This window comes from Sulfitobacter sp. D7 (genome assembly GCF_003611275.1).
Lineage (GTDB): Bacteria > Pseudomonadota > Alphaproteobacteria > Rhodobacterales > Rhodobacteraceae > Sulfitobacter > Sulfitobacter profundi.
Genome location: NZ_CP020694.1, coordinates 3,289,361 through 3,346,354, shown reverse-complemented (window position 1 = coordinate 3,346,354; position 56,994 = coordinate 3,289,361). Strand labels below are relative to the sequence as shown.

The window sequence follows — 56,994 nt, the reverse complement described above, 5'->3', positions numbered from 1 at the left end:
AGACGCTTTGGCGGCGCTGCGCGCGCAGTTGGGGCTGAATGACCCCCTGACAACGCGCTATTTCAGTTGGGTCTGGAACGCGCTGCAGGGGGATTTCGGGATCAGCCATTCCTTCCGCGTGCCGGTCTCTGACCTGATCGCCGAGCGGCTGCCGATGACGATATCCCTCGCCGTGGCGGGGATGCTGGTGACGCTGGTGCTGGCGCTGGGCCTTGGCATCACGGCGACGGCGCAGCATGGGCGGGCGGGTGACTGGGGGGTGATGTTTCTCAGCCAGCTCGGCATTGCGGTGCCCGCCTTCTGGCTGTCGATCCTGCTGGTGATGCTCTTTGCCGTGAAGCTGCGCTGGCTGCCGCCCGGGGGCTTTGCGGGCTGGGACGATCCGGGCGCGGCGCTGCGGTCGCTCATCCTGCCCACGGTGGCGCTGGCGCTGGTGCAATCGGCGGTGCTGGCGCGGGTCACGCGATCTTCGGCGCTGGAGGTGATGCGGCTGGATTTCGTGCGCACCGCGCGGGCCAGTGGGTTGTCGCGGCGGCGGGTGCTTTGGCGGCATGTGCTGCCCAATGCGCTGGTGCCGATCGTGACCATCGTGGGCATGCAATTCGCCGCGTTGGTCACCGGCACCATCGTGATTGAGAACGTCTTTTACCTGCCGGGGCTGGGGCGGCTGATCTTTCAGTCCATCGCCAACCGTGACCTGCCCACGGTGCAGGCGCTGGTGATGCTTTTTGCCGCCATCGTGGTCACGGCGAATTTCGTGGTCGACCTACTTTACGTGGTCATCGACCCCCGGCTGAAGGCCCGAGCATGAGGCAGCTTCCGGCGAATTTTCTGCTGGGCGCGGTGCTGGTCAGCCTCGTGGTTGGGGTGGCGGCTCTGTCGCTGATCTGGACCCCGCATGACCCGCAGACGATGTCGATCTCGACCAAATTCGCGCCGCCTTCGGCAGAGCATTGGCTGGGCACCGATCAGTTGGGCCGCGACGTGGTGGCGCAACTGATGGCGGCGGCGCGTAATTCGATGACCGTGGCGCTGGTGGCGGTGCTTTTAGGCGGCAGCATCGGCGTATCGCTTGGGTTGCTCGCCTCGGCGCTTGGCGGTTGGGTCGAGGATGGGGTGATGCGGCTTGCCGATCTCGGCTTTGCCTTTCCCGCGTTGCTCTTTGCGATCATGCTGGCGGCGGTCTTTGGGCCGTCGCTGACCAATGCGGTGCTGGCGATCTCATTTATCAACATCCCCATCTTCGCCCGCGTCACCCGTGCCTCTGCCAACCAAATCTGGACGCGCGATTATGTCGCCGCGGCACGCGCGGCGGGGCGGGGGCGCTTTGCGATCAGCCGCGATCACATCCTGCCCAATATCGCCGCGGCCATCATCGTGCAGGCCACCATCGAATTTGCCGTGGCAATCCTCGCCGAAGCGGCGCTGAGCTATCTTGGCCTCGGCGCGCAGCCGCCTGCGTCAAGCTGGGGGCGGATGTTGTCGGAGGCGCAGACGTTGATGTATCTCGCCCCGCAACTGGCAATCTATCCCGGCCTTTGCATCGTCGTGGCGGTGCTGGGGTTCGGCCTTCTGGGCGACGGGCTGCGTGATATCACCGACCCGAGACTGGTGCGGGCGCGATGATCGATCTTAGCAATCTCTCGGTCCATTTCGGCCATGCGGCGGCGCTGCGTGATGCCAATCTGGTGATCGAGCGCGGCGACCGCTTGGGTGTCGTTGGCGAAAGCGGTTCGGGCAAGACGCTTCTGGCCCTGTGCCTGATGGGCATGGCCCCCGACAGCGCGCGCCTGACCGGACAGCTTCGCATCGACGGGCAGGATATGGCCCGCGCGGCAGAGCGGGATTGGCAGAGGCTGCGCAGCCGCCGCGTCGCGATGGTGTTTCAGGAGCCGATGGCGGCGCTCAACCCGCTGCGGCGGGTGGGCGATACGGTGATGGAGCCGATGCTGCTGCACGACGGGCTGACGCGCCGCGCGGCCCGCGCCCGCGCGCTGAGCCTGTTCGAAGAGGTGGGCATTCCCGACCCAGATCGACGCCTGCGGCAATTCCCGCATGAGATGTCGGGCGGGCAGCGCCAGCGGGTGCTGATCGCGCTGGCCTTGGCCTGCAATCCGATGCTGCTGATCGCGGATGAGCCGACCACGGCGCTGGATGCCAATGTTGCGCTGCGGATCACCGACCTGCTGCAACGACTCGCGCGAGAGCGCGAGATGGCGCTGGTTTTCATCAGCCATGACCTTGCTGCCGTGGCGCGCGCCACCGAAGACATCGTGGTGATGTATGCGGGCGATATGGTTGAGCGGGGCCGCACGGCAAAGGTGCTTGGCGCGCCCGCGCATCCCTATACCAAGGGGCTGTTGGGCGCGCGGCCCGATGCCGGTGTGGCAGGGCGGGATGCCCAAGGAAAGCGCCGCAGGCTGCCGACCATTCCCGGCACCGTGCCGCCGCTGCATGCGCTGCCGTTGGGCTGCCGTTTCTCGGGGCGCTGCCCGGCTGAGCTGCCCCATTGTGCCACGCAGCGCCCGGCCTTTGCGCAGACCGAAACGGGGCGCGGCGCGGCCTGTCATCTGCTGACGGAGCCGCGGCATGACTGACGTGCCGCTCTTGGAGGTCCGCAACCTGACCCGCCGCTACAAGCTGCCGCGTCAAAGCCTGCTGCGCGCCCCGCCAGTACTGACCGCGCTGGAGGGGGCGGCGTTTTCGCTGCACGCGGGCGAGACCTTGGGCGTGGTCGGCGAAAGCGGTTCGGGCAAATCGACATTGGCGCGGCTCATCATGGCGTTTGAGCGTCCGGACGCGGGGGAGGTGCTGTTTCAGGGGCGCGATCTGCACGAGCTTCGGGGCGAAGAATTGCGCCGGCTGCGGCGCGGTTTTCAGATGGTGTTTCAAGACCCTTTCGGCTCGCTTAACCCGCGCCGCCGCGTTGGCTGGTCCATCGCCGAGCCGCTGCGCGCCAATGGCGAGACGGAGAATATCAGCCACCATGTCGCCGAAGCCTTGGCGCAGGTCGGGCTGCATCCAGCCGACGCAGGCAAATATCCGCATGAATTCTCGGGCGGGCAGCGCCAGCGCATCGCCATCGCCCGCGCCATCATCACCCGCCCCGCGCTTTTGGTCGCGGATGAGGCGGTCTCGGCCCTTGACGTCTCGGTTCAGGCGCAAATCCTTAATCTTCTGATGGACCTGCAAGATGATCTGGGCCTCGGGATGGTGTTCATCAGCCATGACCTCGCGGTGGTGGGGGCGGTCTGTGACCGGGTGCTGGTGCTGCAGCACGGTAAAACGCTTGAGAGCGGTGCGGCCGCTGATGTGTTGCGCGCGCCCAAGCACCCTTATACGAAAACCCTGCTGACAGCCGCAGGAGTACGCCCATGACCCGTTTCGTCCACCTGACTGACCTGCATATCTCGCACCCCGATTTGGCCGACCCGCATCTGCAAAGCGACACGCCCGCCACCCTGCGCCGCGTGGTTGAGGTGATCAACGCGATGGATCCGCAGCCCGCCTTTGTCGTGGCCAGCGGCGATCTGACCAATCAGGGCGACCGGGAAAGCTATGCGCTGGTGCACGAGATCACGGCCCCGCTGAAAGCGCCGCTGGTGATGGCCCTTGGCAACCACGACAAACGCGCCGGTTTTAACGCGGTCTTTGCGCCGGGGCTGGCTGATGCGCCCTATTTCCACGACGCGCCGCAGGGTGATCTGCATGTTATTGCGCTGGACAGCAGTGTACCGGGCAAGGTGGCCGGGGCGCTGGATGACGCGCAGTTCGAGTTTCTACAGGCAGCGCTGCAGCGTCACCCCGAACTGGCGAAACTCTTGGTCATTCACCACCCGCCGCGCATTGATCCTGAAGCGCTGGCGTGGGGCAGCTTGGATGAGGCCAGCAGCGCGCGTTTGGCTGAAATGCTGAAGGGCCAGCATGTGGCGGGGATCCTTTCGGGCCATGTGCATGTGAACCGGGTGAGCCATTGGAACGGCATCCCGGTGGTGATCTCCAACGGGCTGCATTCTACCATCGATCTGACCGAAACCCGCGATTTGCGCATCGTTGAGGGCACCGGATTCGGGATCTGCGAATGGCATCCCAGCGGGCTGAGTGTTTCTTTCGCGCCGCTTGACCCGACGGCGCGTGAATTGGCGCGGATTGATCGTGAGCAGCTAAAATCCTTTGAATAGAACGACATCCGCCGCGCACAGTCGTCGCCATGAGCCCCATGCTGCGCCGCAGTAAAAAAATTTTTGTTGACCCTCAACTTTTTTAATCTCACACAACGGGAGACGAAAAGGCTGCGCCCGGCGCAAGATCGGGCCGCTGTTCACGGGGAGGGTGAATTTGCCAACTGCCAATGGCGATAGTGTATCTACGCTTGGCGCACGTATGCGCAAGCAACGTCATCGTTTGTCCCTGACCTTGCAGCAGTTGGGCGAAGCTTCGGGCGTGTCGGTCGGTTATCTGAGCCAAGTTGAGCGGGGCCGGGCCACGCCGTCGCTGGGCACCCTGTCGCAGATTGCCGTCGCGCTTCAGGTCGAAGTCAGCTTTTTCATCCATACCCCCAAGACCCAAGACAGCCTGACCCGCGCGGATGAGCGTCCCCGCTTTGCCGTGTCGGGGTCTTCCATCGAATATGAGAAGATCGGCGCGGATTTTCCCGGCCATGAGCTGTCATCCTATATCATGAACGTGCCACCGGGCTATGCCTCCGAAGAGGTCGTGCATGAGGGCGAAGAGGTGATCTATATCCTTGAGGGTGAGATCGCGCAGGTCGTCGATGGGGGGGAGCATATCATGCGGCCCGGCGACAGCCTGCATTACCTCGGCAGCAGCCCGCATTCTTGGTCCAACAAAACCGACAAGCCCGCGCGTGTCCTTTGGGTGGGCCGGATGCAATACGAACAGGCCGCTGGCGCCAATAGAATACGTCCGAATGAAGGGGCATTAGCCACCGCATTCGCGTCGTCTCGCCCGTAAGGGCGTATCACCTGCGGCGGACAAACCGCTGCCAAAAAACAAACCAATCAGGAGAGTGAATATTATGTCTTTTACAACGAAATTGGCCACCGGCGCCATGCTGGCGGCACTGGGTGCCACAGCCGCATCGGCCCAAGCGCTGGTCTATTGCTCCGAAGGCTCGCCCGAGGGTTTTGACCCCGCGCTTTACACCGCTGGCACCACCTTCGACGCCTCTAGCCACCCGATCTACAACCGTCTGGCCGAGTTCAAAGTCGGCACGACCGAAGTCATCCCCGCGCTGGCTGAAAGCTGGGAAGTCAGCGAAGACGGCATGAAGGTGACCTTCAAGCTGCGCGAAGGGGTGAAGTTCCACTCCAACGACCAGTTCACGCCAAGCCGCGATTTCAACGCCGACGACGTGGTCTTTAGCTTTGACCGTCAGGGCAACGAAGAAAATCCCTATCACACCGTTTCCGGCGGCACGTGGGAATACTACGGCGGCATGTCCATGCCCGACCTGATCGAGAGCATCGAAAAGGTCGACGATTACACCGTCGTCTTCAACCTGACCCGCCCCGAAGCGCCTTTCATCGCCAACATGGCAATGGATTTCGCCTCGATCGTGTCCAAGGAATATGCCGACGCAATGATGGAAGCTGGCACGCCCGAAATGGTGAACCAAGCGCCCATCGGCACAGGCCCGTTCCAGTTCCAAGCCTACCAGAAAGACGCGGTCATCCGTTACCTGCGTAACGACGAATACTGGGGTGACCCGGCCAAAGTCGAAAGCCTGATCTTCGCGATCACGCCTGACGCTTCGGTCCGCTACCAAAAGGTGCAGGCGGGTGAGTGCCACGTGACGGCATATCCGAACCCTGCCGATGTTCAGGCGATGAAAGACGCCGAAGACATCGTCGTGATGGAGCAAGAAGGTCTGAACGTCGGCTATCTGGCTTACAACACGCAGGTCGCGCCCTTCGACAACGCCGATGTCCGCAAGGCGCTGAACATGGCGATCGACAAGCAGGCGATCATCGACGTGGTGTTCCAGGGCTCCGGCGAAATCGCCAAGAACCCGCTGCCGCCGACCATGTGGTCCTACAACGACGCCATCGAAGACGACAACTATGACCCCGAGGCCGCCAAGGCGATGCTCGAGGAAGCAGGCGTCACCGACCTGTCCATGAAGATCTGGGCGATGCCGGTTCAGCGTCCCTACAACCCCAACGCCCGCCGTATGGCCGAGCTGATGCAAGAAGACTTCTCCAAAGTTGGCGTCGATGTCGAAATCGTCTCCTACGAATGGGGTGAGTACCTTGAGCGCTCCAAGTCGAAAGACCGTGATGGCGCGGTGCTGCTGGGTTGGACCGGTGACAACGGCGATCCAGACAACTTCCTCGCGGTGCTGCTGGGCTGTGACGGTGTCGAGAAATCCAACCGCGCCCAGTGGTGCAACGAGGAATTCGACGCGCTGATCCAGAAAGCCAAGGTTCTGCCGACCCAAGAAGAGCGTGCGCCGCTGTACGAAGAAGCGCAGCAGATCTTCAAGGATCAAGCACCTTGGGCCACCATCGCGCACTCGGTCGTCTACATGACCATGCGCCCCGAAGTTGAAAACTATGTCGTTCACCCGCTGGGTGGCCACATCTTCAACCAAGTTGGCCTGAAGCAGTAACCCTGCCGCTACGACCAAAGGGGGCGGCATTCGTGCCGTCCCCATTTTATTAACCTCTACCGCCGGGAAGCCTTACCTTGTCCAATTCACTGAATGATCGCCTTTCGGCCTATGCCGATATCGCCGCTGACCTATCGGTGGACGCCGTGGCGCTGGTGCCCGGCCCGAATTTCACCCGCGCTGTCGACCATGCCTTCATGAGCCACGAGCGCCCCTTTGTTCTGGTGATCCCGGCCCGCGGCCCCGCCTCCGCTTTGGTGCCGAACCTTGAACTGGGCAGCTGGGAATTGGTTGGCTTTGACGGTGCCGTTTTCGATTGGCGCGATCAAACAGGCTATGACGATGCCTTTGCCGCGCTGACCGAGCATCTGAACATCACCTCGCTGGCCGTTGAGGGCCAAGTGATGCGCGTCTTCGTGCATCACGCGCTGAAGAAAGCGCAACCCGATCTGCGGATCATCGACGCTGAGCGCGAAATCTCTGCGCCGCGCATGATCAAGACCAAGGCCGAGGTTGCCGCCCTGCAAGAGGCCATTAACATTTCCGAACGCGCTCTGCGCGCCACGCTCGATTCCGTGAAGCTCGGCCAGACCGAGAAAGAGATAGAACAGAAACTTGTGCAGATGGTCTTTGCCGAGGGCGCAGATGATCTGTCCTTTGCGCCGATTGTCGCTGCGGGGGACGGCTCGGCCCGCCCGCATGCCAAAGCGCGCGAAGATTACCGCGTCAAAGCGGGCGATGCGCTGCTGATCGACTTCGGTGCCCGCAAGAACGGCTTTGCCGCTGACATCACCCGCACCGTTTTCCTCGGCCATGTCAGCGACGAGGGGCGCGATGTCTATGACACCGTGCTACGCGCCAATCTCGCCGGCCTCGACGCCACCCGTGCAGGCGTCACCGCGCATGAGATCGACGATGTGGTGACCGGCGTGCTCGAAGCCTCGCCCTACGCCGACCGCATCCGCACCAAGACCGGCCACGGCCTTGGCCGCGATGTGCATGAAGCGCCCTATATCATGCGCGGCAACCATATGACTTTACCCGCCGGAACGGTGTACACCAATGAACCCGGCCTCTATGAGATCGGCAACTTTGGCGTGCGCATCGAAGATGACGTGCTGATCACCGAAGATGGCTACAAATCCCTGACCAACTTTCCGAAGGAACTGATGGTGCTCCCGTGCTGAAATATGTCTTGTCGCGCCTTGCGACCTTCATCCCGACCTTTATCGGCGTCACGCTGATTTCATTTGCCTTCATCCGCATGCTGCCGGGCGACCCGATCGTCGTTATGGCGGGCGAACGGGGCATTTCCGAAGAACGCTACTTGGAACTGCAGCAGCAGTTCGGCTTTGACAGGCCGGTCTATGTGCAGTTCTGGGACTACTTCACCGGCGTTCTACAAGGCGATCTGGGCAACTCTTTCGTGACCAAACGGCCTGTCTGGGATGAGTTCTTCTCGCTCTTCCCGGCGACGTTGGAACTGTCGGTCTGCGCGATGATCTTTGCCGTGGCCTTGGGCCTGCCGGCGGGGGTGATTGCTGCGGTGAACCGGGGCAAGTTCTTTGACCGGGCGCTGATGTCGACCGCACTTGTGGGCTATTCGATGCCGATTTTCTGGTGGGCGCTGCTGCTGATCATCGTGTTCTCGGGCAACTTGGGCTGGACGCCAGTCTCGGGCCGGATTGATCTGCTATACTACTTCCCCAATGCCACGGGCTTCATGCTGATCGACAGTATTGCCTCGGGGCAGGACGGGGCGTTTACCTCGGCGCTGCGGCACCTGCTGCTGCCGACCATCGTGCTGGGCACCATCCCACTGGCGGTGATCGCACGGCAGACCCGTTCGGCGATGCTCGAAGTGCTGGGCGAAGACTACATCCGCACCGCGCGGGCCAAGGGCATGTCCCCGGGCCGGATCAATGGTATCCACGCCCTGCGCAACGCGCTTATTCCCGTCATCACCGTGATCGGCCTGTCGGTCGGCACGCTGCTGGCGGGCGCCATTCTGACCGAAACGATCTTTAGCTGGCCGGGCATCGGCAAGTGGATGGTCGACAGCATTTTCCGCCGCGACTACCCGGTGGTGCAGGGTGGCCTGCTGCTGATCGCCGTCATGGTCATGGTCGTGAACCTCACCGTTGACATGCTCTATGGCATCATCAACCCCAAGATCAGGAAACGCTAATGGACGACGCACTCTCTGCCGAAGCCGAAATGGTCCACGCGCGCCCCGGACGCCTGCGCGAATTCTGGTTCTATTTCCGCGAAAACCGTGGGGCCGTGATTGGCCTGTGGATTTTTGCCGTCTTCGCCTTTCTGGCACTGTTCGGCCCGTGGATCGCACCGCATGACGCGACCCAACAGTTCCGCGCTGCGACGTTGCAACCGCCTGTTTGGCAAGATGGCGGCACGTGGAGCCATATCCTCGGCACCGACCCGCTCGGTCGCGATATGCTGTCGCGTCTGATTGTTGGTGCGCGCTACTCCTTCTTCGTTGGCATCGTCGTGGTGTCTATCGCCGCTTCTGGCGGGATCATCATCGGGTTGATCTCGGGCTTCGCGCCCAAGTGGCTCGACACGATCATCATGCGGATCATGGACATCATTCTGGCCTTCCCGTCGCTGCTGCTGGCGCTGGTGCTGGTGGCCATCCTTGGGCCGTCGCTGACCAATGCGATGATCGCCATCGCGATTGTGTTGCAGCCGCATTACGTGCGTCTGACACGGGCGAGCGTGCTGTCTGAGCGGCAGAAAGACTACGTGACCTCGGCCCGTGTTGTCGGTGCTGGCACGCTGCGGCTGATGGTCGTGACCGTGCTGCCGAACTGCCTTGCGCCGATCATCGTGCAGGCCGCGCTGTCGTTTTCGACCGCGATCCTTGATGCCGCCGCGCTTGGCTTTCTGGGCATGGGCGCACAGCCGCCCACGCCGGAATGGGGCACCATGCTGGCCGAAGCGCGCGAGTTTATCTTGCGGGCGTGGTGGGTTGTGACCTTCCCCGGCCTTGCGATCCTCGTCACCGTGTTGGCGATCAACCTCATGGGGGACGGGCTGCGCGACGCCCTTGACCCGAAACTAAAGCGGAGCTGATTGATGTCTCTTCTGCGTATCCGCAACCTCTCGGTCGATTTCGCCACCGCCTCGGGCAAGTTCCGCGCCGTGGACTCGGTTGACCAAGATGTCGACACCGGCGAAATCCTCGCCATTGTCGGCGAAAGTGGCTCGGGCAAGTCGGTGTCGATGTTGGCACTGATGGGCCTGTTGCCTTGGACCGCCACCGTCACCGCCGATGAGCTGACCTTCGACGGTCATGACCTGCTGAAAATGGACAAGCGCGCCCGGCGCAAGATTGTCGGCAATGACCTTGCGATGATCTTTCAAGAGCCGATGTCCTCGCTCAACCCCTGTTTCCCGGTGGGCTGGCAGATCAAGGAATCCCTGCGCTTTCACCTTGGCCTGAACCGAGCCGAGCGGCACAAGCGGGCGATTGAGCTGTTTGAACAGGTTGGCATCCCGGACCCGGAAAAGCGTCTGTCGGTCTTTCCGCACCAGATGTCGGGCGGGATGAACCAGCGTGTGATGATCGCCATGGCGATCGCCTGCAAACCCAAGCTCTTGATCGCGGATGAACCGACGACTGCGCTCGACGTGACCATTCAGGCGCAGATCCTCGACCTGCTGACCTCGCTGCGCGAAGAGACCGGCATGGGGCTGGTGCTGATCACCCACGATATGGGCGTAGTGGCCGAAACCGCCGAGCGTGTAAGCGTGCAATATGCCGGCCAAAAGATCGAAGAGCAGCAGGTGCTGCCGCTTTTCCGTGAGCCGCACCACCCTTACACAGCGGCCCTGCTCGATGCCTTGCCGGAGCGTGCCACTGAGAAACGCCTGCCGACAATCCCCGGCGTGGTGCCGGGCCAGTTCGACCGGCCTGCGGGGTGCCTGTTCTCGCCGCGCTGCAAGTTCGCCAATGACAAATGCCGCAACCAGAATCCGCCGCCCTTGGGCGAGGATCTGGGCAAGGCGCGTTGTTTCTATCCGCTGAATACCGATGAAAGGGTCGCGTCATGACTGCCCCCGTAATGACCGCCGACGCGCTAGAGCGTCACTATCAGGTTGGTGGCGGCTTCCTGCGCAAGACCCAGACTTTGAAGGCCGTCGCGGGCCTCGATTTCCAACTGCACCCCGGCAAGACGCTGGCCGTTGTGGGCGAAAGCGGCTGTGGCAAGTCCACGCTGGCGCGGATGGTCACGATGATCGAAGAGCCGACCGCAGGGTCGCTCACGCTCGACGGCAAACAGGTACGGCCTGAGGATTGGGCCGACCTGCGCCAGCATGTGCAGATCGTGTTCCAAGATCCTTACGGCTCCCTAAACCCGCGCCAGCAGATCGGAACGATCCTGCAAGAGCCGCTGGTTATCAACCGCAAGGACATGTCCAAGAAGGAACGTGAAGAGAAGGCCCGCGAGATGCTGCGCCTTGTCGGTCTGCGGCCTGAACACTACGACCGCTACCCGCATATGTTCTCGGGCGGTCAGCGCCAGCGGATCGCGGTGGCGCGGGCGTTGATGTTGGACCCGAAGGTGCTGGTGCTGGATGAGCCCGTCTCGGCGCTTGATCTGTCGATCCAGTCGGCGATCCTGAACCTGTTGGTGGACCTTCAGGAGAAGATGCAGCTGGCGTATCTGTTCATTAGCCATGACCTTTCTGTCGTGCGCCATGTGGCTGACGATGTGATCGTCATGTATCTGGGCCGCGCGGTTGAGAAGGGGCCGAAAGACGAAGTCTTTGAGAACCCGCGCCATCCCTATACGGCGGCGCTGCTCTCCGCGACCCCACGCGCCGACCCCGAAGGCGGCAAGGAGCGGATCAAGCTACAGGGCGAATTGCCCTCGCCCCTGGCGATCCCTGAGGGCTGCCCCTTTGCCCCGCGCTGCTGGAAGGTGCAGGATGTCTGCCGGAAAGAGCGCCCCGTGCTTGAGGGCGCGCCGCATCCGGCAGCCTGCTACTTCCCCGTCGACGAATGAGGCGTTGCAGGTGGGTCAGACCACCTGCGCCACCACCCCAATACAATCGCCCATCTTGACCAGCCCCGGCACATGCCGGGCGGTCAAGATACCACCAAGCTGCGCATGAGCGAGGATCGCTGGCTGACCGCTGCGGTCGCTGGGCCAGAGACGGGCGATGGGCTGGCCCTCGGTGACCTCATCCCCTAGATCAACCAGCGGCTCTAGCAGGGCGTTGGTCTCGCTAAAGGTGAAGCAGCGCCCATCGGGCATGTCGAGCATCACGGTCTCGGCCATCTCGGGCTCGCCCTCCAAAATCCCTGCATGGATCAACAGATTGCGCGCGCCTTTGCGGGCGACGGCAACGCTCTTGGCCGTCGACGTGCCCGCGCCGCCGAGCTCGGTGGTGACAAAGACCTTGCCCTGTTCCTCCACTTCCGTGTCGAACATGCCGCGACTGTCGATCTCCAACATCTTCATCGAATAGGGCGCGTTGAACGCCTCCATCGCGGCCATGCAGGCGGCCTCCTGTTTCTTGTCGGGCAGGATATGCGCGGCGGCAAAGGGCAAGAAATCTAGGGTGCGCCCGCCAGAGTGGTAATCCAGCACGATGTCGGCCAGCGGCACCAATTCGGTCGCGATGTAATGCGCGATTTTCTGGGTCACCGTGCCACCGGGGCTGCCCGGAAAGCTGCGGTTCATATTGCCGCCGTCGATGGGCGAACAGCGCCGTCCCGCGGCAAAGGCGGGTTGGTTCATCATCGGCAGGATAATGACGCGGCCTTTGATCTGCGCAGGATCCAGCGTGGCCGCCAGTTCTTGCAGGGCAATCGGCCCTTCGTATTCATCGCCGTGGTTGCCGCCTGTCAGCAGCGCCGTAGGGCCGGCGCCGCCATTAATGACGGTGATCGGCACCATGACAGAGCCCCAAGCGCTGTCATCGCGGCTGTAGGGCAGGCGGAGAAACCCGTGATGCGCGCCGGGGGCGTCGAGCGGGATGGTCGGGGTGATGGGATTGCTGGTCATGCGGAAACAAACAACTTTCGCGGTGTGGTGCAGAAACATTCATGGCCGGTCTCGGTGATGCGGATCGGCTCGGTGATCTCGAGCCCGCCATCGTCCAGCCAGAGCGCGGGCATGAAGTGGAAGGTCATGTTCGGCTCAAGGATCGTCGTGTCGCCCCGACGGAAAGAGATCGTGCGCTCGCCCCAGTCGGGCGGGTAGCTGATGCCGATGGCATAGCCGCAGCGGCTGTCCTTCTCAAACCCGGCCTTGTTCAGCGTTTTGTTAAAAGCGTTGGCGATGTCCTCGGCCTTGTTGCCCGGCTTGGCCTGCTCCAGCCCTGCGTCGATGGCCTCAAGCACCGCCTGTTCGGCGTCGCGGTATTTCTGTGGCACATCCCCGAAAAACAGTGTGCGCGACTGGGGGCATTGATAGCGCCGGTGGGCACCTGCGATTTCAAAGAAGGTCGCCTCGTTGGGCTGCATGGGCCGGTCGTCCCACGTCAGATGCGGGGCGGTGGCGTCCATGCCGGATGGAGCCATGGGCACGATGGCCGGGTAGTCGCCCCAAAAGCCCTGCGCACCGCGAATGCCGGTGGCATAGATCTCGGCCACCAGATCGTTCTTGCGCATCCCCGGCACGGCGACTTCGAGGATGCGGACGTGCATCTCTTCGACGATCCGCGCGGCGCGCTCCATATATTCGATCTCGCGCTCGGATTTCACAGCGCGTTCCCAGTTCACCAGTGCGGTGGCGTCCATAAAGGTCGCCTTGGGCAGTTTGGTCTTTAGCGTGTCGTGGGCGCGGGCGGAGTAATAGTAGTTGTCCATCTCCACGCCGATGCGCGCGTTCTCGAGGCCCATTTCGCTCAAGAGGCTTGAGAGGTCTTCCATCGGATGCTTCTCGGGGTTTTGGACATAGCTGTCGTCGTAGCCCCGGATGCGGTCGTCCTCCATAAACACGGTGCGCCGTGCGCCAAGCGCGTCCATGCCGCGGCCCCACCACATCGGCTCGCCCTCTTGGGTCAGGATTACCGCTTGGTAGACGTAGAACGACCAGCCATCATAGCCCGACAGCCACGACATGTTCGACGGGTCGCTGACCACGATCGCATCCATGTTGCGCGCGGCCATGACCTTGCGCGTTCGGTCAACCCGGCGCTGGTACTCGCTGTTGGTAAAATTCGCCTCATACGTGGTCATAGGCCAGCCCCTTTCATGTCTGGTTACCCGAATATTGCGATCCGGCCAGAGGGGCCGGGATCACGGAATGATGCCTTGTGCATGGGCGCTTGGCATGTCGCAGTCGAACAGACGGCCATAGCCATCGGGGCGGCCCGTCAGCCCGCCCATCCGTTGCAACGCCCAGCACAGCGCTTGGTTAGAGGTCACGACCGGTTTGCCCAAGGCGGCTTCGATCCGGTCGATTACGTCGACACCGCGCAGGGACGTGCAGGAGAGGAAAAATGCCTCTACTTCCGCTCCGTCCAGTGCTGCGGCGCCGTTGATGATGCTCTCGTCGTCGATCCGCGCCATGTCGCGGTCGTCTTCCAACCCGAAGGCGCCGTTGCGCATGACCTGAAGGCCCTGTTCCTCGAAATAGGCGGCGAGGGGCGCGGCGGTTTCGGGCAGATAGGGGGTGAGCATTGCCACACGTTTCACGCCAAGTGCTGCAAAGCCTGCGATGGCGGCAGAGGCGGGGGTGATGACCGGCACGCCGGGGAGCCCTTCGCCGATGGCTTCACGCACCGCCGGGTTGCCGATGGCGACCGAGGCCGAGGTGCAGCAAAAAGCGATGGCCGAAAGCTTGATCCCCGGCACCAGCAGCGCCGCGGTGCGGGCCATATCGGGGGTCATGGCGCGCAGGCGTTCGGGGGTGGTGGGGTTCTCAAAAGCGATCCGCGCCACATGCAATGCGGCCTGCGCGGGGTCGATCAGCCGCGCCGCGTCACGCTCAAAGGTCATGTCGGTCGACAGCAACATCGCGCCAAGGCGCACCGGATCATCCTCACGCAAACGGCACTGAAGCGTTTCGCTTTGCACAGGGGGTGTCACCTGAATATTCCTTTACGCTAGACTACAAGCACGGGGCATTTCGCGAGCCCCGTGACCTTGTGTGACACTGAACCCAGCAGATAGCTATCGCCTGTCGCGCCCAAACCGCGCGAACCGATGACGATCAGATCAGCGTCATGTTTCTTGGCAAATTCGGTGACGGCGCGCGCAGGCCGGCCCGAGCGGACAAAGGCGCGGACATTCTCAACGCCGGCGTCTTTCAACAGTTGTTTGCCGTGGTTGATGATCTCGGTCGCGTGGGCCTGCATCGCGTCGTCGATATTGCCGGGATCGTTGACCCGCACCATCGACAGCGACGCCTCTAGCATCGAATGATGCCGGTAGATCGTCAGCAGCGTTACCTTCGCCCCGGTCAGATTGGCCATCTCTGCCGCCTTCATCAGCGCGCGGTCGGCATTCACCGAGCCGTCATAGGGGGCGAGGATATGGGTGAACATGACGCTGTCCTCTTATTTCGAAAAGGCCAGATCGCGCAGGAATAGGGCGATCTGTGGGAAGAAAATCAACGCGACAGACACGCTGAGCAGCATGACGATGAAGGGCGGGGTGCCGCGGATAACCTCCATATAGGGTCGTTTGAAGACCGCGATGGCGGTGAAGATGTCACAACCAAAGGGCGGCGTGGCCGAACCGATGGCGACTTGCAGCGTGATGACTGTCCCGACCAGCACGGGATCAAGGCCGACCGAGTCGACCACCGGTGCAAAGATCGGCACGAAGACGAGGATCACCACGATCGGGTCCACGAACATACAGCCGATGAAGAAGGCGATGGAGATGACGAAGAGCACGCCGATTGGCCCCATGCTGTCGATCCCGATGCCCGCCAAAACCGCCTGCGGGATTTGCGCGAAAGAGATCACCCAAGAGAAGGCCGCGCCTGCCGCAACAAGAATGAAGACCACGGCGGTGATAAGCCCGGTGGATTTCGCCGTCTCATAGATGCCCGCAAAGTCGATCTCACGAAAGACGATCATCTCAAGGAAGATGGCATAAAGCACACAGGCCGCTGCCGCCTCGGTCGGAGAGAAGACCCCGCCGTAGATGCCGCCGATGATGATCGCCGGAAAACCCAGCGGCCAAAGCGCTTGTTGTACCGCGCGTGCGCGCTCGCCCCATGTAGCTTTCTCTTCGGTGGGGACGTTGTGGCGGTAGGCGTAGATCACCGAATAGATCGAAAACAGCGCAAGGATCAGCAGCCCCGGCCCAATGCCCGCGATGAACAGTTCAGCAATCGACGTGTTGGAGACGACGCCGTAAATGATCATGCCGATGGAGGGCGGGATCAGGAAAGCGATGTCGGAGGAGTTCACGATCAGCGCCAGCACAAAACTATCTTTGTACCCGGCCTTGAGCATCCGGGGCCGCAGGGGGGAGCCGACGGCGACGACCGTCGCCTGAGTGGAGCCCGAGACCGCGCCGAACATGGTACAGGCCGCCGCCGTGGCAACCGCAAGACCGCCCTTCATGTGACCCACGAAGGACATCACCATATCAATCAGCCGCCCGGCGGACTGGCCGCGTGTCATGATATCGGCGGCAAAGATAAACATCGGCACGGCGATCAGCGAAGCGGGCCGGACGCCCGCCATCATCTGTTGCACCATCGTCTCTAACTGGCCGAAGCCGCCGAAGAGCGAATAGAAACCGACAAATGCGCCGACGATCAGCGGGATCATCATGGGAAAGCCCAGCAGCAGCAGGACGACCATGATGGAGAAAATGGTAGCAGCCATCGCTTAGACCTCCCGCTCGTTGTCGTCGTAGCCTTCCAGCACGCTGGTCGACAGGTAAATGTCAGGCTCGATGATGTTTTTGATGGCGGTCAGCAGGTATTGCAGCCCGGTCATGAAGAAGCCGAAGGGCACCCAGACCAGCGTCCACCAGACCGGAACCTGCAGGGCAGGCAACAGGCGGCCACGCCCGGCTTGGGTCATGATATATTGCAGCGCATACCACGCGAGGCCGAACATGAAGACGGCGGTGACGAAGGCGATGAAGATCATCAGCACCTTACGGGGGCGCGGGGGCAGGGCGTCGAAAATTGCCGACATGCGGATATGCCGCCCGTGCCGCGCGGCATAGGAAATGCCTGCGAAAGTGATGATAATGATCAGGATGCTGTTCAATTCTTCGGAAAAGAAGATCGAGCTTTGAAAGACGAAACGACCTACCACATTGGCAATCGTATTGGCGGCCATCAACAAAACACCAGCGGCGAGCATCACAGACTCAAGCCAGCTGATCGCGTTGTCGATTGTGCCCAACGGGCCGGGTAGGGTGGATTTGTAGGTGCCAACGGGGGCGTCATCAGTGCCGGTGGTGTCTGTCTGCGATTGCAGTTGCGAACTGTGGTTGTCTTCCGTCACCGGCGTCATCCCGTGAATGGTTCAAAATGGATCGCGTCAAAATAAGGTCACCCCCCGGACAGTGCCGGAGGGTGAAAGGATGCGTTTACTTAACGGCTTCGAGGTCGGCCTTAAATTGCTCAAGGTTCTCTTTGCCGCTGTCGCCTGTCATCTCGATGAAGGCTTCTTCGACCGATGCAGCCTTGTCTTTGAAGGGCTGGCGCTCTTCTTCGGACAGGATGTTGATCTGCATGTCAGGCTTCGCCGCTGCGATGTTTTCCAGCGACTTTTCCTGCAGGCCGGACTGGTATTCGAGGATATAATCGAATGCCGCGTCAGAAGCGTTCTGCACAACCTCTTTGTCCTCATCGGACAGGCCGTCATAGAAATCCTTGTTGGCCATCACAGCAGTGGTGAAGTTGTTGTGGCCGATGCAGGTGATGACGTCTGTCACCTCGTACATCTTGGTGGATTCCAGATAGAAGCCGGGGTTTTCCTGACCTTGGATGATGCCGGTCTGCATCGCGCCGTAAACCTCGCCCCATGGCAGCGGTGTCGGTGTCGCGCCGAAGGCCTTGTAGCTTTCCACCAAGAGCGGGTTGGTCATCACGCGGAACTTGACCTCGTTAAGGTCTTCGGGCGTTTTGACCGGCTCTTGCGTGGTCATGCAGACCTCGCCTTCGGGGAACATCTTGAGCAGTTCCAGACCTTGCTCTGCATAGAGCGCGGGGAACATCTCGTTGATGGCCTTGGAGGTGCGGAAAAACTCGTTGAGTTGCTCACCGTCCTGCGGCAGCAGGTAGGGCACGAAGAACACCTGCGCCTCGGGGATCAGCGCGCCGGTAAAGCCGGGCGACTGGTCGACGAACTGCAGGATGCCAGCCTGTGCCTGCTCCATCGTGTCCACGGATTCACCCAAGGTGCCGTATGGGAAGAGCTGAACTTCGTGGTCGGAGTTCGCTTCGACTTCTTCTTTGAACTTCTGGGCGTATTTGCCCTGCACTTCGTCGAGTGCTTCTTCGAAGGCATAGCGCCATGTGTCTGCCGAAGCCGCGCCTGCGACACTCGTCACGGCTGCGAGGATACCCCCGGTGATTACGGTCTTAAAAATAGCCATGTTACTCCCTTTCATTTATTGTCCGCGCAGCACAAAGGCCGCAGCGAAACTAATGTCCTGACTGTTAGATCATTTAAACCGATCCCAATCATGTCAATGTGAATATTGATCCATGACAATTTAAGACGCTCTCACAGTCACTCCGGCCTACCCCTGTTGCGTAATCTTGCATCGATCATGCGAATCCCGCGGGCAAATTCAGGAAAGGATTGCCCCCCGACGGCGATACGCAGGCCGGGGTGACGGTCTGGCGGGCCGATGGCGAAACTGGCTCCATTGGCCACGGCGACGCCGCTCTCGCGGATGGATTTGACCAGTTCAGCCTCTTCGTAAATGTCACGACAGGGCAACCAAAGATGCAGCCCGTTTGGACTGGTGCGCATGTCGAGCCCGCGAAAGACGTTGGCGGCGAAATCGGCGCGGTCGCGCAGGGCCAGTTGTTGACGGTTGAGCAGGGTTTGGGCGGTGCCTTCCTCGATCCAGCGCCCGGCGATTTCGGTCATCATATTGGTGGCCATCCAACTGGTCACCATATGCCGGTTGGCCGCCGAGGCCCAAAGGTGGTCCGGCACCACCAGATAACCGACCCGCAACCCCGGCATCAGGCATTTGGTGAGGCTGGTAAAATAGAGCACCCGTTCTGGCGCCATGGTCGCCATCGGCGGTGGCGGCGCGTCTTGCAGCGGCCCCCATGACTGGTTCTCGATGATCAGCAGGTCATGGCGTCTCGCCACCTCGATCACCGCGGCGCGGCGGCTTTCGGTCATGGTAAAGGCCAGCGGGTTGGCGCCATTCGGGATCAGGTAGACGGCTTTGACAGGCTCTTTCGCGCAGACCCGCTCCAGCGCCTCGGGGCAGATGCCACCTGCGTCGACGCTTACTCCTTGCAGGCGGATGCCCAAAAAGCGGGCGAGGGGGCGCAGGGTGTGATGGCCGATGTCTTCGCTGACGATCAGATCGCCGGGTTGGGCGGCTGTCATGATCGCGACGGTCATGGCGCTGGTGCTGCCGTTGGTGGGGATCACTGCCATCCCGTCCAGATCAAGGCCGCAAAGCGAGAGCCAGCGCCGCACCGCGCTGCTGCTGTCTCCGGCGCGGAGGTCTTGGCGAAACCCGCCCATCATCGCGCGGGGCAGGGAGCGGGCCATGGCGCGGAGCGTCTTTTGCATCGCCTCTTCATGGGCGTGATCCAGCACAGGTTTCAGGATCGACATGTCCAGCAACCGCCCGGCAGCCTTGCGGCTGACGAAGGGCATGGAGATATCATCGCTCGCCGCGCGGACGAAAGTGCCGCGCCCTACCTCTCCGACGATCTTGCCCGCCTCGACCAGCTTGTCATAGGCGCGGCTGACGGTTTGCACGCTAAGCGACAAATCGAACGCCAGTTGCCGCTGCGTCGGCATCCGGTCTCCGGGTTTGAGCACACCGTTCTGAATCGCCGTTTCAATCGTCTGAACGAGTGAACGGTAGGCAGGTCGGGTCAGGGATCCGGGGTCTGGGCGCCATTTTGTCATGATCTGGATGATCACCACAATCATGACAATTGACAAGTCTGACCTGCGCTCGCATGAAACTGGCATGAGCTTTGTCAAACTGGATAAACGCGATATCGCGGTGCTGTCGATCCTCTCTCGCGAGGGGCGCATCGCCAAATCTGCGCTTGCCGACAAGGTTAATCTTAGTCCCACCGCCTGCGGGGAACGGCTGGCGCGGTTGGAGTCTGCGGGCATCATCACCGGCTATCAGGCTCATGTCGCCCTGCGCCGCATCGCCCCGCATGTCACCGTCTTTGTGCAGGCCGAACTGGGCAACCACCGGGCCGAGGCGTTTCAACGCTTCGAGGCGGTGATCGCGCAGCATGATGAGATCGTGCAGTGCTGGGCTTTGGGTGGCGGTTTTGACTATCTGCTACAGGTCGTCACCCGCGACATCGACAGCTACCAACGTCTAATGGATGCGCTTTTGGATCAGCAGGCCGGGCTGAGCCGTTACTTTACCTATGTGGTAACCAAATCGGTCAAATCGGCACCGCTGCCTCTGTCGCTGCTCTTGCCCGAAGACGAAAGCTGAGCCGCCGTAGTTTTTGCGGCGGGCAGGGTGCTGCGCCGCAAAACCTCCTACCGATGGTGTGATATTCGGTCAAACCCGCGCCGCATCCTGTCTTACCTTCGGGGCAATTCATCCCAAGGAGGTGCCCGATGACCAAGATGATCCCAACGCCTGCCGATGGTCTGCCCGCGCTGACCCGGGGCGAGCTGGCCCGCCATTTCGCCTATGTCGGCGGCGCATGGGTCGCTGGCGCGCAGAGCGATGACTTCAAGGTGACTGACCCGGCAAGCGGTGCGGTCTTGGGGTCGGTTGCCAAGCTTAACGCCGACGACAGCCGCGCCGCGGTGGATGCCGCCCATGCCGCCTTTCCCCATTGGGCCGGCCTGTTGCCGCAAGAGCGTGGTGCCATCCTGCGCCGCTGGCGCGATCTGATGTTGGAAAACCGCGAGGATCTGGCCCGGATCATGACCGCCGAACAGGGCAAACCCATCTCCGAGTCGCGCGGAGAGATCGACTATGCCGCGTCTTTCTTTGAGTTCTATTCCGAAGAGGCGCGCCGCCCCAACATCGAAGGCGTCACCTCGCACTTGCCGGATGCCGAGGTGGAAATCTGGCGCGAGCCGGTGGGTGTAGCCGCACTGATCACCCCGTGGAACTTCCCCTCCGCCATGCTGACCCGCAAGGCAGGTGCCGCGCTGGCGGCGGGCTGCACCGTAGTGGCGCATCCTTCGGCAGAGACGCCGTTCTCGGCGCTGGCACTGGCCGAATTGGGCGAACAGGCGGGGCTGCCGAAAGGCGTGTTCAACGTCGTCACCGGGGAGGCCCCCGAGATCGTGAAACCTTGGATGGAAGACACCCGCGTGCGGGCCATCTCCTTCACCGGCTCCACCGAGATCGGAAAACTGCTGTATCGTCAAGCATCCGACAGCGTGAAACGCTTGGTCCTCGAACTGGGTGGCCATGCGCCTTTCATCATGTTCGATGATGCCGATATGGACCGCGCGGTCGAAGAGGCGATCAAGGCCAAGTTCGCCACCTCCGGTCAAGACTGCCTCGGTGCCAACCGCTTCTTTATTGCCCGCGACAGCTATGCGACCTTCTGCGCGCGATTCACCGCAGCGACGCAGGCGCTGACCGTGGGCGTCGGCGCGGATGATCCCGACATCGGGCCGTTGATGAACGAGAAAGCCGTCGCCAAACAAGAAGAGCACGTCAAAGATGCGCTTGACCGTGGGGCGCGGCTGCTTTGTGGTGGCAAGCGGCACGCGGCGGGGCCGCTGTTCTTTGAACCGACGGTGCTGGCGGATGTGCCTGCCGACGCGCTGATCATGCGCGAAGAGACCTTTGGCCCCGTGGCCGCCATCGCGGCCTTCGACAGTGAGGATGAGGCGATCACACGGGCCAATGACACGGAGTACGGGTTGGTGGCCTATGTCCACAGCCAAGACCCACGCCGCATCTACCGCGCCAGCCGGGCGCTGTGTTTCGGCATGGTGGCGGTGAACCGCACCAAGGTGACCGGCGCGCCGATCCCCTTTGGCGGGACGAAACAATCGGGCATCGGACGCGAAGGGTCGCGGCTGGGGCTCGAAGCCTTTACGGAAGTCAAATACGTCTGCCGTGACTGGGCCTAAGATTTGAAGATACGGCGCAAAGGCGCGTCGGAAGAAAGGAAAGACCAATGTTGAAGAACGATATGCTCGAACAATGGGACCGTGAAAATTTCTTTCACCCCTCCACCCATCTGGCGCAGCACGCGCGCGGCGAAAGCCCGACCCGTGTGATCAAGACCGCCAAAGGCAGCCATATCACCGACCGCGACGGCAACCAGATGCTCGACGCTTTTGCCGGCCTCTATTGCGTAAACGTGGGCTACGGCCGGACTGAGATCGCCGAGGCGATTGCCGAGCAGGCGCATGAACTGGCCTATTACCACTCCTATGTCGGCCACGGCACCGAGGCGAGCATCACGCTCAGCAAGATGATCCTCGACCGCGCGCCCGAAGGCATGAGCAAGGTTTATTTCGGCCTTGGTGGCTCGGACGCGAATGAGACCAACGTCAAGCTGATCTGGTATTACAACAACATCCTTGGCCGTCCTGAGAAGAAAAAGATCATCTCGCGCTGGCGTGGCTATCACGGGTCGGGTCTGGTGACTGGCTCGCTGACCGGATTGGAGCTGTTTCACAAGAAGTTCGACCTGCCGCTGGCACAGGTGGTGCACACCGACGCGCCCTATTACTACCGCCGCCCCGACGCCAACATGAGCGAAGCAGAGTTCACCGCGCATCTGGTGGGCGAATTGGAAGCGCTGATCGAACGCGAGGGCGCCGACACCATCGCGGCCTTCATCGGTGAGCCGGTTCTGGGCACCGGGGGCATCGTGCCGCCGCCCGAAGGCTATTGGGCTGCCGTGCAGGAAGTGCTGAACAAACACGACATCCTGCTGGTCGCGGATGAGGTTGTCACCGGCTTTGGCCGTCTGGGCAGCATGTTCGGCTCGAAACACTACGGCATGAAGCCGGACCTGATCACCATCGCCAAGGGCCTGACCTCGGCCTACGCGCCGCTTTCGGGTTCGATCGTGGGTGACAAAATGTGGAAGGTGCTGGAGCAGGGCACCGATGAAAACGGCCCCATCGGCCACGGCTGGACCTATTCGGCCCACCCCATCGGCGCGGCTGCGGGGATCGCGAACCTCAAGCTGATCGACGATCTGAAACTGATCGAGAATGCCTCGGACGTGGGGGGGTATCTCAATGCGCAGATGAAGGCGGCGTTGGGCGATCACCCCAAAGTGGGCGATATTCGCGGCGAAGGGATGCTCTGCGCCGTGGAATTGGTCGAAGACCGCGATGGCCGCACGCAGTTTGATCCGGCGCGCAAAGTGGTGCCGACCATCGTCGGCGATATGCTCAAGGCCGGGGTCATTGCCCGCGCCATGCCCCAAGGCGACATCATCGGCTTTGCGCCGCCCTTCTGCCTGACCCGCGAAGAAGCGGATAAGGTCGTGGGCGCCACCGCCGAGGCGATCAAGGCAAGCTTGGGCTAAGACCCAAGGGGATGAGGATAGAGCGGCCCGGCGGAAACGTCGGGCCGTTTGCGTTGAGGGGAATCACCCTTGGACGCGAAGTGGCGAGTCGTCCGATCACAAATGAAAATGCGGTAAAGATGGCCGTTTTTCGGGTCAAATTCTCTCGATATGGAAACAGTGCCCCGGTTTGTCGCCTATTTACTAAGAATTCGTCAAAATTAGGCCACAGTTCCCAGAGAAATTAGGACAAAGCAGCGGTCCGTCCAGTTTGGGCCCCTAAGATTTTGATCTGTGGAGAGATGTAATGAAAATTCTGGCGGTGGATGACGACCCGATTATCCTCGAATTGCTCGGGCAATTTGTAGAGATTATCGGTGCGCATGAACTAACGACCGCCCCATCTGCTCTGCATGCGGTCGATATGTTGGGGGATCCCGACCTCGGTCCGATTGATTGCTTCATGCTTGATATTCAGATGCCGGGCATGGACGGGATCGAACTGGCGCAGCACATTCGCAACTCGGCGCGCCATGCCGATACGCCAATTTTGATGCTCACCGCGATGTCCGACAAACGCTATATCGACGCGGCCTTTGCCGCCGGGGCAACCGACTATGTGACCAAGCCTTTTGAGATTGCCGAGCTGAAATCTCGCATCGGGCTGGTCGAAGGCATGGTGAAAGAGCGTCAGCAGCGGACCAAGAAGATTTTCGCCGCCAAGACCATCGCCGATCAGGCCACCCATATGGAGTTGTTCGAGCCGGTCCCGATCTACGACGTGGACAATGTGATCGACTACACCGCGATGGAAAACTACGTCGCGCAGCTGTCGCGCAGCGCGCTTTTCGGCTCCACCGCCTTTGCCTTTACCATCCGCGAGGTTGACGCCTTCCACGCGACGATGACCTCTTTCGAGTTCTATAGCCTTGTGTCCGATGTGGCCGAGATCCTGTCTGATACGCTTGTCGACCATCAGGTGCTCATGTCCTACGCGGGCAATGGCACTTTCGTGTGCGTTACGGAAAGCGGATGGCGTCCGAATATGGGCGGTTTGATGGATGCGGTTAACTTGGAGTTGTCTCAAACTGAATTGTTCGACAATAATGGCGAACGTGTTCACCCGCGTGTGAGCGCGGGGGAGGCCGTGCGGCTGATCTGGAAGAGCGGCAATTCCGTCATGGATGCGCTGGCGCAGGCTCATGCAAGCGCAGAAGCCGCCAGTGAGGCACATACGAAATCGCTCAATGACTTTTGGCAGAATGATCAACAGGCATGACTAAAATGTTAGCTGAACTTCCCGGCATAGAGCGCATTCGCAAGCGCTTTGTCGAAATGCTGGACGAACGCCAGACGCTGATCGCAACCCATGGCTTGGCCGCTTGGGACGGGACGACCGTGGATGAGATCAAAGGCAATCTGGCCAGCGCGCAGGCCATTCTGCACCAGATCGCAGGCAGCGCCGGGTCGCTCGGCTTTGAAGAGCTTGGCCGTCTGGCGCGTCAGTGCGAAACCCAAATCGTCGAGCATCTCGCCGGACCTCGCGCCGAACGCGCGGATTGCCCGATCGAGATCATCTCGGAACTGGATGGTTTCGTCGCGCATTGCAGGCAGCAAATCGACGCCCAAGCCTAAGGGCACGGCGGCCGTGCTTTGCGCCGGCCCCATTCCTACAGACAATTTATCTAGAAGCTGCCAATAGGGCAGGCCAAGTGGTCGCTGGCCTAGTTGGCCTGCATCGCCGCCTTGACCTGATCCGCGAGAGCAATGGGGTCGAAGGGTTTGCTGATCACGTCAGCGGCCCCCAAATCGCGCAGCTCTTCGATCTCGTTATGCTGGGCGCGGGCGGTCATGAAGATCGCCGGAACGTCACGCAGGCTATCCATTTCGCGCATCTTCTCAAGGGTCTGGCGACCGGTCATGCCGGGCATCATCATATCGAGCAGGATCACATCGGGCGTATAGGACTGAACCTGATTCAGCGCCGCTTCCCCGGTCTCGCATTGGACGACGTCGAAATCGCCGCTTAGCTCAAGCGCCATCAGCGCGATTTCACGAATATCGGCGTCATCCTCGACGTGCAGCAGTTTGATCATTCCATACTCTCTCTAGGAGGCTTCGCGCAGCAACGCAGCCGGTTCCTCTGCCGCTACCTGAGAATTTTTCTTCGGCAGGGTAAAGTAAAATGTCGTACCAAATCCCTCGCGGCTGTCAAAACCTATTTTACCGCCAAGATTCTCGACGATGGCTTTGCAGACGCTGAGGCCCAGCCCGGTGCCGCCATTGTCGGCCCGGTTGGAGTTGGACAGATCGGCAAACCGCTGGAACACCTTGTGCTGCTCAGAGGCCGGGATACCCGGGCCGCGGTCCGCTACAGAGATGCGCAATTCGTTCTCATTCTCTTCGGCGCGAATGGTAACGCGCTCTCCGGGTTTGGAGAATTTGGACGCATTGGATAAGAAGTTCGTCAGCACCTGAATGACCCGGTTCGGATCTGTGGTCACTTTGTTCAGGTCATCCGTGCCTTCCACTTGAATGCGCACGCCGTGGCGCTGTTCAAGCGAGGCGTTCGCGGCGCTGGTCTCATGCAGAAGTTCTGCGATATCAACCTCTTCAAGGTTGAACTCCAGCCGCCCGTTCGCGATCTTTTCCAGATCGAGGATGTCATTGATGATCAGCACAAGCCGGTCGGCATTGCGGTGGGAGATTTCTAGCAACGCCCGCGCTTTGCTCGGCAATTCACCCGCCGCCCGCGACAAAAGCAGCCCCATAGAGCCCTTGATCGAGGTCAGGGGCGAGCGCAGTTCATGGCTGACCATAGAGATGAATTCCGACTTCATCCGCTCTTCGCTGATGATATCCGAAACGTCGTGCAACATGACCAGGAATCGCCCGGCCGCGCCGCCGGTGGGCAGAAGTTTGATGGTGACTTGGAAATGATTGCCAAACAGTTGCGTGTCGAACTGCGTCATCGCCTTGCCCGACTTTTTCAGATCCCGGCAGGCCTCAAGAAGGGCTGGATTGTCGCTTTTCTCTGCCAAGGTTTCGAGCGTTTGCTCGGTATAGGTGTCGGTACACCAGCCGCTTCGGCTCATGGCGACGCGGTTCATATAGCTGAAACGCTCGGTCTCGGCATCGACGATCCAAATGTCATCGCGCAGTTCATAAAGCGTTTCCGCTGTGTCGCGTTCGGCCAGAAGCTCTTTGGCGTGGGTCACATCGGTACGGGCTGAGATCGACCCGGCCCAAGCCCCTTTGTTGTCGAAAAGGGGCATCACGGTGCATTGCGTCTGTATCACCCGACCATCGGCGCAGCGCAGCGGGGTCTCTCCCTGCCATGTCTTGCCGGCCATCAAGGTGACCCGGATTTCTGCCAGAAGTTCGCGAAACTCATCTTGGTAAAGCATCGACACAGGCTGGCCGATCAATTGATCGCGGGTATAGCCCGTCAGTTCGATGAAACGGTCATTAACCTGTTCCAGCATTCCGCCGGTATCGACGATATTCACAATGGCGTGGCTATCAAATGCCCTAAGCCTTTGTTCCATATCGAAACTATCAGTACCCCTCTCAGGGCTTGACTGGAGCGCGTTCGCGGTGAAGGGCGTTAGCCCCGCCAGAATGATCGCGCCGACGACGGGGATAACCTCCCCCATTTGACCCGCGAAAAGCGCGGAGGTTGCGGTGTACCAACTGCCGGAAATGGCAGTGCCCAGAAAAAATGTGGCGGCGGTACGCTTGGTAAATGGCTTTGAAGACACTCGTAATTCCTCGCCCCGAAGCGGACATGCTCGAACTATAGCATGACATGTGCGTTGTAATTTAAACAAAATGCCAGAGCATATTGGCAATAATATGGCGTGTCGCACTTTAGCGTCACTTCGCCGTGGTGCGACAGGTTAAGATGCGCGTGCGGTTGTTCCCGTAATTGAGTTGACCACCGAGCTGATCCCGCTCCGTGATTTGACAAGGTTGATCCCGACGCGGGGATCGGGCTCTCGGTTGTTGTCGGCGGATAGGCTGATGATCTTGGCCTCTGGGTGCAGACGGATGATGTCCTCTAACAAAGAGCGGGCATCGCCGTCAGGCAGGGACCAATCAAGGATCACCACATCAAGCTCTTCTTGGCCGATCAACTTCTGCGCTTGGGCGAGGTTGGTGACATTGGTCACCTCTGCCACGCTGTCCAAACCGGTGCGGATCACCTCTGCAAAGTCGATATCGTCTTCGATATGCAGCACGCGCAGCTTCGTGTCCCGCTCCCCGATTTCCGCGGCGGGGGCGGCGGGCGATTGCACGGTTTCGGCCTCGGCGATGGGGCAGGTGAACCAAAAGACGGTGACGCCTTTTGGGATGCTTTCGAATCCGATGGTACCGCCCTGACGTTTGATGATCTGCCGGGTGATGTTCAGCCCCAGCCCGGTGCCGCCCTTGGCGCGTGTGTCGGACCCATCGGCCTGAGAGAACGCCTGAAAGATGCGCGGGCGGAAGTTTTCCGGCACGCCGGGGCCGGTGTTCTGGATAAAGACAATCGCCCGGTCCCCCAGCCGCTCGGCGCGAATTTGCACCTCACTCTCGGCATCGGAATATTTGCAGGCGTTTGAGATAAGATTGGCCAAGACCTGCCGCGTGCGGCTTTCATCCACCCGAACCGTCAGCGGTTTGTCGGGCAGTTGCACGCCCAATGTGTTGTTGTGGGTGATCGCGAAGGGCGACATTTCGTTGACCGAGTCGCTGATCACCTTGTTCAGATCGACATCGTGGAAATCGAACTGCACCTCGCCCGACGAAATCTTTTCGAGGTCCAGAATATCGTTCACGATATGCGACAGCCGGTCGGCATTGCTGCGCGCGATGTCGATCAGCCGGATATGCGCCGGCAGGAAGCGGCTGTTGTCCGTGGTGTCGATCAGACCCAAGGCCCCTTTGATCGAGGTCAGCGGCGTGCGCAGCTCATGGCTGACGGTCGAGACGAATTCGCTCTTGATCTGCTCAAGCTTCTTTTGATCGGTGATGTCGTTGATCTGAACGATAAAGACATAGCCGCGCGTGTTCTTGTCAAAGGTCCACGAGACGTTGAACAGGCCCCAGCGTTCAAAGCCCAGCTTGTGGGTGATGCGGTATTCGGCCTGATAGTTTTGTGAACTGCGCGAATCGACGAGCCCGCGAACCTCACCATAGAGCTTTTGCAAATCGCCCTCGGGCATCAGATCGCCCAGTTTGGTATTCGACAGCAGTTCTTCTTCGCTATAGCCGCAGAGCGTGCAAAGCGCGCTGTTGACGCTGTTGAACACGCCCCCTTCGCCCAGAATCGCCATGCCCACGGGGGCCGCTGCCAGCACCTGCCGAAACCGCCGCTCGCTGGTTTCAAGCGCGTTGCGGGCATGGACGATGTCGGTCACATCGGTCTGGGTGCCCACCATCCGCAAGGCAGTGCCGTTTGCATCGCGTTCGGTCACCACCGCGTCCGAGCGCATCCAGCGCCATTCCCCGGTGCCAATCTTCAGCCGGTATTCGGTGACGGAACGTTGTTGCTGCCCCGAGATGCAGGCCTGATCGGTCTGGTTCAGCAGCGGCAGGTCTTCGGTATGGACCCGCTTGAGGAATTCCGCCTGCGGATCGGTCAACCGCTCGAAATCGGCCATCCCCAGAATGCGCCGCCATGTGTCGGACACCTCGGATTTCCCGGTGCGCAGGTCGATGTCAAAAACGCCGATCTGCGCGCCTTCGAGGGCGAGGTCATAGAGCGCTTTGTTCTTCGCCAGTTCATCCTGCACCGCAAGTTCCGAGGTCAGATCGCGCACGATTGCCGTCACGCGCCGCTCGCCGGTATGGGTGGTCCAACTGTTGCGTTGCAGATCAAGCTTCAGGTCTTGGCCAAAGCAGGTCTTGCCTGCCGCGTTGACCTGCTCGTGGTCATGGTCTTCGATCAAGTCGGTGACGAGATTGCGGAAATCCATCCCCTTGAGCGCCTCATGCCCATAGCCAAAGCAGACCAGCGCCGCTTGGTTGGCGAAAAGCACGCGGTCCTCGCCGTCAAGCAGGAATACAGGCGTCACAGCGTTATCGATGACGGCGCGGTTTTCCTCTTCATGGGCGTCGATCTGGCGTTCGCGCAGCACGGCAAGCTCGCTCAGGGCCGCGCTGCGCTGGCGCAGGCTGCGGAAGGCGACGAAGAAAAGGATCGCCAGCAATATGCCGGAAATCAACAGGATCTCCGGCACGGCACTGTGCGTGGCGCTGTCGAAACTGATCGTGCTGACATGGACCACGGTCCAAGGGCGGCCAAAGCGTTCGATCGTTTGGGTAATGCTGTGATGCCCGCTTTCGACACCTTCGGGCGTGCTATCGAAAATCCGGTTCTCCGGGGCGGTGGTCAGCCCATCGAAGACTTTGATTTCATAGGCCTCCCCCTGAGCCGGGGTCAGCGCGTTCAGCAGGTTTGCACCGACAAAGGGCGCATAGACCCAACCGATAAAGCCTGCCGTATCCTGCGCCGGACGGTTGCCGGCGGCATAGACTGGACGTAGCAACAGAAAACCGGGCTGACGGGATTTGTCCTGCACCAGCAGAATGCGCGGTGTCAGTTGCGGCTCTCTGGTCTCGCGGGCCCGCAGGGCGGCGCGGCGGCGGTCCTCGTTAAAGCTGATATCAAGGCCCACGGCCTCTGCATTCGGCCCTTGGGGGTAGATATATTGGATCACCATCTTCTCGGCGTTGCCGGTGTTGGGGTGGATCCGGAAATCTTCTATCCCGAGGGCGGTTACCTCTTCGATGAAAGCCTCTTCGGTCCCTCGGGCGACCGGGGCGACAAAACCGATGCCGTTGATGCCGGGCAGAAAGGTGTCGATCTCCAGCGTATTGACGTAATGCGCGAAATCGCTGGCGGTCACTTCGTCAGAGGCGTTCATGAAGGCGGCGATGCCGTTGAGGCTCTGCAAATAGGTGTGCATCCGCGCGTCGAGGCTTTGCAGGCTTTCCTCGGCGATCCGGTCAAAGGCCCGTTCGGTGGCGAGATCATTGCTGCGATTGCTGTAGAGAAACACCCCAAAGGTGATGGCGAGACATCCGAGAAACAGTATAAATTCGGGTCGCCGCACTAATTATAACCCTTGTCTCTGGCCACCAGAAGGCGGCGAAATTTTAACCCCAAGGCAAAACCTAACGCATCGGGGCAATATATCCAGTTCGGCCATATTCACCTAAGAGCCGAAAAAATCAACAAACGGATGCACTGCGCGGGCAAAGCGCGAGGAATGTGGCTTTGCGGCAAATGCCGCGGTGGGCGGGCGACTTACGGCAGGGATTGTGACCTGTCGCCGGGCGCTCTACCAATAACGCGCCGGGGAGGCGGGCCAGAATATCGGGAGAGATCACCATGCACGACGAGACACAGCTAGAGGGTCGCTATGACTATATCATTGTCGGCGCTGGCACCGCGGGCTGTGTTTTGGCCAACCGTCTCAGTGCTGATCCAGCCAATAACGTCCTGCTGCTTGAGGCTGGGGGGGATGACAACTACCACTGGGTCAAGGTGCCGGTGGGCTATCTCTACTGCATTGGCAATCCGCGCACCGATTGGATGATGAAAACTGCGCCCGAGCCGGGGTTGAACGGGCGCTCTCTGACCTACCCGCGCGGCAAGGTGCTGGGCGGCTGTAGCTCCATCAACGGCATGATCTACATGCGCGGGCAGGCGGCGGACTATGACCATTGGCGGCAACTTGGCAACGCCGGGTGGAGCTGGGACGACGTGCTGCCCTATTTCCTCAAGTCCGAGGATCACCACGCGGGCGGCAATGACATGCACAGCGCCGGAGGCGAGTGGAAGGTCAGCAAACAGCGCCTGCGGTGGGACATTTTGGAGGCCGTGCAGGAGGGCGCGCGGGAGTTCGGGATCGAACCGCGCGCCGATTTCAACGATGGCGATAACGAAGGCTCGGGCTTTTTCGAGGTGAACCAACATGGCGGTGTGCGCTGGAACACGGCGCGCGGTTTCCTGCGCCCCGCGATGCAGCGGCCCAACCTGCGGGTGATGACCCATGCCCATACCAATGGGCTGATCCTAGAGGGCAAGCGCGTGACCGGCGTGCGCTTTACCCACGAAGGCCGCGCCCTGCGGGCCGTGGCCGAGGGCGAAGTGCTGTTGTCGGCGGGGGCAATCAACTCACCCAAGATCCTCGAACTCTCGGGCATCGGGCAGAGCGAGCTTTTGAGCGGCATGGGCATCACCACGCTGCATGAACTGCCCGGCGTGGGGGAGAACCTTCAGGACCATTTGCAGATCCGCACCGTCTATAAAGTGCAGAACACCAAGACGCTCAACACGATGACCCATTCGCTTTGGGGGAAGGGGCGGATGGGTCTGGAATATCTCATGCGGCGCAGCGGCCCCTTGGCGATGGCGCCCAGCCAGTTCGGCATGTTCACAAAGTCCGATCCGGCGTTGGAGACGCCCGATCTGGAATACCACGTGCAGCCCCTGTCGACCGACAAGCTGGGCGATCCGTTGCACCCGTTCCCGGCGATTACCGTTTCGGTCTGCAACCTGCGGCCCGAGAGTATCGGCTCTTGCCATCTGACCAGCCGCGACAGCGCGGTGCAGCCCGACATCCGTCTGAACTATCTTTCCGCCGAGAGCGACAAGCGTGTCGCGGTCGCGGCCATGAAACAGGCGCGACACATCATGACGGCCAAGGCGCTGCACCCTTATCAGCCCGAGGAAATCTTGCCCGGCCCCGTCGTGCAGAGCGATGAAGACCTGCTCGACAAGGCGCGCGATATTGCCACGACGATCTTTCACCCCGTTGGCACCTGCAAGATGGGCAGTGATCCGATGGCGGTGGTCGATGCCGATCTGCGGGTGCATGGGTTGCAGGGACTGCGGGTGATTGATGCCTCGATCATGCCCAAGATCGTCTCGGGCAACACGGCATCGCCGACGGTGATGATCGCCGAAAAGGCCGCTGATGCCATTCTGGCGGGGCGGTAGGGAATGCTGACCACGCGTTTGACCAAACGGCTGGGGATCAGCCATCCGATCATCCAAGCGCCCATGGCTTTCGCCGCGGGCGGGCGGCTGGCGGCTACGGTCTCAAGCGCGGGGGGCTTGGGCATGATCGGCGGGGCCTACGATTCCGGCGAATGGATCGCTGAGCAGCAAGATCTGGCGGGCAACCAATCGGTCGGCTGCGGCTTTATCACTTGGAAACTGCGGGAGCATCCGCAGGCGTTGGAGCAGGTACTTGCCCGCGACCCGGCAGCGGTCTTTCTTTCGTTCGGCGATCCGGCAGAGTTCGTCCCCGCGATCCGAGCGGCCAAAGTGCCGCTGATCTGTCAGGTGCAAACCCTGCGCGATGCCGCCCATGCGATCAATCTGGGGGCCGAGATCATCGTCGCCCAAGGGGCCGAGGCTGGCGGCCACGGCGAAAAACGCGCGACCTTTACCCTTGTGCCCGAAATTGCCGATCACATCGCCCGCCATGCGCCCGACACGTTACTTTGTGCGGCAGGCGGCGTGGGTGACGGGCGCGGGTTGGCTGCGGCGCTGATGCTGGGGGCCGATGGGGTGGTCGTCGGCTCGCGGTTCTGGGCGTCAGAAGAGGCGCTGGTGCATCCCGCGATGCTAAAGGCCGCGATTGAGGCCAGTGGCGATGACACGCTGCGCAGCACCGTGACCGACATCATGCGCGGCTATGACTGGCCCAAACGCTACACGGGCCGCGTGCTGCGCAATGAGTTCACCGACCGCTGGCATGATGACCCCGACGGGCTGCGCGCCGCGCTGGCGCAGGAGTTGCCACGTTGGCAGGCGGCGGTGGCAGAGGGCGACGCCCGCACTGCCAACGCCTTTGTCGGAGAGGTCGCAGGGTTGATCGGCGCGGTCAAACCCGCCGCCGATATCCTGCGCGATATTGTCCAAGGGGCCGAAGTGGCCTTGGGCCAGACCTTTACCCGGTGACGGGGCCGGGCAAAGCCCGATCAGCCGTGATCTTCGACCTCTTCCCGGCCCGGCACATGTTCGCGGGCGGGGGCGGTCTCCCAATTCTCGATCACTTCCATCGCCTCATCCGCGCTTTCGACAAAGCGGAACAGGTCGAGGTCTTCGGCAGAGATCGTTCCGGCATCGGCCAGCGCGTCCCAATTGATGATTTTTTCCCAGAACTCGCGCCCAAACAGCAAGAAGGGCACGCGGTTCATGCGGCCGGTCTGGATCAGCGTCAGGGCCTCAAAGAGCTCGTCCATGGTGCCGAAACCACCGGGGAAGACGCAGATCGCGCGGGCGCGCATCAGGAAATGCATCTTGCGGATCGCGAAATAGTGGAAGTTAAAGCAAAGCTCCGGCGTGACATATTCGTTGGGCGCCTGCTCAAACGGCAGCACGATATTCAGGCCGATGGAATGGCCGCCCGCGTCCAGCGCGCCACGGTTGCCTGCCTCCATCACACCCGGCCCACCGCCGGTGACGATGACGTTCTCCACGCCGCCGGTCTCCATCGACTTTTCAGTCATCAGCCGGGCAAAGGTGCGCGTCTCGTCATAAAAACGCGACAGATCGGCCAACGTTTTGGTGCGGGCGGTGTGTTTCTCGGCTGGTGCAGGAATGCGCGCGCCGCCAAAGAGCACGATGGTCGATTGGATGCCGTGGGCATCGAGCAGCAGTTCGGGCTTGAGCAATTCCAGTTGCAGGCGCACCGGGCGCAGCTCATCGCGGCACATGAAGTCATCGTCGGTAAAGGCCAGACGGTAGGCGGGCGCGCGGGTTTGCGGCGTGTCGGGGGCGTCTTGGGCCTTGGCGCGGTCAACATTGGCGCGGCGCAGGGGGTGGCGGTGTTCCTCGGTCATCCTCGGGTCTTTCCTTGGTCTAGGGCTTGGCTCAGGTGGCGCGATGGCCGCTCAGGTCAACATGCATTGTTGATCACAGAATGACCACGCCCCTCATCGCCCGGCAATTGCACCCTTGGCGGTGCAAGGCTATAGCCCTCAAAAGGCCTTTTCATCATTCGGAGACTTGCCCCATGTCCAACGCCCAACTTGAAACCGCCATCGAAGCCGCTTGGGATACCCGCGACCAGATCACATCCGCCACCACCGGAGAGACCCGCGACGCCATCGAAGAGACGCTGAACGCGCTCGACAGCGGCAAGCTGCGCGTGGCGGAAAAGCAGGACGACGGTCAGTGGCATGTCAATCAGTGGGCCAAAAAGGCCGTGCTGCTGGGCTTCCGCATCAAGGATATGGAACATCAAGAAGGCGGCCCGCAGGGCGCTGGCTGGTGGGACAAGGTCGACAGCAAGTTCAAAGGCTGGGGCGATGCCGAGTGGAAAGAGGCCGGCTTCCGCGCCGTGCCCAACTGCGTCGTGCGCCGCTCGGCCTATATCGCGCCCGGCGTGGTGCTGATGCCGTCTTTCGTCAACATCGGCGCCTATGTGGACAGCGGCACCATGGTTGATACATGGGCCACCGTCGGCTCCTGCGCGCAGATCGGCAAAAACGTGCACCTCTCGGGCGGCGTCGGCATCGGCGGTGTGTTGGAACCGATGCAGGCAGGCCCGACTATCATCGAAGACAACTGCTTTATCGGGGCGCGGTCGGAAGTCGTCGAAGGCTGCATCGTGCGCGAAGGTTCGGTGCTGGGCATGGGTGTCTTCATCGGCCAGTCGACCAAGATCGTCGACCGCGAAACTGGTGAGATCATGTATGGCGAAGTGCCCGCAGGGTCGGTCGTCGTCGCAGGCACCATGCCATCGAAGAACAACGTGAACCTTTACTGCGCCGTGATCGTGAAACGGGTAGACGCCAAGACCCGCTCCAAGACCTCGATCAACGAGTTGCTGCGCGACTGAGGGAACCAAATGCCCCGTCATAGCGTTGAGACCTGAATTCAAAGGAGATTAACGACATGACGGGTATCGGTTGGTTTGCCGCAATCATCGTGGGTGGCCTTGCAGGCTGGATCGCAGAAAAAATCATGAAATCGGACATGGGTCTGATCATGAACATCATCCTCGGCATCGTTGGTGCCTTGGTCGCGAACTGGCTCTTGATGCTGATCGTTGGCAGCACGCTGGGCGGTTGGTTCGGTCAGTTGGTGGTCGGTATTATCGGTGCCTGCCTGCTGATCTGGGTCACACGGTTGGTCCGCGGCAAGACTTGATTGCCAAGACCTAAGGGCAGGGGCGCGGCCCCTTTCCAAATCTGAGCGAAAAGGTTAGGGCTGCCGAAAGCAATCGGCGGCCCTTATCATGTCTGAACCCAAGAAAACCAAGAAACCTTCGCGCCAGCAGGTCTTTACCCTTTTAGTTCAGATCGGTCGCAAGGATGGCGATGGCCTGCCCGACAAGGCCACCGGGGCCGCGCTGATGTGTTTCGCCTCTGGTATCGACGAGGCCGAAGCCGTGCGAGAGACCGTGGCGATCCTCAAACAGGCCGACACCAACCCGCTGGACGTGACCGGCTATGGCACGCTGGAAGAGCGCGAGGCCGAGGGCCAAGAGATCGACGGCGAAGAGCGTGAGTTGATGCAGCGCGCACTAGAGGAAAACTCGGTCATCGTCGCCCAAATGACCCCGTTTTTCGACTGACCACGGTCCCACACGGGGAATTGCAGTGCGCCCCCTTGGCATCGGCGCGATTTGCCCACACAAGTTACCGGACAAGCGATAACCCCTGAATAGGAGCCGAAATGTCCGGTCTCGACCCTGTTGATCTCACCGCAAAACTGGTGCGCTGCGCCTCTGTCACCCCCGTCAACGATGGTGCGTTGGAAGTGCTGGAAGAGGTGCTGGGCGCGGCTGGGTTCGACTGTACGCGCGTGGACCGGGGCGGCATTTGCAACCTTTTTGCCCGCTGGGGCAACAAGGGCAACACCAAGTCTTTCGGCTTTAACGGTCACACCGATGTGGTCCCCATCGGGGATGAGGCCGACTGGTCGATGCCCCCCTTCGGAGCCGAGATCAAAGACGGCATCATGTATGGCCGCGGCACCACCGACATGAAATCCGGCGTGGCGGCCTTTGTCGCGGCGGCGGTTGATTTCGTCAAAGACACACCGCCCGATGGTTCCATCGTGCTGGCGATCACCGGGGACGAAGAGGGCGACGCGCTCGACGGGACCACGGCGCTGTTGGACTATATGACCGAGAACGGCGAGCGGATGGATGTCTGCCTTGTGGGGGAGCCGACTTGCCCCGAAACCATGGGCGACATGATCAAGATCGGGCGGCGCGGGTCGATGAACGCGCATTTCAAGGTGACGGGCAAACAGGGCCACGCGGCCTATCCGCACCGGGCCAACAACCCGCTGCCCGCGATGATGCGGCTGATGGACCGTTTGGCCAGCCATGAGTTGGATCAGGGCAGCGATCATTTCGATCCGTCGACACTGGCGGTTGTCACGGTCGACACTGGCAACAAAGCCACCAACGTGATCCCGGCGCAGTGCCGCGGCGCGGTGAATATCCGGTTCAACGACCACCATTCAGGCGCAAGCCTCAGCGATTGGCTGCGCGGCGAAGCGCACAAAATCGCCGAGCAATTCGGCCTACAGGTGGAGGTGGAGATCAAGATCTCCGGCGAGAGCTTTATCACCCCGCCGGGCGCTCTGTCCGATCTGGTTTCGGGCGCGGTCGAGGCGGAGACTGGGGTGAAGCCGGAACTCTCGACCACCGGCGGCACCTCGGACGCGCGTTTTGTCAAAGCGCATTGCCCGGTGGTCGAGTTCGGTTTGGTCGGCCAGTCCATGCACCAAGTCGATGAACATGTGCGGGTCGAACATATCGGACAGCTTAAATCCATCTACACCCGCGTGCTGCGGAATTATTTCACGTGAAACCAACGCTCATCGTTATGGTAAAAGAACCGCATCCCGGTCGGGTGAAAACCCGGCTGGGCCGTGACCTTGGCATGGTGGGCGCGGCATGGTGGTTTCGCCACCAGACGCGCCGCCTGCTGCGCCGCATTGAAGATCCACGTTGGCAGGTGGTGCTGGCTGTCGCGCCGGATGTCGAAGGGCTGCAAAGTCGGGTTTGGCCCGCGCATTTGCCCCGCTGGCCGCAGGGCAGGGGCAATCTGGGCGACCGCATGGCACGGATGCTACGCGCCGCACCCGGCCCGGCCTGTGTGATCGGGGCGGATATTCCCGGCATTAATCGCAAGGAACTTGCGCGGGCCTTCGATGCGCTCGGACGACATGACGCGGTCTTTGGCCCCGCGCCCGATGGGGGCTACTGGCTGGTGGGGTTGAAACACCCCCACCGCGCACCGCCCAGCCTGTTCGACGCTGTGCGCTGGTCCGGCCCGCACGCGCTGGCCGACAGTCGCGCGACCCTGCCGGGCTACCGGATTGCGCAAGTTTCGACCCTGCGCGACGTGGACGAAATTCACGATTTGCCATGACGACAGGGGGGCTGCGTGCTACCTGCTGAATTATGAGCAAGATACCCAGCAAATCCGAGATCCTCGATTGGATCGAACAGAACCCCACGCTGACCGCCAAGCGCGACATCGCCAAAGCCTTTGGCATCAAAGGTGCGGCGCGGATCGACCTGAAGCGCGTGTTGAAAGAACTGGAGGCCGAGGGCCATCTGGAAAAGCGCCAGCGCAGCTATCAGGATCCGGATCGCTTGCCGCCTGTCTCGGTGCTGCTGGTCACCGGGCCGGACAAGGATGGTGATCTGTTTGCCAAGCCGATGGAATGGCATGGCGAGGGGAAAGAGCCCGTCGTGCTGTTGATCCCGCGCGACAGTGATCCCGCCCTTGGCGAAGGCGACCGCATTCTGGCACGGCTGACGCTGGTGAAAGGCGAAGACCACCATTATGAGGCGCGGCTGATCCGCCGCATTGGCAGCAATCCGAAAAAGGTCTTGGGCATCTTCCGCAAGGCTGCCGAGGGCGGGCGGATCGTGCCAATCGACAAGGGCGCTGACCGTGAATGGCGCGTCGGGGCGGACCATACCCACGGGGCCAAAGACGGTGAACTGGTCGAAGCCGAGCAGGCCGGGCCAAAGGGGCGCATGGGCTCCCCCCGTGCCCGCATCGTCGAGCGGTTGGGCGACCCGTCCGAGCCGCGCGCGGTGTCGCTCATCGCGATCCACCAGCACGGCATTCCCGATGATTTCCCCGATGATGTGGTCGAACAGGCCGATGCCGCCAAACCGCAGGGCCTTAAGGGCCGCGAAGACCTGCGTGACCTGCCGCTGGTCACCATCGACCCGTCCGATGCACGCGACCATGATGACGCCTGCTATGCCCATGCGGATGAGGACCCCAAGAACGAAGGCGGTCATGTCGTCTGGGTCGCCATCGCGGATGTGGCCGCCTATGTCACGCCCGGTTCAGCGCTGGATATCGAGGCGCGCAAACGGGGTAACTCGACCTATTTCCCCGACCGGGTGGTGCCGATGCTGCCGGATCGCCTGTCGGGCGATCTGTGCTCATTGCACGAAGGTGTCCCGCGCGCCTGTATCGCCGTGCGTATGGTGCTGGATGCCAAGGGCAACAAGACCGGCCATACGTTCCATCGCGGGCTGATGCGTTCGCCCGCATCCTTGCATTACGAAGAGGTGCAGGACGCCATTGACGGCAACCCGAACGACCGCACTGGCCCGCTGTTGGAGCTTGTGCTGAAACCGCTTTATGCCGCCTACGGCGCGCTGAAAACCGCGCGGGCCGAGCGGCAGCCGCTTGAGTTGGACCTACCGGAACGCCGGATTGAGTTGGGTGACGATGGCAAGGTGAAATCGGTCAACTTCCGCGAACGGCTCGACGCGCATAAGCTGATCGAAGAGTTCATGGTGCTGGCCAATGTCGCCGCCGCCGAGACACTGCTGAAAAAGAAAACCCCGCTGCTGTTCCGTATCCACGAGGAACCCTCGCCGGAGAAGCTTGAGTCCTTGCGCGAAACGGCGCAGGCGGCAGGCTTTACGCTGGCTAAGGGGCAGGTTTTGCAGACCGCGCATCTTAACCGCCTGCTGGATCAGGCGGCGGGGACGAATGATGCGGAGCTGATCAACCTCAGCACCCTGCGGTCGATGACGCAGGCCTATTACGGGCCCGCGCATATCGGGCACTTTGGCCTCGCCCTGCGGTCTTATGCGCATTTTACCTCTCCGATCCGGCGCTATGCCGACCTGATTGTGCACCGTGCGCTAATCACGGCGCATGGCTGGGGCAAGGACGGTTTGACCCCGGAAGAGATCGAAGGGCTGGAACAGACCGGCGCGCATATCTCGGATACCGAGCGGCGCTCAATGGTGGCAGAGCGCGACACGACTGACCGCTACCTCGCCGCCTTCTTGTCAGAGCGTGTGGGCAATGAGTTCACCGGTCGGATCAGCGGCATCGCCCGGTTCGGGGCCTTCGTGAAGCTGGACGAGACTGGAGCGGATGGGCTGGTGCCGATGCGGTCTTTGGGGCGCGAGTACTTTCACCATGATCCAGAGGCGCAGACGCTGATGGGGTCCGATACCGGCATGATCATCGGCATCGGCCAACGGGTGACCGTACGGCTGGCCGAGGCGGTGCCCGTCACCGGGGGCATCGCACTGGAACTGCTTGAGATCGAAGATAAAAAGGTCAAGCAAGGCGGGGGTGGCAGTCGGCGCAGCCCGGCAGGCCGCAATCCGCGCGGCAAGGCCGTGAAGGCCAAGCGCAAGAAGGACAAGATCAAGCGCAAAGTGACCCGCACCCGCCGCTGAGACGGCAAACAGGCGGAGCTTCGCGGATGGCCGCGCCCCTCCCTTTCCACCGGGGCGGGGCGGGCATAGGATTTGTCGCAACTCTATGAGGTGAGGCGATTATGATCCGGCATTACGCGATGATTTCAGGCATTCTTGCGACCGCAGGCATGGGGGCTCCGGCCTTTGGGTCTGGTCCTGCTGAATCTACGCGGCCCGCGCCGCGCACGTCGCAGGCCGTGGTTGTTTCCGCCACCCCGGCAGAGCAAGCCGCCCCAGAGGCCACCGGAGATGAGGCCGGGTTGCGCGCTTGGGTGACGGAATTCCGGCCCCGCGCCCTGCAGCAGGGCATCGACCCGGATGTCTTTGACCGCGCGCTGGATACGGTGCTCTATGATACCGAGGTGATCCGCCGCGACCGCAACCAGTCGGAGTTTACCAAAACGATCTGGGATTACCTCGACACCGCGACCTCGGATCTGCGGGTGCAGAACGGGCAAAAGGCGTTGGCCCAGTGGGAGCGCACGCTGGAAGATATCGAAATCAAATATGGCGTTGAGAAAGAGATCGTCACCGCGATCTGGGGGCTAGAGAGCGCCTATGGCAGTTTCCGAGGCGGCGACAGCGTGCTGAATTCGCTGGCCACCCTCGCCTACGACGCGCGGCGGGCGGAATTTTTCGAGGGCGAATTGCTGGACGCTCTGCGTATTTTGCAGGCGGGCGATACCGATGCAGAGCAATTGCGTGGCTCTTGGGCGGGCGCGATGGGGCATACGCAGTTCATGCCGTCGTCCTTCCACGCCCATGCCGTCGATTGGGACGGTGACGGGCGGCGGGACATTTGGGGCGACAACCCCAGCGATGCGCTGGCCTCTACCGCTGCATATCTCAAGCATTTCGGCTGGACGACGGGCCAGCCTTGGGGTGTCGAAGTGGCCCTGCCCGAGGGGTTTGACTATCTGCTGGCCGACCGTGAGGTGACCAAGACCCCGGCGGAATGGGCCGACCTTGGCGTGACAGCGTTGAATGGCGACGCGGTGGCGGATCACGGGCCCGCGTCGATCCTGCTGCCCGCAGGTGCGCAGGGCGCGGCCTTTATGATCTTCCCGAATTTCGCGGTGATCGAGCGCTATAACACGGCGGATGCCTATGTCATCGGCGTCGGCCATTTGGCCGACCGGATCGACGGCGCGGGGGAGATAAAGCAAGAGTGGCCCCGCGAGGACCGCGCGCTGAGTTTTGATGAGCGGATCGAATTGCAGACCCTGCTGACGAAGGCGGGTTTTGACACGCAAAAGATCGACGCCAAGATCGGCCCGCTGACCGTCAATGCCGTGCGCAGCTATCAGCAGTCCGAGGGGATCGCGCCGGATGGCTATGCTTCGCCCCGGCTGCTGGCCCGACTGCGAAACGAATAAAGGGCCGCCCCCAAACGGGGGCAGCCCGGGTCGTTTAGGACGCAGCTTTCAGCATGTCCTTGTCTTTCAGATCGGTATAGGTCGCATCCAGCGCCTTGGTCGCCCGTGCGGCGAAGATCTTGATCTCTTCGGGCGTGATGATCAGCGGCGGAGAGATGATCATCCGGTCGCCGACATGGCGCATTACCAGATTATTGGCAAAGCAATGCTCCCGGCAGGTGTAGCCAGCGACGCCCCCGTCCGCGAATTGCGCACGGCTTTCCTTATCCGGCGTCAGCGGCAGAGACGCCATCAGGCCAGAGACGTTGACCCCGCCAACCAGCGGATGCTCTCCCAGCTTATCCAGCGCCTCTTTCAGCGCGGGGGCGGCGACGTCTCGCACATGGTCGACGATGTTCTCTTCTTGCATGATGCGCAGGTTTTCCAGCGCCACGGCGGCACAGACCGGGTGACCGGAATAGGTGTAGCCATGGTTGAATTCGCAGGCGTTGATGACCTCGGCCACTTCGTCACACACAATCGACCCGCCAATCGGCGCGTAGCCCGAGCTGAGGCCCTTGGCGATGGTCATGATATGCGGCTTGATCCCCATGGTTTGCGAGCCGAACCAGTTCCCTGTCCGGCCAAAGCCACAGATCACCTCGTCGGCGATCAACAGAATGTCGTGTTTGTCGCAAATGCGCTGAATCTCGGGCCAGTAGGTGCTGGGCGGAATGACAACCCCGCCGGCGCCCTGCACGGGTTCGGCAATGAAGGCGGCAACCTTGTCGGCACCCAGTTCGACGATCTTCGCGTCCAGCTCCTGCGCCCGTTTCAGGCCGAAGTTCTCGGGCGACATATCACCGCCCTCGGCATACCAATCGGGCTGACCGATGTGATGGATGCCGGGGATCGGCAGGCCGCCTTGCTCATGCATATAGGTCATGCCGCCCAGACTGGCCGACCCGACCGAAGAGCCGTGATAAGCATTCTTGCGGCTGATGATATGGCTCTTCTCGGGCTTGCCCTTTTGCGCCCAATAGGTGCGGACCATGCGCAGGTTGGTGTCGTTCGCCTCTGATCCGGACCCGGCGAAAAAGACATGGTTCAAATCACCGGGAGCGAGGTCGGCCAGTTCCTTGGCCAGCGCGATGGCGGGCACATGGGTCGTTTGGAAGAAGGTGTTGTAATAGGGCAGTTCGTTCATCTGCCGTGCGGCGACCTTGCCCATCTCTTCGCGGCCATAGCCAAGGTTCACACACCACAGCCCCGCCATCGCATCGAGGATTTCATTCCCCTCGCTGTCGGTCAAATAGATGCCCTTGGCCCGTGTGATGATGCGCGCGCCCTTGTCGCCCAAATCATCATTGGTGGTGAAAGGATGCATATGATGCGCCGCATCAAGCGCTTGAAGGTCCGCGGTGGGGAGGTGATTCGTAATGGGCGGCATGTCTGTGCACCTTCTATCTGCGTGAAAAATAAGCTTCGCTGCAGAATATGATCAAATTATAGCATGTCAATCGAATCAACGCGGAATGGGCAACCCATCAAGGGCGGCGCGGATTTGGGTCATTCCTTGTGCAACATCGCCTGCCATGACCTCACCCGCCAATGCGGCATCCCCGGCGGCAAAGGCCGCAAGAAGTTCTGCGTGTTTATCGGGCAGATTGCTGGTGCCATAGCGCCCGCAAACCACGCGAAGCGAGGGGCCGAAACGCAGCCACAACCGGTCCACCGTGGCGGCCATGATGGGCGCCTCTGCAAGGTCGTAGATCATCCTGTGAAAGCTGTAGTTCTGCATCAGATAGCCACCGACATCGCCCCGATCAATGGCAAGGTTCAGCGCGTTGTCGCAATCATGCAGAGCGTTCAAGCGCCCGTCTGTCATGCGGTTTGCGGCGCGTTTGGTCAGTTCCGGCTCTAGCGTTTCACGCATGAATCCCAGTTCTTCCAGCCCGGCGTGGGTCAGCTCTGGCACGGTGACACGGCGGTTGCCCAAATGGGTCAGCGCCCCTTCGGAGATCAGGCGTCGGATGGCCTCGCGCACGGGCGTCATGCCTGCATCCAACGCGGCGGTCAGACCTTGGATCGTAACCCCCTGTCCGGGGGCCAAATCGCCAAAGAGAATCATCTTGCGCAGACGTTCGTAAACATGCTGATGGATTGGTGTCTTGACCGCCGCATCGGCGGCGGGAAGCAATCTCGGATCGGTCTTTTCTGAACCCATGGGAGCGGTCTTTCCGTCTTGTTTCGCCGTGTGTTGCAGCATTTCATTCTGCATGAAAGCATAAACCATCTTGCCCGAGGAGGCAAAACTTGATCAAATTGACGAAAGGTGGGGATCAACCCGACCTGTCTAACGGGAGTATGAAATGAAACATGTGCTACTAAGCAGCGTCGCCGTCGCCACCTTGATGGCAGGTGCCGCCACTGCCGAAACGGTCCGCGTCTACAACTGGTCGGATTATATCGACGAATCCCTGCTGGATAAATTCGAAGAAGAGACCGGCATCGAACTGGTCTATGACGTGTTCGACAGCAACGAAGTGCTAGAGACCAAAATGCTGGCCGGTGGGTCGGGCTATGACGTGGTTGTCCCCTCGGGCACCTTCCTGCAGCGCCAGATCACTGCCGGTGCATTTCAGCCGCTGGATGCCTCCAAGCTGCCCAACCTTGAAAATATGTGGGATGTGGTTTCCTCGCGGACCGAACAATATGATCCCGACAACGCGCATTCGATCAACTACATGTGGGGCACCACAGGCATCGGCGTGAACCTCGGCAAGGTCAAAGAAGCTTTGGGCGAAGACGCCCCGGTCGATTCTTGGGACCTGGTTTTCGACCCTGCCAATATGGAGAAACTGGCCGATTGCGGCGTGCATTTCCTCGATGCCCCGGCCGAGATGATCCCGGCGGCGCTGAACTACATCGGCGAAGACCCCAACAGCCATGACCCCGATGTAATCGCAAAGGCGGAGGAGGTCTTCATGCCGGTCCGCCCCTACATCCAAAAATTCCACTCCTCGGAATATATCAATGCTTTGGCCAACGGTGATGTCTGCGTCGCAGTCGGCTGGTCCGGCGATATTCTGCAGGCCCGCGACCGCGCGGCCGAAGCCGACAACGGCGTTGAGATCGCCTACAACGCCCCCTCCGAAGGGGCGCAGATGTGGTTCGACCAGATGGCCATCCCGGTCGACGCGCCAAACCCCGAGGGCGCGCATAAGTTTCTGAACTTCATCATGGACGCCGAGAATATGGCGGCAGCGTCGAACTACGTGTACTACGCGAACGGCAACAAAGCCTCGCAAGAGCATTTGGTCGAGGATGTGATCGGCGACCCGGCGATCTACCCTTCCGAAGCGGCGCTGAACAACCTGTTCACCACCACACCCTACCCGCCGAAAGTGCAGCGCGTGGTGACCCGGCTCTGGACCAAGATCAAGTCTGGTACCTGATCCGAGACAGGGGGTGCGGCCAGTCTGGTCGCGCCCCTTTTTCTTGCCCCGCGACCCGATCAAAGCCCGATCAAAGGATGTCTCAACCGTGAGCCCAACCGTCTTCGCCCCCTGGAACGACCCCGACGAAAAACCGCTCATTCGCTTTAAGAATGTAACTAAGAAATTCGGTGAATTCGTCGCCATCGACGACCTGTCTTTGGACATTTATGCGCAGGAATTCTTTGCTCTGCTGGGCCCATCGGGCTGCGGCAAGACGACGATGATGCGGATGCTGGCGGGGTTTGAAAACCCAACCTCCGGGCAAATCGAACTGGCCGGGCAAGACATCGGCCCGGTGCCGCCGAACAAACGGGCGGTGAACATGATGTTCCAGTCCTATGCGCTGTTCCCGCATCTTAGCATCTGGGACAACATCGCCTTTGGTCTGCGCCGCGACAAAATGGACAAGGACGCGATTGCGGCCCGTGTGGCCGAGATGCTGAAACTGACCCGGCTAGAGAAATTCGCCCGCCGCAAACCGCATCAGATCTCCGGCGGCCAACGGCAGCGCGTTGCACTGGCGCGGTCGCTGGCAAAAGCGCCGAAGCTTTTGCTCTTGGATGAACCCTTGGGCGCGCTCGATAAAAAATTGCGCCAAGACACCCAGTTCGAGCTGATGGATATTCAAGAATCCACCGGCACAACTTTTGTTATCGTGACCCACGACCAAGAAGAGGCGATGACCGTCGCCTCCCGCGTGGCGGTGATGGACGAGGGGCGCGTCATTCAGGTGGCCACCCCGGCTGAAATCTATGAGGCGCCGAATTCCGTCTACGTGGCCGACTTCATCGGCGACGTGAACATCATCGAAGCCAGCACCAAGGCCATTGGCCAAGACCAATATCATCTGAACTGGATCGACGGGCAGCCGCCGCTGACCGCGACCTCTGCCGTGCCGTTCAGCGAGGGGCAGCAGGCCCATCTGGCGATCCGACCCGAGAAAATTCGTATCTCGACCGACCGGCCCGAGGATGCCCCCAATGCGCTACAGGGCAAAGTGCTCGACATCGCGTATCTGGGAAACCTCAGCACCTATCACGTCGAACTGCCCGGGGGGCAGGTGATCAAAGCGCAGACAGCCAACACCCGGCGCATCGCGCGGCGCGACATCACGTGGGAAGACCCCGTTTGGATTTCATGGAGCGCCACCGCAGGCGTCTTGTTGGCGCAATGAACATGCGTCGCTTCGCCCTGATCGCGGTCCCCTATTTCTGGCTGCTGGCGCTGTTTCTGGTGCCTTTCCTGATTGTTTTCAAAATCTCCTTGTCTGACACGGCGCTGGCGATTCCGCCCTACACGCCGACCATCAAGGATGGCATCGGCGCGCTGATCGCCCAATTGGATTTCGAGAATTTCACCTTCCTCGCCTCCGACGATCTGTATTGGAAAGCCTACCTTAGTTCGCTGCGCATCGCTGTGGTCTCGACCGTCTTTACGCTGTTGGTCGGCTATCCTATCGCCTACGGCATGGCCCGCGCCCCCGAAGAGTGGCGCGCCACATTGATGATGTTGGTGATCTTACCCTTCTGGACCTCCTTCCTGATCCGCGTCTATGCGTGGATGGGCATTCTCAGCAACGAAGGGCTGCTGAATCAATTGCTGATGGGGTTGGGTCTAACGGCAGAGCCTTTACAGATCCTTAATACCAATACGGCAGTCTATATCGGCATCGTCTATACCTACCTGCCGTTCATGATCTTGCCGATTTACGCTGCGCTGGACCGTCTGGATGAATCGCTAAACGAGGCCGCCGAAGATTTGGGCTGTTCGCGGCTGCAAGCCTTCTGGCTGGTAACGATCCCGTTGTCGCGCAATGGCATCGTGGCGGGCAGTTTTCTGGTCTTCATCCCCGCCTTGGGCGAATTCGTGATCCCCTCGCTACTGGGCGGGTCGGGCACGCTGATGATCGGCAAAGTGCTTTGGGAAGAGTTCTTTAACAACCGCGACTGGCCGGTGGCGAGCGCCGTTGCCGTGATCTTGCTGCTGATCCTGATCATCCCGATCATCCTGTTCCAGCGCAACCAGCAGAAACAGGCGGAGGCCGAACAATGAAGCGGATGACATGGTTCAACGTGACCTCACTGACGCTGGGGTTTGCCTTTCTTTACCTGCCGATGATCATTCTGGTGATCTACAGCTTCAACGCCTCGAAACTGGTGACGGTTTGGGCCGGTTTTTCGACCCGTTGGTATAGCGAGTTGCTGCAAAACGAAGCCTTTTTGAACGCCGCTTGGGTCACGATCAAGGTCGCGGTGATTTCGTCGTCGATCGCCACGGTGCTGGGCACGATGGCCGCCTATGTGCTGGTGCGCGGCGGGCGCTTTATGGGGCGGACGCTGTTTTCCGGTATGATCTACGCGCCGCTGGTGATGCCCGAGGTGATCACCGGCCTGTCGCTGCTTTTGCTGTTCATCGGCATCGGGCTGGACCGGGGCGTGCTGACCATCGTGCTGGCGCATACGACCTTTTCGATGTGCTACGTCTCGGTCGTCGTGTCTTCGCGGCTGGTGTCTTTTGACCGCTCGTTGGAGGAGGCCGCGCTTGATCTGGGTTCGTCTCCTTGGGAGGCGTTTCGTCTGGTCACCCTGCCGATCATCGCGCCTGCGGTGATCTCGGGCTGGCTCTTGGCCTTCACGCTGAGCCTTGATGATCTGGTGATCGCCTCCTTCACCGCCGGGCCGTCGGCGACGACGTTGCCGATCAAAATCTTCAGCGCCGTGCGTTTGGGGGTCTCGCCTGAGATCAACGCGCTGTCGACGATCATGATCGCCATCGTCACTGTCGGTGTCATCACCGCGTCGTTGGTCAGCAAACGCTCCAGCCTACGCGCGCAAGAGGAGGCCCGTGCGGCGGAACGGCCCGCCTCATGAGGCGCATCTACGCGGATTTCGCCTATTCCGAGGCACCGCGCGCGGGATGCTGGTGGGATGAAACCTGCGCCGCGCCGGCCTGCCCGGCGCAAGAGGGCGACGCGCAGGCCGATGTGGCGATCATCGGCGGCGGGTTCACCGGTCTCAACGCGGCGCTGCATCTGGCGCAAGCCGGGGTAGGGGCCACGGTGCTGGAGGCCGAGCGCGTTGGCTTTGGCGCATCCGGCCGCAACGGGGGCTTTTGCTGTTTGGGCGGCGGGATGCTCGACGATGCGGCGCTCGACCGCAAATTCGGGCGGCAAGAGCGGCTTGCGTGGCGGCAGGCCGAGAAGGCAGCGATAGGGCAGGTGGAGGATTTCATCACCACCAGTGGCGTCGACGTAGACCGTCATTCCCACGGCGAAACCCAACTGGCCCACCGCCCGCGCGATTTTGATGAGATGCGCGGCAAGCTGGATTATTACGCAGAGAATTACGGCGTCACGGCACGGCTGACCGAAAAGGCCAATTTGGCCGCAGAGGGGCTGAGCGCGGGCTTCGAAGGCGCGATCACTGTGCCGATTGGATTTGGCCTGAACCCCCGCAAATATGTGACCGCCCTAGCGCAGGCCGCAGAAGACGCGGGGGCCACGGTCTATCACAACAGCCTAGCCCTCAACGTGACACGGCGCGACGGCGCATTCGACGTCACCACCCCCAAGGGGCGCATCCGCGCCGAGCGGGTGATCATCGCCACCAACGGCTATTCCTCCGAAGACCTGCCGCCGTGGCTTGCCGCACGTTACATGCCAACGCAGTCCAGCGTGATCGTGACCCGCCCAATGACCGAGGCAGAGTTGTCTGCCCAAGGCTGGACCAGCCGACAGGCCTGCTATGACAGCCGCCACCTGCTGCATTACTTCCGCCTGATGCCCGACAATCGCATGTTGTTCGGTGTGCGCGGCGGTCTGCTGTCGAGCCCAGCGTCCGAGGCGCGCGCCCTGCGCCGCGCGCGGGCAGATTTCGAGGCGATGTTCCCCGCGTGGCGCGATGTAGAGACACCGCATGGATGGTCCGGAATGGTCTGTATCGCCCGCAACCGCATGCCCTTTGTAGGCGAGGTGCCGGATCAGCCGGGCATGTTCGCGGGGCTGTGCTACCACGGCAATGGTGTGGCGATGGCCAGCTATTCCGGTGCGCTTTTGGCTGATCTGGTACGCGGCAAGACGCCAGAGCGGCCCTACCCCGCCCCCATGCGCGCCCCGCTTGCGCGGTTCGAGTTGGGCCGCTTTCGCCGGGCGGTCATGCCCTTTGCCTATGCGGGGTTTGCGCTGTCGGACCGTTAAAGGCGCTTAGCCTTGCTCTGACGCTCCGCGTTCTTTTGCCAGCATGATCTGACGTTGGCGCTCGCGAAAACGCTCTTTGTCGGCGTCCGATGTCTCTTCCGCACACTGATGACAGGACACGCCAGCCTCATAGGCGGGGTGTGTCGTATCGTCAGGCAGGATCGGGCGGCGGCAGCCGTGGCAGAGCATATGCGGCCCCTCGCGCAGCCCGTGGCCGACGCTGACGCGGTTGTCAAAGACAAAGCAATCGCCTTCCCACGTGCTTTCCTGTTCGGGCACCTCTTCGAGGTACTTCAGGATGCCGCCTTTGAGGTGAAAGACATCCTCAACCCCCTGACCGATCAGATAATTGGTCGATTTCTCGCAACGGATGCCGCCGGTGCAGAACATCGCGATCTTCTTGTTGTGGAAACGGTCTTTGTTCGCCTCCCACCATTCGGGGAATTCGCCGAAACTTTCGGTCTGCGGGTCGACCGCCCCTTCAAAGGTGCCGATGGCCACTTCGTAATTGTTGCGCGTGTCGATCACCGCCACATCGGGCGAGCGGATCAACTCGTTCCACTCTTTGGGGTCGACGTAGTGCCCCACCTTTGCGCGCGGATCGACATCGGGCTGGCCCATGGTGACGATCTCACGCTTGATGCGGACCTTCATCTTGCCAAAAGGCGGCTTGTCGCTGGTGGCTTCTTTCCATTCCAGATCGGCGCAGCCGGGCAGGGCGCGCAGATGGGCGATCACTGCGTCGATCCCGGCGCGCGGCCCGGCGATGGTGCCGTTCACCCCTTCGGGAGCCAAAAGCAGCGTGCCCATGACCGATTGCGCCTCGCAAAGCGCCAGCAGCGCAGGCTTAAGCGCTGCGGGATCCTCAAAACGGGTGAAGTGATATAGGGCGGCAATGGTATACATGAGCGTCAAATAAGCGCTTCGGGCGCAAAGCTCAATCCGGGGCGTGCCATTGACCTAACCCACCCGCAGCCCTACCCCTTTGAACGCCCTACCCCTTTGAACGGAGGAGACTGCCCATGACCCATGCCCTGATCGTGATCGACGTCCAAAATGATTTCTGCCCCGGCGGCGCGCTGGAAGTGCCCCAAGGCGATGAGATTCTGCGCGGCATCAATGCGCTGATGTCTGAGTTCGACGCCGTGATCTTGACGCAGGATTGGCACCCGGCGGGGCATTCGTCATTCGCCTCTTCGCATAAGAACAATACGCCCTACGAGATCGTCACCATGCCCTACGGCCCGCAGGTGCTGTGGCCCGATCATTGCATCCAAGGCAGCATCGGCGCGCAGTTCCACCCCGAGCTGCAAGCCGACCGCGCCGATCTGATCATCCGCAAGGGCTATAACCCCGACATCGACAGCTATTCGGCGTTTTTTGAGAATGATCACCGCACCCCCACAGGGCTCGAAGGCTACCTGCGCACGCGCGGGATCGAACGGCTGACGATGGTTGGGCTGGCGCTGGATTTCTGCGTGAACTTCTCGGCTGTGGATGCGGCAAAGCTGGGGTTCAAGGTGGATGTCCGCGAAGACCTGTGCCGCGCGATCGATCTGGACGGGTCGCTGGCCAAAGCCCGCGAAGGCATGCGCGCGGCGGGGGTGACGCTGGCCTAATCCGCCGCTTTCCCCTTGCCCATCTGGCCGCGCCCTTGGCATGAAGGGGCATGCAATAAGGAACCTCCCATGGTCGACATCGCCACCCGCGTCTATAACCACAAGTGGAAGATCGACCCCATCGTGCGGTCGCTGATCGACACGGATTTCTACAAGCTGCTGATGTGCCAGTCGGTGTTTCGCAACAAGCCGGACACGCAGGTCACCTTTAGCCTGATCAACCGCTCTACCCATATCCCGCTGGCCAAGCTGATCGACGAAGGCGAACTGCGCGAGCAGTTGGATCATATCCGCTCGCTCAGTCTCAGCCGCGGCGAAAGCACTTGGCTGCGCGGCAATACCTTCTATGGCAAGCGCCAGATGTTCCGCCCGGATTTCATGGAGTGGTTCGAAGGCATGCGCCTGCCGCCCTACCATCTGGAGCGGAAGGGCGATCAATATGAACTGACCTTTGAGGGCAAGTGGCACGAGGTCATGCTGTGGGAGATCCCCGCGCTGGCGGTGCTGATGGAGTTGCGCAGCCGTGCAGCACTTGACCCGATGGGCAAGTTCGAGCTTCAGGTGCTGTACGCCCGCGCGATGACCCGTGTCTGGGAAAAGATCGAGGCGCTGCGCGAGGTGGATAACCTCTCGATCGCGGATTTTGGCACCCGGCGGCGGCATTCGTACCTTTGGCAGGATTGGTGCGTGCAGGCGATGCACGAGGGGCTGGGCAATGCTTTCACCGGCACCTCTAACTGCCGCATCGCCATGATGCGTGAGCTAGAGGCGATTGGTACGAACGCGCATGAGTTGCCGATGGTCTATGCCGCGCTGGCCGATGATGATGAAGAGCTCGCTCGCGCACCTTACGTCGTGCTGTCGGATTGGCATGACGAACACGAAGGCAATCTGCGGATCATCCTGCCGGATACCTATGGCACCAAGGGTTTCCTTGACCACGCGCCCGACTGGCTGGCGGGCTGGACCGGCATCCGCGTCGACAGCGGTGATCCGGCCACGGCGGCGCAGACGGCCATCGACTGGTGGCGCGCGCGCGGAGAGGATCCGACGGCCAAGCGGGTGATCTTTAGCGATGGGCTGGATGTCGATAAGATCAAAGAACTTCAGGCGCAGTTCGCGGGTAAGGCCAAGGTCTCCTTTGGCTGGGGCACGTTGCTGACCAATGACTTCCGCGGGTTGGTGCCGAACGATGCGCTGGCACCCTTCAGCCTTGTCTGCAAAGCGGTCAGCGCCAATGGGCGGCCCACGGTTAAACTGTCGGACAACCCCAACAAAGCGATGGGCCCGGCGGATGAGATCGCGCGCTACAAACGGGTCTTCGGGGTAGGAGAGCAGGACGCGCAGCAGGTGATCGTCTAAGGGTCAGTCCTGACCAATGGCCGTCATCGGAAATTCCGCCGTGGCGATCAATCCGTCGGACTGCCAGTCATAGTGCAACGTGCCACCGACCGCGCGGGTCAGCGATTGGATGATCCGCGAGCCGCTGTCGCGGTCGGATTTCGTCACCTCCGGGCCACCGATTTCCTGCCAGACGAATCGCAGACGGGCGGGCGCTTGAAGAAGCGCGATGTCCAGCGACACCCGCCCCGTCTCGGTGCTGAGCGCGCCATGTTTCACCGCGTTTGTCGCCAACTCATGCAGGGCCAGCGTCAGGGGCGAGACGAGGCGGTGCGAAATCAGCGGGTTCGCCCCCGAGAGTTTGATCTGCTCTTCGGTGGCCGAGGTATAGGCGCGAATGATCGGCCCTATCAGGGTTTTAAAATCCACCTCATGCTGGTCACTGCGGCCAATCGTGTCGAAATGCGCCGCGCCCAAAGCCGAAAGCCGGTCGATCACCTTGTTGGCAAAGGCTGCTGGGGTCGGCTCTTCGCGGGCGGTCAAACGGACCATGGCGGTCATGACGTTCACAATATTGCGCAGCCGGTGCAGCAATTCGTCATCGGCCAGTTTGCGGTGTTCGCTTTCTAATCGGCGGCGTTCGGAGACATCGAGTTGCGAGCCGAAGAAATAGATCAGGTTGCCGTCTTCGTCATTGATCGGGCCCAGTTGCAGGGCGTTCAGAAAGCGGCTGCCGTCTTTGCGGTAGTTCACGATCTCGACCGTATCGACCCGGCGGCCCAACAGGATGTTGCGCACCGCGTCGATACTTTCGCGCGTGGTATCCGGCCCTTGCAAAAAGCGGCAGTTCTGCCCAACGATCTCCTCCAAGCGATAGCCGGTAAGATCGGTGAAAGCCTCATTAACATAGACGATCGGATTGTCCGGCAGGGTCGGGTCGGTGATGCACAGCGGCAAGCGGGCGTAGCGCACGACCTTGCCTAAAACGTCATCGGTCAGGGTCTGCCGAGCGGCCGAGACCGTCTTTTCGTTCATGAATTGCCGCCCTTCGCTCGAAACTGGCCGACAATGTGCCCTGTGCGTGGCTTTTGGGTCAACCCGCATACTGGGGTTTGGGCCATATTTGTCTACTAGATGCTGTATGCGCGATCGCGTTTCGTCTTGCTCAATAAATGCGGCTTGTCATGAAGGGTCGAAAATGCGTAATTGAGGGCGCTTGGTGTCCCGAGAAGCGCCTGTTGGTGTGGGACCGAAAAGGGAATTCAGTAAGGGATCGCAAGACCCCGAAGCCGAAGCCGCCCCCGCGACTGTAAGCGGTGAGCCAATGCCCCTCGTGCCACTTGTCCATTCGGACGGGGAAGGCGGGCAAAGGTCACGACCCGCGAGCCAGGAGACCTGCCAGGCGAATGAAACGCTAGATGCCGTCGGGTGTGACGGTAAGGAGACTGAAGATGACGACATTGATTAAGACCGCTGGGATCAAAACCGCCGGCGCCACGCGCAGCAAATTCGTACCCGCGCTGTTCGCCGCTATGATGGGCGTTGCCCTGATGGCGCTGACCGGCCACGTGCAGGCTGCAGCATTGCATGATGCCGCCCATGACGTGCGCCACGCGACAGGCTTTCCCTGCCACTAAGCGCCCGTGTTCGGTATCACAGGGGTCCGGGCTGCCATGTCGCAGTCCGGCTGTCTGTGATTCTGCCATTTATCAATGCCTGCCTTTTGCCGCTCAGCCGTGCCTGCCGCTTGCCGCGTCGGAAGGGCTGCGCCGCATCTTGAGGCTGGGTGATGTCCTCGGTCCGCTTTTTGCGTGGCGCCGAGCTTCATTTCGCATCTAAGGATCATTGCGATGTTTTCACGTTTCCTGACCTCTGCACTTTTTGCAGGGGCGTCTGCCGGGCTGCTGACGGGCCTGTTGCAACTCTATTTCGTGCAGCCCGTGCTGCTTCATGCCGAACTTTATGAGACCGGCGCACTGGTGCATTTCGGGGCCGATGTGGTCAGCGCGCATCCCGATCTGCCCGGTTTCGATGCCGTCCGCGACGGGCTGAGCCTGATCTTCACCATGCTGACCTATACCGCCTATGCGCTGATCCTGCTCGCCGCGATGAGCTTTGGCGAAGAGCGCGGTGCGGTGATTGATGGCCGCCGGGGCATCCTTTGGGGTGTGGCGGGCTTCGTCGCTTTCCACCTCGCGCCGGGGTTCAGCCTTGCGCCCGAGGTGCCCGGCGTGGCCGCGGCAGACATCACCGCGCGGCAGATCTGGTGGTTCGCCACGGCGGGGGCGGCGCTGGTGGCGCTCTGGCTGCTGGCCTTCGGCAATGGTTGGGCCGCATGGATCGGCGCGGCGGTGTTGCTGTTGGCCCCGCATGTCGTCGGTGCACCCGAGCCCGACAGCTTCAGCGGCCCGGTGCCCACTGAGATCGGCGCGCTTTTTGCCGCCCGCGCACTTGGTATCGGCCTTGCCGCATGGGTTCTGCTGGGCAGCTTCGCCGGGTACTTTTGGCAACGTGAAGGCGCGCGTAGCGCCTGAGGGAGGTCAAGATGGACAGATCACTGGCACTATTCGCCATCGGATTGGTCTTTGGCGGTGGCATTGGTTTTGCCATCGCCGCAAGCAACGGTGTGACCTTCGACGGCCATGACCATGGCGACCCTGCCGCCCATGGCGGGATGGACCACGGCGGCGCAGACCACGCACGTATGCACGGCCAGCCTATCGCGCTTGCCGCCGAAGACGCCCCCAGCCTCGCGATCCGCGTGACACCTGACCCAATGTCAGGCCATAACCTTTACGTAGAGACCGAAGGCTTTGCCTTTGCCCCGCAAAACGCCAGCGGGGACAACCAACCGGGCGAGGGCCACGCCCATGTCTATATCAACGGCACCAAGATCGGGCGGCTTTATGGCCCATGGCTGCATCTGCCTGATCTGCCCAAGGGCGCGGTCACGGTTGAGGTCACGCTTAACGCCAATGATCACCGCCCCTTGGCGGTAAACGGTACGCCGATTACCGCGCGCGAGGTGCTGACAGTTGAATAATCGCCCCGCTTCCCCTTTTCATAACGGGCCGGAGCGCATACCCGGCACGCATAACCCGATGGGACCAGATCAATGAGCACGACCCTACATGTCTGCATGACCTGCCGCGCAGGCGAGGTGCTGGAAGAAGACGCCCCGCGCCCCGGCGCGCAGCTTCACGCCGCCCTTGACGCCACAGGTGCGCCCGAGGGCGTAACAATCGTGCCGGTGCAATGTCTTTCCGCCTGTTCGCAGGGCGCCGCCGTGGCGCTCTCTGCGCCGGGCAAATGGTCCTATGTTTATGGTCGTCTGACCAAGGAAGACGCCGCCGACATCCTTGCCGGTGCCGCCGCCTATGCCGCCACCGAAGACGGGTTGGTGCCATGGCGCGAACGCCCGGTCATCTTTCGCAAGCAAAGCCTTGCGCGTATCCCCCCTTTGACCCTGCCGCAGGAGCCTTCCGCATGAGCGATCTCGCCAAAATTCCCGTTACCGTCATCACCGGCTTTCTCGGCGCTGGTAAAACCACGCTGATCCGCCACCTGATGACCAATGCAGGCGGGCGTCGCCTTGCCGTCTTGGTCAATGAGTTCGGCACCGTGGGTGTGGATGGCGACATCCTGAAATCCTGCGCCATTGATGATTGCCCGGCTGAAAACATCGTCGAACTGGCCAATGGCTGCATCTGTTGCACCGTGGCGGATGATTTTATTCCAACCATCGAAGCGCTGATGGCCCTGCCGACGCGCCCTGATCACATCCTGATCGAAACCTCCGGGCTGGCCCTGCCGAAACCGCTGCTGAAAGCCTTTGACTGGCCCGCGATCCGCTCGAAGATCACCGTCGATGGAGTCATCGCGCTGGCCGATGCCGAGGCCGTGGCCGCGGGCACTTTTGCCGCCGATGTCGCTGCCGTTGATGCGCAGCGTCTGGCTGATGACAGTCTCGACCACGAAACTCCGCTGTCCGAAGTCTTTGAAGATCAAATCTCCTGCGCCGATATCATCCTGATGTCCAAGGCCGACCTGGCCGGCCCAGAAGGCCTCGCCAAGGCCCGCAAGGTGATCGAAGCGGAGAGCCCGCGCGAAATTCCGATCCTGGAGATGACCGAGGGCGTGATCGACCCCAAGGTCGTGCTGGGCCTCAACGCCGCTGCCGAAGACGACCTCGCCGCGCGCCCCTCGCACCACGATGGCCACGACGATCACGAGCATGACGATTTCGAAACCGTGGTGATCCCGATGCCGGAAGTGGCGGATGTCGAGGCGCTGGTCGCCTCAATCGAGCGGCTCGCGCGCGAGCAGAACATCCTGCGCGTGAAGGGTTATGTCGCTGTCGAGGGCAAGCCAATGCGCCTGTTGGTGCAGGCCGTGGGTGCGCGGGTGCGTCAGCAGTTCGACCGCCCTTGGGGCAGCGACCCGCGCGCGGGGCATTTGGTGGTCATCGCGGAACATGACGACATCAACCTCGCCGCGATCCGCGACGTATTGGGAGCCTAACCGCGCATGCATGTCGTCTTTCGCGAAAGCCACGGGTTGGAGGATACCGACACCCCCTATGATCCGGGCCAAACGCCTGCTGATCTGGTGGTGCTGTCGTTTTCCGACAGTGATCTGGGCGCTTTCGCGGCAGGCTGGCATCGCGGCGGCGGCAAGGAGGGCAAGCTGCCCTCCCTGCGGCTGTGCAACCTTGTGGCGTTGCGGCACCCTGCGTCGGTCGACAACTACATCGAACAGACGTTGACCGGGGCCAAGGGCATCCTGATCCGCCTCATCGGGGGCGAGAACTATTGGCCCTACGGCATCATGCAGGTCCAAGATTTCGCCCGCCGCAATGACATCGCGCTGGCCGTGCTGCCTGCCGATGGGCGCGAAGACCCGGGGCTCGACGCGCATTCGACTTTGCCGGTTTCCACGCTCCGCCGTCTTGCGCATCTCTGTGACGCGGGCGGCCCGGTGGCGGCGCAGGCCGCGCTGGCGCAG

General features: G+C 61.4%; 55 protein-coding genes and 1 riboswitch (2 of these 56 only partly in view). Of the genes, 39 read left to right on the top strand and 16 right to left on the bottom strand.

From position 1 onward, the window contains the following. The 12 genes from B5M07_RS16420 to B5M07_RS16365 all read left to right on the top strand — a co-directional run. On the top strand, positions 1-811 hold the 3' portion of the coding sequence (locus B5M07_RS16420) for an ABC transporter permease (RefSeq protein WP_120352079.1). Its footprint begins 134 nt before the window's first position; the window shows 811 of its 945 coding nt (coding positions 135-945); the start codon falls outside the window, past its left edge; it ends in the stop codon at positions 809-811. Further along, positions 808-1,626, top strand: coding sequence for an ABC transporter permease (locus tag B5M07_RS16415; RefSeq protein ID WP_120352078.1), 819 nt, complete (start codon positions 808-810; stop codon positions 1,624-1,626). Before B5M07_RS16420 ends, B5M07_RS16415 begins: the two co-directional genes overlap by 4 nt. Continuing rightward, positions 1,623-2,597, top strand: coding sequence for an ABC transporter ATP-binding protein (locus B5M07_RS16410; protein ID WP_120352077.1), 975 nt, complete (start codon positions 1,623-1,625; stop codon positions 2,595-2,597). The genes B5M07_RS16415 and B5M07_RS16410 overlap by 4 nt, the downstream gene beginning before the upstream one ends. Further along, the gene (locus B5M07_RS16405) at positions 2,590-3,378 is read left to right on the top strand and encodes an ATP-binding cassette domain-containing protein (protein ID WP_120352076.1); all 789 of its coding nucleotides are present in this window, start codon (positions 2,590-2,592) and stop codon (positions 3,376-3,378) included. The genes B5M07_RS16410 and B5M07_RS16405 overlap by 8 nt, the downstream gene beginning before the upstream one ends. Then, complete coding sequence (locus tag B5M07_RS16400; RefSeq protein WP_120352075.1) at positions 3,375-4,181, top strand: metallophosphoesterase family protein; 807 nt, start codon at positions 3,375-3,377, stop codon at positions 4,179-4,181. Before B5M07_RS16405 ends, B5M07_RS16400 begins: the two co-directional genes overlap by 4 nt. Positions 4,182-4,383: 202 nt before the next feature. Next, complete coding sequence (locus B5M07_RS16395; protein WP_067626358.1) at positions 4,384-4,974, top strand: helix-turn-helix domain-containing protein; 591 nt, start codon at positions 4,384-4,386, stop codon at positions 4,972-4,974. A 64-nt stretch (positions 4,975-5,038) separates the two neighbouring features. Beyond that, complete coding sequence (locus tag B5M07_RS16390; RefSeq protein WP_120352074.1) at positions 5,039-6,631, top strand: ABC transporter substrate-binding protein; 1,593 nt, start codon at positions 5,039-5,041, stop codon at positions 6,629-6,631. A gap of 77 nt (positions 6,632-6,708) precedes the next feature. Continuing rightward, the gene (locus B5M07_RS16385; protein ID WP_120352073.1) at positions 6,709-7,818 is read left to right on the top strand and encodes a M24 family metallopeptidase; all 1,110 of its coding nucleotides are present in this window, start codon (positions 6,709-6,711) and stop codon (positions 7,816-7,818) included. Further along, positions 7,812-8,819 (top strand): ABC transporter permease subunit, encoded by a 1,008-nt coding sequence (locus B5M07_RS16380; protein ID WP_120352072.1) that lies wholly within the window; start codon positions 7,812-7,814, stop codon positions 8,817-8,819. The genes B5M07_RS16385 and B5M07_RS16380 overlap by 7 nt, the downstream gene beginning before the upstream one ends. Then, positions 8,819-9,724: an ABC transporter permease subunit gene (locus B5M07_RS16375; protein WP_067938852.1), complete on the top strand. Its 906-nt coding sequence runs from the start codon at positions 8,819-8,821 to the stop codon at positions 9,722-9,724. The genes B5M07_RS16380 and B5M07_RS16375 overlap by 1 nt, the downstream gene beginning before the upstream one ends. A 3-nt stretch (positions 9,725-9,727) precedes the next feature. Then, positions 9,728-10,705, top strand: coding sequence for an ABC transporter ATP-binding protein (locus B5M07_RS16370; protein WP_120352071.1), 978 nt, complete (start codon positions 9,728-9,730; stop codon positions 10,703-10,705). Continuing rightward, positions 10,702-11,661 carry an ABC transporter ATP-binding protein gene (locus B5M07_RS16365; protein ID WP_120352070.1) on the top strand — a complete coding sequence of 320 codons (960 nt, stop codon included), beginning with the start codon at positions 10,702-10,704 and terminating at the stop codon, positions 11,659-11,661. Before B5M07_RS16370 ends, B5M07_RS16365 begins: the two co-directional genes overlap by 4 nt. A gap of 15 nt (positions 11,662-11,676) precedes the next feature. On the opposite strand, the gene doeB is transcribed toward B5M07_RS16365, so the two are convergent. From doeB to ehuR, 8 genes are all read right to left on the bottom strand, one after another. Next, complete coding sequence (gene doeB, locus B5M07_RS16360) at positions 11,677-12,666, bottom strand: N(2)-acetyl-L-2,4-diaminobutanoate deacetylase DoeB (RefSeq protein ID WP_120352069.1); 990 nt, start codon at positions 12,664-12,666, stop codon at positions 11,677-11,679. Continuing rightward, complete coding sequence (gene doeA / locus B5M07_RS16355) at positions 12,663-13,844, bottom strand: ectoine hydrolase DoeA (protein WP_120352068.1); 1,182 nt, start codon at positions 13,842-13,844, stop codon at positions 12,663-12,665. Before doeA ends, doeB begins: the two co-directional genes overlap by 4 nt. Before the next feature lie 60 nt (positions 13,845-13,904). Continuing rightward, complete coding sequence (locus B5M07_RS16350; protein WP_120352067.1) at positions 13,905-14,696, bottom strand: aspartate/glutamate racemase family protein; 792 nt, start codon at positions 14,694-14,696, stop codon at positions 13,905-13,907. A 17-nt stretch (positions 14,697-14,713) separates the two neighbouring features. Beyond that, positions 14,714-15,154: a universal stress protein gene (locus tag B5M07_RS16345; RefSeq protein WP_120352066.1), complete on the bottom strand. Its 441-nt coding sequence runs from the start codon at positions 15,152-15,154 to the stop codon at positions 14,714-14,716. Positions 15,155-15,166: 12 nt separating this feature from the next. Continuing rightward, positions 15,167-16,453 carry a TRAP transporter large permease gene (locus B5M07_RS16340; protein WP_120352065.1) on the bottom strand — a complete coding sequence of 429 codons (1,287 nt, stop codon included), beginning with the start codon at positions 16,451-16,453 and terminating at the stop codon, positions 15,167-15,169. A 3-nt stretch (positions 16,454-16,456) separates the two neighbouring features. Beyond that, positions 16,457-17,095 carry a TRAP transporter small permease gene (locus B5M07_RS16335; protein ID WP_205570882.1) on the bottom strand — a complete coding sequence of 213 codons (639 nt, stop codon included), beginning with the start codon at positions 17,093-17,095 and terminating at the stop codon, positions 16,457-16,459. Positions 17,096-17,171: 76 nt separating this feature from the next. Beyond that, positions 17,172-18,182 (bottom strand): TRAP transporter substrate-binding protein, encoded by a 1,011-nt coding sequence (locus tag B5M07_RS16330; protein ID WP_120352064.1) that lies wholly within the window; start codon positions 18,180-18,182, stop codon positions 17,172-17,174. Between the two features lie 137 nt (positions 18,183-18,319). Next, positions 18,320-19,696, bottom strand: a complete 1,377-nt coding sequence (gene ehuR, locus B5M07_RS16325) for a MocR-like ectoine utilization transcription factor EhuR (protein ID WP_254693941.1) — start codon at positions 19,694-19,696, stop codon at positions 18,320-18,322. Positions 19,697-19,718: 22 nt separating this feature from the next. On the opposite strand from ehuR, the gene B5M07_RS16320 reads away from it, so the two are divergent. The 5 genes from B5M07_RS16320 to B5M07_RS16300 all read left to right on the top strand — a co-directional run bounded on the left by B5M07_RS16320 (position 19,719) and on the right by B5M07_RS16300 (position 24,897). Then, entirely contained in the window at positions 19,719-20,252 is a 534-nt protein-coding gene (locus B5M07_RS16320) for an Lrp/AsnC family transcriptional regulator (protein ID WP_254693940.1), read from the top strand. 128 nt (positions 20,253-20,380) lie between these two features. Continuing rightward, positions 20,381-21,865: an NAD-dependent succinate-semialdehyde dehydrogenase gene (locus B5M07_RS16315; RefSeq protein WP_205570881.1), complete on the top strand. Its 1,485-nt coding sequence runs from the start codon at positions 20,381-20,383 to the stop codon at positions 21,863-21,865. Between the two features lie 47 nt (positions 21,866-21,912). Continuing rightward, the gene (locus tag B5M07_RS16310) at positions 21,913-23,283 is read left to right on the top strand and encodes an aspartate aminotransferase family protein (RefSeq protein ID WP_120352062.1); all 1,371 of its coding nucleotides are present in this window, start codon (positions 21,913-21,915) and stop codon (positions 23,281-23,283) included. 286 nt (positions 23,284-23,569) lie between these two features. Beyond that, a complete protein-coding gene (locus tag B5M07_RS16305; RefSeq protein ID WP_067940937.1) occupies positions 23,570-24,541 on the top strand; it encodes a response regulator in 972 nt (323 codons plus the stop codon). Beyond that, positions 24,538-24,897 carry an Hpt domain-containing protein gene (locus tag B5M07_RS16300; protein ID WP_067940935.1) on the top strand — a complete coding sequence of 120 codons (360 nt, stop codon included), beginning with the start codon at positions 24,538-24,540 and terminating at the stop codon, positions 24,895-24,897. The genes B5M07_RS16305 and B5M07_RS16300 overlap by 4 nt, the downstream gene beginning before the upstream one ends. A gap of 89 nt (positions 24,898-24,986) precedes the next feature. On the opposite strand, the gene B5M07_RS16295 is transcribed toward B5M07_RS16300, so the two are convergent. The 3 genes from B5M07_RS16295 to B5M07_RS16285 form a co-directional block, all read right to left on the bottom strand. Further along, positions 24,987-25,358, bottom strand: a complete 372-nt coding sequence (locus B5M07_RS16295; protein WP_067622348.1) for a response regulator — start codon at positions 25,356-25,358, stop codon at positions 24,987-24,989. A gap of 12 nt (positions 25,359-25,370) precedes the next feature. Beyond that, positions 25,371-27,023 (bottom strand): PAS domain-containing sensor histidine kinase, encoded by a 1,653-nt coding sequence (locus B5M07_RS16290; protein WP_205570880.1) that lies wholly within the window; start codon positions 27,021-27,023, stop codon positions 25,371-25,373. Between the two features lie 138 nt (positions 27,024-27,161). Then, on the bottom strand, positions 27,162-30,362 hold the full coding sequence (locus tag B5M07_RS16285; RefSeq protein ID WP_254693939.1) for a CHASE domain-containing protein: 3,201 nt from the start codon (positions 30,360-30,362) through the stop codon (positions 27,162-27,164). Positions 30,363-30,640: 278 nt separating this feature from the next. Between B5M07_RS16285 and B5M07_RS16280 the strand changes: the two genes are divergently transcribed. Further along, entirely contained in the window at positions 30,641-32,254 is a 1,614-nt protein-coding gene (locus tag B5M07_RS16280) for a GMC family oxidoreductase (RefSeq protein WP_120352061.1), read from the top strand. Positions 32,255-32,257: 3 nt separating this feature from the next. Then, positions 32,258-33,223: an NAD(P)H-dependent flavin oxidoreductase gene (locus B5M07_RS16275; protein WP_120352060.1), complete on the top strand. Its 966-nt coding sequence runs from the start codon at positions 32,258-32,260 to the stop codon at positions 33,221-33,223. A gap of 20 nt (positions 33,224-33,243) precedes the next feature. Here B5M07_RS16275 and B5M07_RS16270 read toward each other — a convergent pair whose 3' ends face one another. Further along, complete coding sequence (locus tag B5M07_RS16270; RefSeq protein WP_067622333.1) at positions 33,244-34,107, bottom strand: LOG family protein; 864 nt, start codon at positions 34,105-34,107, stop codon at positions 33,244-33,246. Positions 34,108-34,280: 173 nt separating this feature from the next. Between B5M07_RS16270 and dapD the strand changes: the two genes are divergently transcribed. The 7 genes from dapD (at position 34,281) to B5M07_RS16235 (ending at position 41,356) form a co-directional block, all read left to right on the top strand. Then, positions 34,281-35,108: a 2,3,4,5-tetrahydropyridine-2,6-dicarboxylate N-succinyltransferase gene (gene dapD, locus B5M07_RS16265; protein ID WP_067940927.1), complete on the top strand. Its 828-nt coding sequence runs from the start codon at positions 34,281-34,283 to the stop codon at positions 35,106-35,108. A 56-nt stretch (positions 35,109-35,164) separates the two neighbouring features. Next, positions 35,165-35,419: a GlsB/YeaQ/YmgE family stress response membrane protein gene (locus tag B5M07_RS16260; RefSeq protein ID WP_067622328.1), complete on the top strand. Its 255-nt coding sequence runs from the start codon at positions 35,165-35,167 to the stop codon at positions 35,417-35,419. A gap of 88 nt (positions 35,420-35,507) precedes the next feature. Next, positions 35,508-35,846 (top strand): hypothetical protein, encoded by a 339-nt coding sequence (locus B5M07_RS16255; protein ID WP_067622327.1) that lies wholly within the window; start codon positions 35,508-35,510, stop codon positions 35,844-35,846. A gap of 101 nt (positions 35,847-35,947) precedes the next feature. Beyond that, positions 35,948-37,093, top strand: coding sequence for a succinyl-diaminopimelate desuccinylase (dapE, locus tag B5M07_RS16250; RefSeq protein WP_120352059.1), 1,146 nt, complete (start codon positions 35,948-35,950; stop codon positions 37,091-37,093). Beyond that, the gene (locus tag B5M07_RS16245) at positions 37,090-37,659 is read left to right on the top strand and encodes a TIGR04282 family arsenosugar biosynthesis glycosyltransferase (protein ID WP_120352058.1); all 570 of its coding nucleotides are present in this window, start codon (positions 37,090-37,092) and stop codon (positions 37,657-37,659) included. Before dapE ends, B5M07_RS16245 begins: the two co-directional genes overlap by 4 nt. A 32-nt stretch (positions 37,660-37,691) precedes the next feature. Further along, positions 37,692-39,959, top strand: coding sequence for a ribonuclease R (gene rnr / locus B5M07_RS16240; protein ID WP_120352057.1), 2,268 nt, complete (start codon positions 37,692-37,694; stop codon positions 39,957-39,959). 101 nt (positions 39,960-40,060) lie between these two features. Then, on the top strand, positions 40,061-41,356 hold the full coding sequence (locus tag B5M07_RS16235) for a lytic murein transglycosylase (RefSeq protein WP_120352056.1): 1,296 nt from the start codon (positions 40,061-40,063) through the stop codon (positions 41,354-41,356). Positions 41,357-41,390: 34 nt separating this feature from the next. Here B5M07_RS16235 and B5M07_RS16230 read toward each other — a convergent pair whose 3' ends face one another. Both B5M07_RS16230 and B5M07_RS16225 read right to left on the bottom strand, forming a co-directional pair. Continuing rightward, positions 41,391-42,785: an aspartate aminotransferase family protein gene (locus tag B5M07_RS16230; RefSeq protein ID WP_120352055.1), complete on the bottom strand. Its 1,395-nt coding sequence runs from the start codon at positions 42,783-42,785 to the stop codon at positions 41,391-41,393. A gap of 75 nt (positions 42,786-42,860) precedes the next feature. After that, on the bottom strand, positions 42,861-43,562 hold the full coding sequence (locus B5M07_RS16225) for a GntR family transcriptional regulator (RefSeq protein WP_082849432.1): 702 nt from the start codon (positions 43,560-43,562) through the stop codon (positions 42,861-42,863). Positions 43,563-43,707: 145 nt separating this feature from the next. Here B5M07_RS16225 and B5M07_RS16220 point away from each other — a divergent pair, with 145 nt between their 5' ends. The 5 genes from B5M07_RS16220 (at position 43,708) to B5M07_RS16200 (ending at position 49,030) form a co-directional block, all read left to right on the top strand. Further along, the gene (locus tag B5M07_RS16220) at positions 43,708-44,793 is read left to right on the top strand and encodes a polyamine ABC transporter substrate-binding protein (RefSeq protein WP_067622306.1); all 1,086 of its coding nucleotides are present in this window, start codon (positions 43,708-43,710) and stop codon (positions 44,791-44,793) included. Positions 44,794-44,881: 88 nt separating this feature from the next. Beyond that, positions 44,882-46,009, top strand: a complete 1,128-nt coding sequence (locus B5M07_RS16215) for an ABC transporter ATP-binding protein (RefSeq protein ID WP_120352054.1) — start codon at positions 44,882-44,884, stop codon at positions 46,007-46,009. Positions 46,010-46,011: 2 nt separating this feature from the next. Beyond that, positions 46,012-46,887: an ABC transporter permease subunit gene (locus tag B5M07_RS16210; RefSeq protein WP_120352053.1), complete on the top strand. Its 876-nt coding sequence runs from the start codon at positions 46,012-46,014 to the stop codon at positions 46,885-46,887. After that, the gene (locus tag B5M07_RS16205) at positions 46,884-47,705 is read left to right on the top strand and encodes an ABC transporter permease (protein WP_120352052.1); all 822 of its coding nucleotides are present in this window, start codon (positions 46,884-46,886) and stop codon (positions 47,703-47,705) included. Before B5M07_RS16210 ends, B5M07_RS16205 begins: the two co-directional genes overlap by 4 nt. Beyond that, positions 47,702-49,030, top strand: a complete 1,329-nt coding sequence (locus B5M07_RS16200) for an NAD(P)/FAD-dependent oxidoreductase (protein ID WP_120352051.1) — start codon at positions 47,702-47,704, stop codon at positions 49,028-49,030. Before B5M07_RS16205 ends, B5M07_RS16200 begins: the two co-directional genes overlap by 4 nt. A 6-nt stretch (positions 49,031-49,036) precedes the next feature. Here the strand turns inward: B5M07_RS16200 and trhO are convergent, their stop codons facing one another. Continuing rightward, positions 49,037-49,936: an oxygen-dependent tRNA uridine(34) hydroxylase TrhO gene (gene trhO / locus B5M07_RS16195; RefSeq protein WP_120352050.1), complete on the bottom strand. Its 900-nt coding sequence runs from the start codon at positions 49,934-49,936 to the stop codon at positions 49,037-49,039. A 116-nt stretch (positions 49,937-50,052) separates the two neighbouring features. Here trhO and pncA point away from each other — a divergent pair, with 116 nt between their 5' ends. Both pncA and pncB read left to right on the top strand, forming a co-directional pair. Beyond that, positions 50,053-50,649 (top strand): bifunctional nicotinamidase/pyrazinamidase, encoded by a 597-nt coding sequence (gene pncA, locus B5M07_RS16190; RefSeq protein ID WP_120352049.1) that lies wholly within the window; start codon positions 50,053-50,055, stop codon positions 50,647-50,649. Between the two features lie 69 nt (positions 50,650-50,718). Beyond that, positions 50,719-52,011: a nicotinate phosphoribosyltransferase gene (gene pncB / locus B5M07_RS16185; protein ID WP_120352048.1), complete on the top strand. Its 1,293-nt coding sequence runs from the start codon at positions 50,719-50,721 to the stop codon at positions 52,009-52,011. A 3-nt stretch (positions 52,012-52,014) separates the two neighbouring features. Here pncB and B5M07_RS16180 read toward each other — a convergent pair whose 3' ends face one another. Further along, complete coding sequence (locus B5M07_RS16180; protein WP_120352047.1) at positions 52,015-53,025, bottom strand: PAS domain-containing protein; 1,011 nt, start codon at positions 53,023-53,025, stop codon at positions 52,015-52,017. Between the two features lie 165 nt (positions 53,026-53,190). After that, positions 53,191-53,407: riboswitch (cobalamin riboswitch) on the top strand. A gap of 34 nt (positions 53,408-53,441) precedes the next feature. On the opposite strand from B5M07_RS16180, the gene B5M07_RS16175 reads away from it, so the two are divergent. The 6 genes from B5M07_RS16175 to cobN all read left to right on the top strand — a co-directional run. Beyond that, positions 53,442-53,627 (top strand): CbtB domain-containing protein, encoded by a 186-nt coding sequence (locus tag B5M07_RS16175; RefSeq protein ID WP_120352046.1) that lies wholly within the window; start codon positions 53,442-53,444, stop codon positions 53,625-53,627. 213 nt (positions 53,628-53,840) lie between these two features. After that, positions 53,841-54,524, top strand: a complete 684-nt coding sequence (locus B5M07_RS16170) for a CbtA family protein (protein ID WP_120352045.1) — start codon at positions 53,841-53,843, stop codon at positions 54,522-54,524. A gap of 11 nt (positions 54,525-54,535) precedes the next feature. Further along, positions 54,536-55,033, top strand: a complete 498-nt coding sequence (locus B5M07_RS16165) for a hypothetical protein (RefSeq protein WP_120352044.1) — start codon at positions 54,536-54,538, stop codon at positions 55,031-55,033. Between the two features lie 72 nt (positions 55,034-55,105). Next, the gene (locus B5M07_RS16160; protein ID WP_120352043.1) at positions 55,106-55,480 is read left to right on the top strand and encodes a DUF1636 family protein; all 375 of its coding nucleotides are present in this window, start codon (positions 55,106-55,108) and stop codon (positions 55,478-55,480) included. Beyond that, positions 55,477-56,511, top strand: a complete 1,035-nt coding sequence (gene cobW / locus B5M07_RS16155; RefSeq protein ID WP_120352042.1) for a cobalamin biosynthesis protein CobW — start codon at positions 55,477-55,479, stop codon at positions 56,509-56,511. The genes B5M07_RS16160 and cobW overlap by 4 nt, the downstream gene beginning before the upstream one ends. Before the next feature lie 6 nt (positions 56,512-56,517). Then, a protein-coding gene (cobN, locus tag B5M07_RS16150; RefSeq protein WP_120352041.1) for a cobaltochelatase subunit CobN crosses the window boundary here: on the top strand, positions 56,518-56,994 show its start. It continues 2,766 nt past the right edge of the window; only the first 477 of its 3,243 coding nucleotides appear in the window; its start codon is at positions 56,518-56,520; its stop codon lies beyond the right edge, outside the window.

Bases quoted from the DNA above. Each gene is read 5' to 3' on its own strand.
- pncA (WP_120352049.1), top strand. From the start codon at position 50,053: ATGACCCATGCCCTGATCGTGATCGACGTCCAAAATGATTTCTGCCCC.
- B5M07_RS16270 (WP_067622333.1), bottom strand. From the start codon at position 34,107: ATGACCGAGGAACACCGCCACCCCCTGCGCCGCGCCAATGTTGACCGC.
- doeA (WP_120352068.1), bottom strand. From the start codon at position 13,844: ATGACCACGTATGAGGCGAATTTTACCAACAGCGAGTACCAGCGCCGG.
- B5M07_RS16175 (WP_120352046.1), top strand. From the start codon at position 53,442: ATGACGACATTGATTAAGACCGCTGGGATCAAAACCGCCGGCGCCACG.
- B5M07_RS16230 (WP_120352055.1), bottom strand. From the start codon at position 42,785: ATGCCGCCCATTACGAATCACCTCCCCACCGCGGACCTTCAAGCGCTT.
- B5M07_RS16395 (WP_067626358.1), top strand. From the start codon at position 4,384: ATGCGCAAGCAACGTCATCGTTTGTCCCTGACCTTGCAGCAGTTGGGC.
- B5M07_RS16335 (WP_205570882.1), bottom strand. From the start codon at position 17,095: ATGACGCCGGTGACGGAAGACAACCACAGTTCGCAACTGCAATCGCAG.
- B5M07_RS16375 (WP_067938852.1), top strand. From the start codon at position 8,819: ATGGACGACGCACTCTCTGCCGAAGCCGAAATGGTCCACGCGCGCCCC.
- B5M07_RS16200 (WP_120352051.1), top strand. From the start codon at position 47,702: ATGAGGCGCATCTACGCGGATTTCGCCTATTCCGAGGCACCGCGCGCG.
- doeB (WP_120352069.1), bottom strand. From the start codon at position 12,666: ATGACCAGCAATCCCATCACCCCGACCATCCCGCTCGACGCCCCCGGC.
- B5M07_RS16340 (WP_120352065.1), bottom strand. From the start codon at position 16,453: ATGGCTGCTACCATTTTCTCCATCATGGTCGTCCTGCTGCTGCTGGGC.
- B5M07_RS16300 (WP_067940935.1), top strand. From the start codon at position 24,538: ATGACTAAAATGTTAGCTGAACTTCCCGGCATAGAGCGCATTCGCAAG.
- B5M07_RS16295 (WP_067622348.1), bottom strand. From the start codon at position 25,358: ATGATCAAACTGCTGCACGTCGAGGATGACGCCGATATTCGTGAAATC.
- B5M07_RS16225 (WP_082849432.1), bottom strand. From the start codon at position 43,562: ATGGGTTCAGAAAAGACCGATCCGAGATTGCTTCCCGCCGCCGATGCG.
- B5M07_RS16205 (WP_120352052.1), top strand. From the start codon at position 46,884: ATGAAGCGGATGACATGGTTCAACGTGACCTCACTGACGCTGGGGTTT.
- B5M07_RS16400 (WP_120352075.1), top strand. From the start codon at position 3,375: ATGACCCGTTTCGTCCACCTGACTGACCTGCATATCTCGCACCCCGAT.
- B5M07_RS16260 (WP_067622328.1), top strand. From the start codon at position 35,165: ATGACGGGTATCGGTTGGTTTGCCGCAATCATCGTGGGTGGCCTTGCA.
- dapE (WP_120352059.1), top strand. From the start codon at position 35,948: ATGTCCGGTCTCGACCCTGTTGATCTCACCGCAAAACTGGTGCGCTGC.
- B5M07_RS16330 (WP_120352064.1), bottom strand. From the start codon at position 18,182: ATGGCTATTTTTAAGACCGTAATCACCGGGGGTATCCTCGCAGCCGTG.
- cobW (WP_120352042.1), top strand. From the start codon at position 55,477: ATGAGCGATCTCGCCAAAATTCCCGTTACCGTCATCACCGGCTTTCTC.
- B5M07_RS16275 (WP_120352060.1), top strand. From the start codon at position 32,258: ATGCTGACCACGCGTTTGACCAAACGGCTGGGGATCAGCCATCCGATC.
- B5M07_RS16170 (WP_120352045.1), top strand. From the start codon at position 53,841: ATGTTTTCACGTTTCCTGACCTCTGCACTTTTTGCAGGGGCGTCTGCC.
- B5M07_RS16255 (WP_067622327.1), top strand. From the start codon at position 35,508: ATGTCTGAACCCAAGAAAACCAAGAAACCTTCGCGCCAGCAGGTCTTT.
- B5M07_RS16305 (WP_067940937.1), top strand. From the start codon at position 23,570: ATGAAAATTCTGGCGGTGGATGACGACCCGATTATCCTCGAATTGCTC.
- B5M07_RS16315 (WP_205570881.1), top strand. From the start codon at position 20,381: ATGACCAAGATGATCCCAACGCCTGCCGATGGTCTGCCCGCGCTGACC.
- B5M07_RS16165 (WP_120352044.1), top strand. From the start codon at position 54,536: ATGGACAGATCACTGGCACTATTCGCCATCGGATTGGTCTTTGGCGGT.
- dapD (WP_067940927.1), top strand. From the start codon at position 34,281: ATGTCCAACGCCCAACTTGAAACCGCCATCGAAGCCGCTTGGGATACC.
- ehuR (WP_254693941.1), bottom strand. From the start codon at position 19,696: ATGACAAAATGGCGCCCAGACCCCGGATCCCTGACCCGACCTGCCTAC.
- B5M07_RS16210 (WP_120352053.1), top strand. From the start codon at position 46,012: ATGCGTCGCTTCGCCCTGATCGCGGTCCCCTATTTCTGGCTGCTGGCG.
- B5M07_RS16405 (WP_120352076.1), top strand. From the start codon at position 2,590: ATGACTGACGTGCCGCTCTTGGAGGTCCGCAACCTGACCCGCCGCTAC.
- B5M07_RS16415 (WP_120352078.1), top strand. From the start codon at position 808: ATGAGGCAGCTTCCGGCGAATTTTCTGCTGGGCGCGGTGCTGGTCAGC.
- B5M07_RS16390 (WP_120352074.1), top strand. From the start codon at position 5,039: ATGTCTTTTACAACGAAATTGGCCACCGGCGCCATGCTGGCGGCACTG.
- B5M07_RS16370 (WP_120352071.1), top strand. From the start codon at position 9,728: ATGTCTCTTCTGCGTATCCGCAACCTCTCGGTCGATTTCGCCACCGCC.
- B5M07_RS16235 (WP_120352056.1), top strand. From the start codon at position 40,061: ATGATCCGGCATTACGCGATGATTTCAGGCATTCTTGCGACCGCAGGC.
- B5M07_RS16310 (WP_120352062.1), top strand. From the start codon at position 21,913: ATGTTGAAGAACGATATGCTCGAACAATGGGACCGTGAAAATTTCTTT.
- trhO (WP_120352050.1), bottom strand. From the start codon at position 49,936: ATGTATACCATTGCCGCCCTATATCACTTCACCCGTTTTGAGGATCCC.
- B5M07_RS16280 (WP_120352061.1), top strand. From the start codon at position 30,641: ATGCACGACGAGACACAGCTAGAGGGTCGCTATGACTATATCATTGTC.
- B5M07_RS16220 (WP_067622306.1), top strand. From the start codon at position 43,708: ATGAAACATGTGCTACTAAGCAGCGTCGCCGTCGCCACCTTGATGGCA.
- B5M07_RS16160 (WP_120352043.1), top strand. From the start codon at position 55,106: ATGAGCACGACCCTACATGTCTGCATGACCTGCCGCGCAGGCGAGGTG.
- pncB (WP_120352048.1), top strand. From the start codon at position 50,719: ATGGTCGACATCGCCACCCGCGTCTATAACCACAAGTGGAAGATCGAC.
- B5M07_RS16345 (WP_120352066.1), bottom strand. From the start codon at position 15,154: ATGTTCACCCATATCCTCGCCCCCTATGACGGCTCGGTGAATGCCGAC.
- B5M07_RS16180 (WP_120352047.1), bottom strand. From the start codon at position 53,025: ATGAACGAAAAGACGGTCTCGGCCGCTCGGCAGACCCTGACCGATGAC.
- B5M07_RS16320 (WP_254693940.1), top strand. From the start codon at position 19,719: ATGACAATTGACAAGTCTGACCTGCGCTCGCATGAAACTGGCATGAGC.
- rnr (WP_120352057.1), top strand. From the start codon at position 37,692: ATGAGCAAGATACCCAGCAAATCCGAGATCCTCGATTGGATCGAACAG.
- B5M07_RS16365 (WP_120352070.1), top strand. From the start codon at position 10,702: ATGACTGCCCCCGTAATGACCGCCGACGCGCTAGAGCGTCACTATCAG.
- B5M07_RS16410 (WP_120352077.1), top strand. From the start codon at position 1,623: ATGATCGATCTTAGCAATCTCTCGGTCCATTTCGGCCATGCGGCGGCG.